The sequence below is a fragment of the Nocardia sp. NPDC051030 genome, from assembly GCF_040683015.1.
Classification (GTDB): Bacteria; Actinomycetota; Actinomycetes; order Mycobacteriales; family Mycobacteriaceae; genus Nocardia.
The window spans coordinates 755,649-813,319 of sequence record NZ_JBFBCD010000001.1 but is presented as its reverse complement, the minus strand read 5'-3'; the positions used below and the strand labels follow the sequence as shown (position 1 = coordinate 813,319).

At 66.5% G+C, this 57,671-nt stretch carries 44 protein-coding genes (2 of these 44 cut by a window edge); 17 read left to right on the top strand and 27 right to left on the bottom strand.

Annotation, left to right across the window (positions count from 1 at the left end; genetic code table 11):
- The 3 genes from AB0N05_RS03500 to AB0N05_RS03490 all read left to right on the top strand — a co-directional run.
- A protein-coding gene (locus tag AB0N05_RS03500; protein ID WP_364687037.1) for a non-ribosomal peptide synthase/polyketide synthase crosses the window boundary here: on the top strand, positions 1-13,173 show its 3' portion. Its footprint begins 12,381 nt before the window's first position; the window shows 13,173 of its 25,554 coding nt (coding positions 12,382-25,554); its start codon lies off the left edge, out of view; it ends in the stop codon at positions 13,171-13,173.
- 88 nt (positions 13,174-13,261) lie between these two features.
- Complete coding sequence (locus AB0N05_RS03495) at positions 13,262-13,480, top strand: MbtH family protein (protein WP_364687035.1); 219 nt, start codon at positions 13,262-13,264, stop codon at positions 13,478-13,480.
- A gap of 42 nt (positions 13,481-13,522) precedes the next feature.
- Entirely contained in the window at positions 13,523-13,663 is a 141-nt protein-coding gene (locus AB0N05_RS03490) for a hypothetical protein (protein WP_364687033.1), read from the top strand.
- A gap of 383 nt (positions 13,664-14,046) precedes the next feature.
- On the opposite strand, the gene AB0N05_RS03485 is transcribed toward AB0N05_RS03490, so the two are convergent.
- The 3 genes from AB0N05_RS03485 to AB0N05_RS03475 all read right to left on the bottom strand — a co-directional run bounded on the left by AB0N05_RS03485 (position 14,047) and on the right by AB0N05_RS03475 (position 22,839).
- Positions 14,047-15,819, bottom strand: coding sequence for an FAD-dependent oxidoreductase (locus AB0N05_RS03485; protein ID WP_364687031.1), 1,773 nt, complete (start codon positions 15,817-15,819; stop codon positions 14,047-14,049).
- A 107-nt stretch (positions 15,820-15,926) separates the two neighbouring features.
- A complete protein-coding gene (locus AB0N05_RS03480) occupies positions 15,927-19,223 on the bottom strand; it encodes a BTAD domain-containing putative transcriptional regulator (protein WP_364687029.1) in 3,297 nt (1,098 codons plus the stop codon).
- 295 nt (positions 19,224-19,518) lie between these two features.
- Positions 19,519-22,839, bottom strand: coding sequence for a BTAD domain-containing putative transcriptional regulator (locus tag AB0N05_RS03475; protein WP_364687027.1), 3,321 nt, complete (start codon positions 22,837-22,839; stop codon positions 19,519-19,521).
- Positions 22,840-23,057: 218 nt separating this feature from the next.
- Between AB0N05_RS03475 and AB0N05_RS03470 the strand changes: the two genes are divergently transcribed.
- Complete coding sequence (locus tag AB0N05_RS03470; RefSeq protein ID WP_364687025.1) at positions 23,058-23,396, top strand: hypothetical protein; 339 nt, start codon at positions 23,058-23,060, stop codon at positions 23,394-23,396.
- Positions 23,397-23,519: 123 nt separating this feature from the next.
- Here the strand turns inward: AB0N05_RS03470 and AB0N05_RS03465 are convergent, their stop codons facing one another.
- Genes AB0N05_RS03465 through AB0N05_RS03410 form a run of 12 tightly spaced genes read right to left on the bottom strand, consistent with a single transcriptional unit; the run spans position 23,520 to position 34,246 of the window.
- The gene (locus AB0N05_RS03465; protein WP_364687023.1) at positions 23,520-24,740 is read right to left on the bottom strand and encodes a TetR family transcriptional regulator; all 1,221 of its coding nucleotides are present in this window, start codon (positions 24,738-24,740) and stop codon (positions 23,520-23,522) included.
- Between the two features lie 56 nt (positions 24,741-24,796).
- A complete protein-coding gene (locus AB0N05_RS03460; RefSeq protein ID WP_364687021.1) occupies positions 24,797-25,519 on the bottom strand; it encodes a hypothetical protein in 723 nt (240 codons plus the stop codon).
- A gap of 12 nt (positions 25,520-25,531) precedes the next feature.
- Positions 25,532-26,707: an MCE family protein gene (locus AB0N05_RS03455; protein ID WP_364687019.1), complete on the bottom strand. Its 1,176-nt coding sequence runs from the start codon at positions 26,705-26,707 to the stop codon at positions 25,532-25,534.
- Positions 26,704-27,834 (bottom strand): MCE family protein, encoded by a 1,131-nt coding sequence (locus AB0N05_RS03450; RefSeq protein ID WP_364687017.1) that lies wholly within the window; start codon positions 27,832-27,834, stop codon positions 26,704-26,706. Before AB0N05_RS03450 ends, AB0N05_RS03455 begins: the two co-directional genes overlap by 4 nt.
- Positions 27,831-28,931: an MCE family protein gene (locus tag AB0N05_RS03445; protein WP_364687015.1), complete on the bottom strand. Its 1,101-nt coding sequence runs from the start codon at positions 28,929-28,931 to the stop codon at positions 27,831-27,833. Before AB0N05_RS03445 ends, AB0N05_RS03450 begins: the two co-directional genes overlap by 4 nt.
- Entirely contained in the window at positions 28,931-29,935 is a 1,005-nt protein-coding gene (locus AB0N05_RS03440; protein ID WP_364687013.1) for an MlaD family protein, read from the bottom strand. Before AB0N05_RS03440 ends, AB0N05_RS03445 begins: the two co-directional genes overlap by 1 nt.
- On the bottom strand, positions 29,932-30,954 hold the full coding sequence (locus tag AB0N05_RS03435; RefSeq protein ID WP_364687012.1) for an MlaD family protein: 1,023 nt from the start codon (positions 30,952-30,954) through the stop codon (positions 29,932-29,934). Before AB0N05_RS03435 ends, AB0N05_RS03440 begins: the two co-directional genes overlap by 4 nt.
- Complete coding sequence (locus tag AB0N05_RS03430) at positions 30,951-32,120, bottom strand: MCE family protein (protein WP_364687010.1); 1,170 nt, start codon at positions 32,118-32,120, stop codon at positions 30,951-30,953. The genes AB0N05_RS03435 and AB0N05_RS03430 overlap by 4 nt, the downstream gene beginning before the upstream one ends.
- A 5-nt stretch (positions 32,121-32,125) precedes the next feature.
- Positions 32,126-32,989: an ABC transporter permease gene (locus tag AB0N05_RS03425; RefSeq protein WP_364687008.1), complete on the bottom strand. Its 864-nt coding sequence runs from the start codon at positions 32,987-32,989 to the stop codon at positions 32,126-32,128.
- Position 32,990: 1 nt separating this feature from the next.
- A complete protein-coding gene (locus AB0N05_RS03420; RefSeq protein WP_364687006.1) occupies positions 32,991-33,824 on the bottom strand; it encodes an ABC transporter permease in 834 nt (277 codons plus the stop codon).
- Positions 33,825-33,833: 9 nt separating this feature from the next.
- Complete coding sequence (locus tag AB0N05_RS03415; protein ID WP_364687004.1) at positions 33,834-34,022, bottom strand: hypothetical protein; 189 nt, start codon at positions 34,020-34,022, stop codon at positions 33,834-33,836.
- A complete protein-coding gene (locus AB0N05_RS03410; protein WP_364687002.1) occupies positions 34,022-34,246 on the bottom strand; it encodes a hypothetical protein in 225 nt (74 codons plus the stop codon). The genes AB0N05_RS03415 and AB0N05_RS03410 overlap by 1 nt, the downstream gene beginning before the upstream one ends.
- Before the next feature lie 107 nt (positions 34,247-34,353).
- On the opposite strand from AB0N05_RS03410, the gene AB0N05_RS03405 reads away from it, so the two are divergent.
- Positions 34,354-35,235 carry an oxygenase MpaB family protein gene (locus tag AB0N05_RS03405; RefSeq protein WP_364687000.1) on the top strand — a complete coding sequence of 294 codons (882 nt, stop codon included), beginning with the start codon at positions 34,354-34,356 and terminating at the stop codon, positions 35,233-35,235.
- Between the two features lie 119 nt (positions 35,236-35,354).
- On the top strand, positions 35,355-35,798 hold the full coding sequence (locus tag AB0N05_RS03400) for an SRPBCC family protein (RefSeq protein WP_364686998.1): 444 nt from the start codon (positions 35,355-35,357) through the stop codon (positions 35,796-35,798).
- Between the two features lie 12 nt (positions 35,799-35,810).
- Here AB0N05_RS03400 and AB0N05_RS03395 read toward each other — a convergent pair whose 3' ends face one another.
- Both AB0N05_RS03395 and AB0N05_RS03390 read right to left on the bottom strand, forming a co-directional pair.
- A complete protein-coding gene (locus AB0N05_RS03395; protein ID WP_364686996.1) occupies positions 35,811-36,128 on the bottom strand; it encodes a multidrug efflux SMR transporter in 318 nt (105 codons plus the stop codon).
- A gap of 24 nt (positions 36,129-36,152) precedes the next feature.
- Positions 36,153-36,524, bottom strand: a complete 372-nt coding sequence (locus AB0N05_RS03390) for a multidrug efflux SMR transporter (RefSeq protein ID WP_364686994.1) — start codon at positions 36,522-36,524, stop codon at positions 36,153-36,155.
- Between the two features lie 140 nt (positions 36,525-36,664).
- Here AB0N05_RS03390 and AB0N05_RS03385 point away from each other — a divergent pair, with 140 nt between their 5' ends.
- Both AB0N05_RS03385 and AB0N05_RS03380 read left to right on the top strand, forming a co-directional pair.
- Complete coding sequence (locus AB0N05_RS03385; protein WP_364686992.1) at positions 36,665-37,114, top strand: MarR family transcriptional regulator; 450 nt, start codon at positions 36,665-36,667, stop codon at positions 37,112-37,114.
- Positions 37,115-37,194: 80 nt separating this feature from the next.
- Positions 37,195-38,703, top strand: coding sequence for a DUF222 domain-containing protein (locus AB0N05_RS03380; protein WP_364686990.1), 1,509 nt, complete (start codon positions 37,195-37,197; stop codon positions 38,701-38,703).
- A gap of 729 nt (positions 38,704-39,432) precedes the next feature.
- Here AB0N05_RS03380 and AB0N05_RS03375 read toward each other — a convergent pair.
- Entirely contained in the window at positions 39,433-40,026 is a 594-nt protein-coding gene (locus tag AB0N05_RS03375) for a helix-turn-helix domain-containing protein (protein ID WP_364686988.1), read from the bottom strand.
- Between the two features lie 96 nt (positions 40,027-40,122).
- On the opposite strand from AB0N05_RS03375, the gene AB0N05_RS03370 reads away from it, so the two are divergent.
- Genes AB0N05_RS03370 through AB0N05_RS03345 form a run of 6 tightly spaced genes read left to right on the top strand, consistent with a single transcriptional unit; the run spans position 40,123 to position 48,163 of the window.
- Entirely contained in the window at positions 40,123-41,709 is a 1,587-nt protein-coding gene (locus tag AB0N05_RS03370; protein WP_364686986.1) for a carboxyl transferase domain-containing protein, read from the top strand.
- Between the two features lie 5 nt (positions 41,710-41,714).
- Entirely contained in the window at positions 41,715-43,730 is a 2,016-nt protein-coding gene (locus AB0N05_RS03365) for an acetyl/propionyl/methylcrotonyl-CoA carboxylase subunit alpha (RefSeq protein ID WP_364686984.1), read from the top strand.
- Positions 43,727-44,887, top strand: a complete 1,161-nt coding sequence (locus tag AB0N05_RS03360; protein ID WP_364686982.1) for an acyl-CoA dehydrogenase family protein — start codon at positions 43,727-43,729, stop codon at positions 44,885-44,887. The genes AB0N05_RS03365 and AB0N05_RS03360 overlap by 4 nt, the downstream gene beginning before the upstream one ends.
- Positions 44,884-45,375, top strand: a complete 492-nt coding sequence (locus tag AB0N05_RS03355; protein ID WP_364686980.1) for a MaoC family dehydratase — start codon at positions 44,884-44,886, stop codon at positions 45,373-45,375. Before AB0N05_RS03360 ends, AB0N05_RS03355 begins: the two co-directional genes overlap by 4 nt.
- Complete coding sequence (locus tag AB0N05_RS03350) at positions 45,372-46,205, top strand: CoA ester lyase (RefSeq protein WP_364686978.1); 834 nt, start codon at positions 45,372-45,374, stop codon at positions 46,203-46,205. The genes AB0N05_RS03355 and AB0N05_RS03350 overlap by 4 nt, the downstream gene beginning before the upstream one ends.
- An 11-nt stretch (positions 46,206-46,216) precedes the next feature.
- Positions 46,217-48,163, top strand: a complete 1,947-nt coding sequence (locus tag AB0N05_RS03345) for an acetoacetate--CoA ligase (protein ID WP_364686976.1) — start codon at positions 46,217-46,219, stop codon at positions 48,161-48,163.
- Between the two features lie 8 nt (positions 48,164-48,171).
- On the opposite strand, the gene AB0N05_RS03340 is transcribed toward AB0N05_RS03345, so the two are convergent.
- From AB0N05_RS03340 to AB0N05_RS03320, 5 genes are all read right to left on the bottom strand, one after another.
- Complete coding sequence (locus AB0N05_RS03340) at positions 48,172-48,597, bottom strand: DUF4254 domain-containing protein (RefSeq protein WP_364686974.1); 426 nt, start codon at positions 48,595-48,597, stop codon at positions 48,172-48,174.
- 132 nt (positions 48,598-48,729) lie between these two features.
- On the bottom strand, positions 48,730-49,491 hold the full coding sequence (locus tag AB0N05_RS03335) for an SDR family oxidoreductase (protein ID WP_364686972.1): 762 nt from the start codon (positions 49,489-49,491) through the stop codon (positions 48,730-48,732).
- Between the two features lie 98 nt (positions 49,492-49,589).
- A complete protein-coding gene (locus tag AB0N05_RS03330; RefSeq protein ID WP_364686970.1) occupies positions 49,590-50,171 on the bottom strand; it encodes a TetR family transcriptional regulator in 582 nt (193 codons plus the stop codon).
- A gap of 51 nt (positions 50,172-50,222) precedes the next feature.
- The gene (locus tag AB0N05_RS03325) at positions 50,223-50,381 is read right to left on the bottom strand and encodes a hypothetical protein (protein WP_364686968.1); all 159 of its coding nucleotides are present in this window, start codon (positions 50,379-50,381) and stop codon (positions 50,223-50,225) included.
- Positions 50,382-50,396: 15 nt separating this feature from the next.
- Complete coding sequence (locus AB0N05_RS03320) at positions 50,397-51,539, bottom strand: epoxide hydrolase (protein ID WP_364686966.1); 1,143 nt, start codon at positions 51,537-51,539, stop codon at positions 50,397-50,399.
- A 93-nt stretch (positions 51,540-51,632) separates the two neighbouring features.
- On the opposite strand from AB0N05_RS03320, the gene AB0N05_RS03315 reads away from it, so the two are divergent.
- Positions 51,633-52,601: a YafY family protein gene (locus AB0N05_RS03315; RefSeq protein WP_364686964.1), complete on the top strand. Its 969-nt coding sequence runs from the start codon at positions 51,633-51,635 to the stop codon at positions 52,599-52,601.
- A 24-nt stretch (positions 52,602-52,625) separates the two neighbouring features.
- On the opposite strand, the gene AB0N05_RS03310 is transcribed toward AB0N05_RS03315, so the two are convergent.
- The 3 genes from AB0N05_RS03310 to AB0N05_RS03300 all read right to left on the bottom strand — a co-directional run bounded on the left by AB0N05_RS03310 (position 52,626) and on the right by AB0N05_RS03300 (position 55,588).
- Entirely contained in the window at positions 52,626-53,678 is a 1,053-nt protein-coding gene (locus tag AB0N05_RS03310) for a 2-oxoglutarate and iron-dependent oxygenase domain-containing protein (protein ID WP_364686962.1), read from the bottom strand.
- A gap of 103 nt (positions 53,679-53,781) precedes the next feature.
- The gene (locus tag AB0N05_RS03305; protein ID WP_364686960.1) at positions 53,782-54,507 is read right to left on the bottom strand and encodes an ABC transporter ATP-binding protein; all 726 of its coding nucleotides are present in this window, start codon (positions 54,505-54,507) and stop codon (positions 53,782-53,784) included.
- A gap of 31 nt (positions 54,508-54,538) precedes the next feature.
- Entirely contained in the window at positions 54,539-55,588 is a 1,050-nt protein-coding gene (locus AB0N05_RS03300; RefSeq protein WP_364686958.1) for an ABC transporter permease, read from the bottom strand.
- Positions 55,589-55,719: 131 nt separating this feature from the next.
- On the opposite strand from AB0N05_RS03300, the gene AB0N05_RS03295 reads away from it, so the two are divergent.
- Together AB0N05_RS03295 and AB0N05_RS03290 are read left to right on the top strand one after the other, a co-directional pair.
- Positions 55,720-56,874, top strand: a complete 1,155-nt coding sequence (locus AB0N05_RS03295) for a sensor histidine kinase (protein WP_364686956.1) — start codon at positions 55,720-55,722, stop codon at positions 56,872-56,874.
- Positions 56,871-57,509, top strand: coding sequence for a response regulator transcription factor (locus tag AB0N05_RS03290; RefSeq protein ID WP_364686954.1), 639 nt, complete (start codon positions 56,871-56,873; stop codon positions 57,507-57,509). The genes AB0N05_RS03295 and AB0N05_RS03290 overlap by 4 nt, the downstream gene beginning before the upstream one ends.
- Before the next feature lie 35 nt (positions 57,510-57,544).
- Here AB0N05_RS03290 and AB0N05_RS03285 read toward each other — a convergent pair whose 3' ends face one another.
- Positions 57,545-57,671, bottom strand: partial view of a Uma2 family endonuclease gene (locus AB0N05_RS03285; protein WP_364686952.1) — the final stretch only. 464 nt of this gene lie beyond the right edge of the window; only the last 127 of its 591 coding nucleotides appear in the window; its start codon lies beyond the right edge, outside the window; it ends in the stop codon at positions 57,545-57,547.

Below are 57,671 nucleotides of genomic sequence, written 5' to 3'. Positions count from 1 at the left end.
CGGAATGCGGCCGAACCGGGCGAACACGTGCTCGTGGTCGTTACCCATCACATCGCGGCGGACGGCGTCTCGACCGTGCCGCTGGCCCGCGACCTGGTGGTCGCCTACGCGGCCCGTACGGAAGGCGCTGCGCCGCAGTGGCAGCCGCTGCCCGTGCAGTACCCCGACTTCACGCTGTGGCAGCGTGAGGTCCTCGGCAGTGCCGACGATCCGGAATCGGTGCTGGCGGGTCAGATCGCGCACTGGCGTACCGAACTCGCCGGGCTGGCCCCGGTGCTGGAGCTGCCCGCCGATCGGCCCCGCCCGGCGGTGGCCTCCGGTCGCGGTGCGGCCGAGCTGTTCGAGATCTCCGCCGACACCACCGCGCAAGTCACGGAACTGGCTCGGCGGCACGGTGTTTCCACCTTCATGGTGGTGCACGCCGCCTATGCGGCCGTGCTGGCCCGGCTCGCGGGCACCGAGGATATTGCCATCGGCACACCCATTGCCGGTCGCTCCGAACAGGCCCTGGACGATCTGGTCGGCATGTTCGTCAATACCCTCGTGCTGCGCACCCCGGTGCACGGCGAGGACACCTTCGCCACGCTGCTCGGCACCGTTCGCGAGACGGATGTGCGGGCCTTCGCCCACGCCGACCTGCCGTTCGAGCGACTGGTCGAGGAGCTGAACCCGGTTCGCTCGCAGGCGCATTCGCCGCTCGTGCAGGCGTTGCTCACCTTCGAGCACCGCGATGACACCGTGCTGTCGCTGCCCGGGCTGGAGGTGTCGGCGTATCCGCTGGACAACACCACCGCGCAATTCGACCTGTCGCTGGCATTCACCGAGACCGCCGACGCGTCGGGCCGCACCGTCCTGCACGGTGTGCTGCGCTACGCCACCGACCTGTTCGACGCGGGGACCGTGGCCGGTTTCGCCGCCCGATTCGAACGAGTGCTCGCCGCCGCCATCGCCGAACCCGCTGTGCGCGTGGGTGATATAGACCTGCTCGACTCCTGGGAGCGCACCCTGGTGCTGGAGGAGTGGAACGACACCGACGCCGACCTGTGGCTGGACGGCGGTGTGCCGAACCTGGTTTCGCTGTTCGAAGCGCAGGCCATTCGCTCCGCCCGTGCGACCGCCGTCAGCTTCGAGGGCACGGATCTGTCCTATGAGGAGTTCTTCGGGCGGGTGAATCGACTGGCCCGCCACCTCATCGCACACGGTGTGGGTCCGGATTCCCGTGTCGCCCTGGGTATGCGGCGCTCCATCGACCTGGTGGTCGGCATGTACGCGGTGCTCACCGCCGGTGGTGCGTATGTGCCCCTGGATCCGGATCAGCCTGCCGACCGCATCGAATACATTCTCGCCACGGCGGATCCGGTGGCGGTGCTGACCTCCGGCTTCGATCTGGCACTCGATACCGCGCAGGTGCGCATCGATCTTCTCGAGTACGCGAGCTACTCCCCGGAACCGCTCACCGACGCGGACCGGCGCGGGCCGATCCGCGGCGGGAACACCGCCTACGTCATCTTCACCTCCGGTTCGACCGGCCGTCCCAAGGGTGTGGCCGTGAGCCACGGGGCAATCGTGAACCGCCTGGTGTGGATGCAATCCGAGTACGCGCTCACCGCGTCGGATGTGGTGTTGCAGAAGACCCCGGCCACCTTCGACGTCTCGGTGTGGGAGTTCTTCTGGCCCTTGCTGATCGGTGCGCGGCTGGTGGTCGCCAAGCCGGAGGGGCATCGCGATCCGGCGTATCTCGCGCGGACCATTGTGGCGCAGGGCGTCACCACGGCGCACTTCGTGCCGTCCATGCTCTCGGTGTTCGTCGCCGAGCCCGGGACCGCCGAATGCTTGTCGCTGCGGCAGGTTTTCGCCTCCGGTGAGGTGCTGCCGGGCGGGGTCGCACAGCAGCTGCGCCGACTGACCGGGGCGCGAGTGCACAATCTGTACGGCCCCACCGAGGCCGCGGTCGACGTCACCTTCCATGAGGTGACCGATGCCGACACCCTGTCCGTGCCGATCGGCCGCCCGGTGTGGAATACCCGGGTGTACGTGCTGGATTCGCGGCTGCACCCGGTCGCACCGGGCGTCGCGGGTGAGCTGTACCTCGCGGGTGAACAGCTGGCGCGCGGCTACCTCGGCCGCCCCGATTTGTCCTCGGATCGCTTCATCGCCAACCCGTTCACTCCCGGCGAGCGCATGTACCGCACCGGCGACCTGGTGAAGTGGAACGGGGGCGGCGAGCGCTCCGCCTCCCCGCGCTTGGAGTACCTGGGCCGCACCGACTTCCAGGTGAAGCTGCGCGGTCTGCGCATCGAACTCGGCGAGATCGAAACCGCGCTCACCGCCTCGGCCGCCATCGACCAGGCCGTGGTCGTCGCGCGCGGCCACGAGCAGCTGGGTGATCAGCTGGTCGCGTACGTCGTCTCGGCCACACCGCTGGATGTCGACGCCGTGCGCGCGGAGCTGGCGGCCACGCTGCCGTCGTACATGGTGCCCGCCGCCTTCGTCACGCTGGATGAGTTCCCGCTCAATGCCTCGGGCAAGCTGGATCGAAAGGCACTGCCGGAACCGGAGTTCACCGCCACCGCCTACCGCGGTCCCGCCACCGACGCGGAGCGCACGGTCGCCGGGATCGTGGCCGACCTGCTCGGACGGGACCGGATCGGCGCGGATGACGACTTCTTCGCCCTGGGCGGCAATTCGCTGACCGGCACCCGCCTGGTGGCCCGGTTGGCCGCCGCACTGGATGCCGATATTCCCGTGCGACTGCTGTTCGAGGCCCCGACCGTCGCGGGCTTGGTGGCCCGCATCGCCGGACTCGCGGGCACCGTGGAGCGACCCGCCCTGAGCCCTCGCCCGCGCCCTGAGCCGCTGCCGTTGTCCCCGGCACAGCAGCGCATGTGGTTCCTCAACCGCTTCGACCCGCAGGAGACGGTCAACAACATCCCGATCGCCCTCCGGCTCAGCGGCGATCTGAATACCCGCGCGCTGATGGCCGCCCTGCTGGATGTGATCAACCGGCACGAAACCCTGCGCACGCTCTACCCCGAGACCGCAGGCAATGGATACCAGCGCATCCTGCCGCCCGACACCATGCCCGCCATCACCCGCTTGGACGGCGGGGATCTGCCCGCCGCCCTGGCCGCGTTCATCGGCATGCCCTTCGATGTCACCACCGAAGTGCCGCTGCGTATCGGCATGGCCACTGTGGGGGATCACGCGGAGCATGTGCTCGCCCTGGTGGTGCATCACATTGCCGCCGACGGTTTCTCGCTCGCCCCGCTGGCCCGCGATATCGCGCTCGCCTATGCCGCCCGGGTGAACGGCTCGGCACCGCAATGGAATCCGCTCACCGTGCAGTACGGCGACTACGCCCTCTGGCAGCGGGAACTGCTGGGCCGCGAGGATGACCCGAAATCCCTTGCCGCGCGGCAGTTGAACTACTGGCGGGAAGCGCTGAGCGGTCTGCCCGCACAGCTGGACCTGCCTTCCGACCGCCCGCGCCCGGCAGTGGCCTCGCATCGCGCGGCGGCCATCACGCTGCCGTTCGACGCCGCCCTGCGCGACGATATCGCCGCCCTGGCCGCCCGCCATGACGCCACCCCGTTCATGGTCGTGCATGCCGCCCTGTCGGTGCTGCTGGCCCGGCTGTCCGGGACCGGCGATATCGCCATCGGCGCGCCCATCGCGGGCCGCGGTGATGCCGCGCTGGACGACCTGGTCGGCATGTTCGTCAATACCTTGGTGCTGCGTGCCCGGATCGACCCGGCCGCCTCGTTCGCGAATGTGCTTGCGCAGGTGCGGGAGACCGATCTGGATGCCTTCGCCCGCGCGGACGTCCCGTTCGAGCGACTGGTCGAGGTGCTCGACCCGCCGCGTTCGGAGGCCCGGCATCCGCTGTTCCAGGTGGCGCTGTTCTTCCAGAACCTGGATCCGATCAACCTCGCACTGCCCGGCGTGACCGTGCGCGAATGCGAATTCGACTACCAGACCAGCCGATTCGATCTCCAGGTCACGGTCACCGGGGACACCATTGGGTTCACCTATGCGACCGATCTGTTCGACGCGGCCACGGTGGACACGCTGGGCCGCCGGTTCCTGAAGCTCCTGGCGGTGGCCACCGATGATCCGCACGGGATCGTCGGTGATATCGACCTGTTCGACGCGGGGGAGTACGACCGAGTCCTGGTGGCGTGGAACCACGCCGCCCATCCGATTGGTGACGGCCGTCTGCTGCTGGACGAGTTCCGCGCACAAGCCGCCGCCACCCCCGATCGCCCGGCGCTGCGGTACGCACCCGACGGTGACGGCCGGGCGGTCATGCTCACCTATGGCGAGCTGAGTGATCGTGTCAACCGCCTGGCCCGCTACCTCGTCTCGGCGGGAGTCGGCCCGGAATCGCCGGTGGCCCTGTCGATCCGGCGTTCTCTGGACCTTGTCGTCGCCATCTACGCGGTGCTCGAGGCCGGTGGCGCGTATGTGCCGATCGACCCCGATCACCCGGTGCAGCGCATCAGTCACATTCTCGATACCGCCCAGCCCGCGGCGCTGCTCACTACCGCCGCCGATCGTGCGGAGTGGGGTTATCGGGGCCTGATCGTAGAGGTCGATACGCTCGATCTGCACGATTACTCCGGTGCGCCGGTTGCGGCCGGGGAGCGCGCGGCGGCGTTGTCGCCGCAGCATCCCGCCTACGTCATCTTCACCTCCGGCTCCACTGGAAAGCCGAAGGGCGTCAGCGTCTCCCACGCCGCCATCGTCAATCAGATGGACTGGATGCAGCACGAATACCGGCTCACCGAGGCCGACGTGTATCTCCAGAAGACCGCCACCACGTTCGACGTATCGCTGTGGGGCTGGTTCATGCCGCTACGGGTGGGCGCGACCATGGTCGTCGCCACCCCGGACGGCCACCGTGATCCGGCCTACCTCGCTCAGTCAATCGCCGAGTTCGGTGTCACTGTCACCGATTTCGTGCCGTCGATGCTGAGTGTGTTTGCCGGGCAGTCCGATCCGGACCGTCTGCGTCCGGCACTGGCCTCGCTTTGTCAGGTGTTCGTCATCGGTGAGGCGCTGCCGTCGGAGACCGTGCGGGCGTTCGGCGCGGTGAGTGATGCCCGCCTGCACAACCTGTACGGTCCCACCGAAGCGGCGGTGTCCATCACCTACCGGGATGTCACCGGCGAGGTCGACCGCACCGTCATGCCGATCGGCCGCCCCGAGTGGAACAGCCGTGTCTACGTGCTGGATTCGCGTCTGCGTCCGACCCTGCCCGGTGTGGCGGGTGAGCTGTATCTCGCGGGCGATCAGCTGGCGCGGGGCTACCACGGTCGCCCCGACATCACCGCGGATCGCTTCGTGGCCGACCCGTTCGGCGGACCGGGCGCACGCATGTACCGCACCGGGGACCTGGTCCGCTGGGACGACAGCGGCGCTCAGGCCGAACTGGTGTATCTGGGCCGCACCGACTTCCAGGTGAAGTTCCGCGGTCAGCGCATCGAGCTCGGTGAGATCGAAGCCGTGCTGGCGTCGGTGCCGGGTGTCTCGCAGGCCGCGGCGCACGTGGTGACGGCCGCGACCGGCGATCATCTGGTCGGCTACCTGACCCCGCTGCCGGGCGTGACCATTGCCGAGGATCGGGTGCGCGCGGCGGCTGCCGCCGCACTGCCGTCCTACATGGTCCCGTCGGCCTTCCTGATCCTGGACGCGTTCCCGCTCAACTCCTCCGGCAAGCTGGATCGAAAAGCCCTCCCGGACCCGGTCTTCGAACGCACGGCTTATCGTGCTCCGCGCACCGCGACCGAACATGCCGTCGCCGACGCCTTCGCCGCCGTGCTGGGCCTGGATCATTCCGACTCCCCGCACCCGGTCGGCCTCGACGACGACTTCTTCGAGCTCGGCGGCAATTCGCTCATCGCCACCCGGGTCCTGGCCCGGCTCAGCGAGCGGCTCGGTCGTCGCATCCCGGTGCGCACCGTCTTCGAGACCGCGGTGGTGCACGCCCTGGCCACCCGTCTCGATGCCGAGCATCCGGGTTCCGCGCTGCCCGCTCTCGCGGCGGGTGAACGGTCGCACCCGATTCCGCTGTCCCCGGTGCAGCAGCCCATGTGGCTGGTGAACCGGCTCGACCCGGAATCCCCGGCGTACAACCTGCCCGCCGCCGTCCGCATTCTGGGTGAGCTCGACCATGCCGCGATGCGGGCCGCCTTCACCGATCTGGTCCGCCGCCACGAGGCGCTGCGCACGGTGTATCCGCTGGATGCCGATGGCGACGCCCACCAGGTGATCCTGCCGCCGCATACCGCCATGCAACTGGAGATCGAAGCGGTGCAGGGGAATCCGGCCGAGCGGATCGCCGAGATCATGTCCGCCGGTTTCGATGTCACCGACGAGGTGCCCATGCGCGCCGTGCTGCTGCGCGAATCCGGCACCAGCCATGTGCTGGTGGTGGTGCTGCATCACATTGCCGGTGACCTGTCCTCCATGGATCCGCTGCTGCGCGATCTCATTGCCGCGTACCTGGCCCGTCGTGCCGGGGCCGCGCCGGAGTGGACGCCGCTCGCGGTGCAGTACGCCGACTACGCGCTGTGGCAGCACCGCGTCATGGGCATGGTTGCGGCGGAGGAGCTTTCGTACTGGCGCGACACTCTCGCCGGGCTGCCCGACGAGCTGCCGCTGCCGACCGACCGTCCCCGCCCGGCCGTCTCCTCGCGCCGGGGGGCGGTGGTGCGCAGTCGCATAGGCGGCGGCATAGGTGCGGGCATGCAGGCCCTCGCCAGACGGCACAATGTCACTCCGTTCATGGCGTGGCACGCTGCGCTGTCCGTGCTGCTGGCCCACATGTCGGGGACCGAGGACATTGCCATCGGCACCCCGGTCGCCGGGCGTGGAGCCGCCGCGCTCGACGACCTGGTCGGCATGTTCGTCAATACCCTGGCCCTGCGCACCCGGCCGTCCCTCGACCGCACCTTCGCCGAACTTCTCGGTGAGACAAGGGAAGTGGACCTGGCGGCGTTCGCGCACGCCACGGTGCCCTTCGAACAGGTGGTGAACGAGCTCGGCATCGTGCCGACGCAGACCCGGCATCCGGTGTTCACGGTGACGCTCAGCTACCTGAACCTGGGCCACCGGACGCACGCGGTGCCCGGATTGGTGCTGGACACCGTCGATTTCGATGAGACCTCCGCGAAATTCGATCTCACCTTCACCATCGGCGAGGAGCTCGACGCCGACGGGCATATCGCCGTCGAAATCACCTATGCCACCGACCTGTACGACGAATCGACCATTACCGAGCTCATGCGCCGCTTCGGCCGGGTGCTCGGCGCGGTCACCGTCGACCCGGACATTCGTCTCGGCGATATCGAATTGCTCGCGCCCGCCGAGCGTTCCGCGCTGCTGACCCGCCGCGGCCCGAAGGCCGTCGAGCCGCGCACCCTTGCCGAAACGATGGCGGCCGCTGCGGCCCTGAATCCGGATGCCACCGCACTCGTCTACCGGGGTCACCACGTCAGCTACGGCGAACTCGACGAGCGGTCGACACGATTGGCGCGCCTGCTCATCGGCCGCGGTCTCGGCACCGAGGATTTCGTCGCGGTCGCGATTCCGCGTTCCCTCGACTCCATGGTGGCGCTGTGGGCGGTTGCCAAGACCGGAGCGGCCTTCCTGCCGGTGGACCCCACCTACCCGGCCGACCGCATCGCCTACATGCTCGCCGACTCCGGGGCGGCCGTCGGCCTCACCGTCGCGGCGGTCGCGGATCGGCTTCCGGCACAAGCCGAGTGGCTGGTGCTGGACGCGCCCGAGACCATCGGACGCCTGCGTGAACTCGGCGGTAGGCCGATCGCCGCCACCGAGCCCGTGCGTCCGATCCGAATCGGCAACTCGGCGTGGATGATGTACACCTCCGGCTCCACCGGACGCCCCAAGGGCGTCGTGGTGACCCATGCCGGAATCAGCGGGGTCGCGGCCGTGCACGAACAGCGCTGCCTGACCACGGCCGAAAGCCGGGTGTTGCACCGGGCCTCGCCCAGCTTCGACGCCTCGCTCATGGAACTGCTCATGGCGCTTCCGGTCGGTGCGGCGCTGATCATCGCGCCCGCCGAGGTGTTCGGCGGCGCGGAGATGAGCGAGCTCATCGAAACCCACCGGGTCAGCCACGCGCTCATCACCCCGTCGGTGCTGCAAACCCTCGACCAGGACAAGCTGCGCGGACTGCGCTACCTGTCGGTCGGCGGCGAGGGCTTCGGCCCGGACCTGGTGGAGCGCTGGGGTGGCGTGCGGGAGCTGTACAACTCCTACGGTCCTACCGAAGTCACCATCACCACGCATATGAGCACGCCGCTGCGCCCCGGCGACGGGGTCGTCCTGGGCGGGCTGGTGCCCGGACTGTCGGCCGTGGTGCTGGACGCGCGACTGCGGCCGGTGCCGGACGGGGTGGTCGGCGAAATGTATTTGCGCGGAGCGGGATTGGCGCGCGGCTACCATGGCCGCGCGGGCATCACCGCGGATCGATTCATCGCCGATCCGTATGGCGAACCCGGCGGACGCCTCTACCGCACCGGTGATCTGGTGCGTTGGACCGACCGCACGGACGGCGAACCGGTTCTGGAATTCCTGGGCCGCACCGACGATCAGGTCAAACTGCGCGGCCTGCGCATCGAACTCGGTGAGATCGACGCCGTGCTCGCCGCGCACGAATCCGTCGACTTCGCCATCACACTCGGCCACACCGCACCCTCCGGCGATGTGTCGCTGGTGTCGTACGTGGTGCCCGCCGCCGGGCACGCCATCGACGTCGAGGAGCTGCGCGCACACGCGGGCCGCTCGCTCATCGCGTACATGGTGCCCGCCGTCATCATGGTGATCGACGCGGTACCGCTCACTCCCACCGCCAAGTTCGATCGAAAAGCGCTGCCGGAACCGGTATTCCGGGTCGCGGAGTTCCGCGCTCCGGTGACAGCCGCCGAGCGTTCCGTGGCCGCCGTGGCCGCCGAAACCCTGGGTCTGCCGGTCGGGCAGGTCGGCTTGGACGATGACTTTTTCGGACTCGGTGGCAACTCGCTGAGTGCGGCGAAACTGTCGGCCCGGCTGTCGGCCAGGCTGGGCGTGCAGGTGGCCATGCGGACGGTGTTCGAGCACCCGACCATTGCGTCCCTCGCCGCCGCGGTCGACTCCGGCACAGCTGTGTCCGGTCCGATCCTGGTGCGGCGCACCGAGACCGGTCCCGCCCCGCTGTCCCCGGCGCAGCAGCGCATGTGGTTCCTCAACCGCTTCGACGGCGAGTCGGCGGCCTACAATATTCCGCTGGCCATCCGGCTGTCCGGTGCCCTCGATATCGACGCGCTCAATGCCGCCATCGCCGATGTGGTGGACCGGCACGAGGTACTGCGCACGGTGTATCCGCTCACCGAAACCGGTCCCGTGCAGGTGATCCTGCCCGCCGGTGAGCATGCGCCGCACCTGACACCGCTCCCGATCGCGGACGGTGAATTGCCTTCGGCCGTCAATGATTTCATCGCGGACGGGTTCGACGTCACCGATGTCGTGCCCCTACGCGCCCGCCTATTCCGGATGCTCGGCGAGACCGAGGAATACGTCTTGGTCGTGGTGGTCCACCACATTGCCGCCGACGGCTCCTCCGTGGCACCGCTCGCCCGCGACATGATGACCGCCTACGCGGCCCGTCGCGGCGGCACGATGCCCGCGTGGTCGCCGTTGCCGGTGCAGTACTCGGATTACGCTGTGTGGCAAAGGGAACGGCTCGGCTCGGAATCCGATCCGCGGTCCCTCGCGGCCACCCAGCTGCGGTACTGGGTCGACGCACTGGCCGGGTTGCCGGATCAGCTGACCCTGCCCGCCGACCGGCCGCGCCCCGCCGTCGTCTCCACCGCAGGCCGTGAGATTCGCTTCACCGTCGAAGCCGATCTGCACGCGCGCCTCGCCGAACTCGGCCGCGACAGCGGTGCCACCCTGTTCATGGTGGTGCACGCCGCCTTCGCCGTGCTGCTGGCCCGACTGTCCGGCAGCGCCGATATCGCGGTCGGCACCCCGATCGCCGGACGCGGTGAGGACGCGCTGGACGACCTGGTCGGCATGTTCGTCAATACCGTGGTGCTGCGCACCGAGATCGATCCGGGCGCGGACTTCGGCACCCTGCTGCGGCGGGTGCGGACCGGAGACCTGGCCGCCTTCTCACACGCGGACGTGCCGTTCGAACGCCTCGTCGAGGTGCTCAACCCGGCCCGCTCGACCGCCCGGCATCCGCTGTTCCAGGTCGGCTTCTCGTTCAACAACCTCACCGAGGAAGAGTTCGCCCTCGACGGGCTCCGGGTTGGCGCGGGCGACTACGAGACCGGCGTCTCGCAATTCGACCTGCACCTGGTCGTCGAGGATCGCTATCGGGACGACGGCGAACCCGCCGGACTTGCGGTCACCCTCACCTACGCCATCGCCCTGTTCGACGAGGCGACCGTGGCCGGATTCGCGGCACGATTCCAGCGACTCCTGGAAGCCGTGGTGGCCTCGCCCGCGACGGCGGTGGGCGAGCTGGCCATGCTCGCGCCGGAGGAGCGGGTCCGGATTCTGGAGAGCTGGAACGACACTCGCCGCGCCGTGGATACCGCGGCCACACTGGTGTCGCTGTTCGAAAGGACGGTGGCCCGCACGCCGCACGCCCTTGCCCTCGTGGCCGACCGCTCCGCCGCGCCCGGCGACCGGGTCGAGCTGACCTACGCCGAGCTGTCCGCACGGGTGAATCGCCTGGCGCGGCACCTGATCTCGATCGGTGTCGGCCCGGAACAGCGCGTGGCCCTGGCCATTCGGCGGTCCGTGGATCTGGTGGTCGCCATGTACGCCGTCTCGGTCGCCGGTGGCGCTTACGTGCCGATCGATCCCGATCAGCCCGCCGACCGGACCGGCTACATCCTCGAGACGGCCGGGCCGGTGTGCGTGCTCACGAACTCCGACACCGGATTCACCGAGGCGGCATCGATCGTGTCGATGGACGATCCGGCGATCGGTGCGCAGTCCGCTGAGACCGTCACCGATGCGGAACGCACAGCGCCGCTGCGTCCTTCGAACTCGGCCTATGTGATCTTCACGTCCGGTTCGACGGGTCGCCCCAAGGGCGTGGTGCTGCCACACGCCGCCGTGGTGAACCAATTGCAGTGGAAGACCTCCGAATTCGGCCTGAACGCGACCGACGCGGTGCTGCTCAAGACGGCCGCCACCTTCGACCTCTCGGTCTGGGAGTTCTGGTCCGCCGCCGTCTCCGGTGGCCGCCTGGTCATCGCCGCGGCCGAGGGGCATCGCGATCCGGCGTACCTGAACGAGCTCATGACGCGCGAGCAGGTGACCACTCTGCATGTGGTGCCGTCCATGTTGGACGGCCTGCTGACCGACACCACCGCCGCGCGACCTTTGGGCTCCCTGCGGCGAGTGCTGGCGATCGGTGAGGCGCTGCCGGGTGTGCTGGCCCGGCGATTCCGCACCGCGTACCCGGACACCGAGCTGTTCAACCTGTACGGCCCCACCGAGGCGGCGGTGTCCATCACCAGCCATCGGGTCACCGCGGCCGATCAGGTGTCGGTGCCGATCGGCGCTCCGGAATGGAACAGCCGGGTGTACGTGCTGGACGGGCGTTTGCAGCCGGTGCCGGTCGGCGTGCCGGGCGAGCTCTACCTCGCCGGTGCGCAGCTGGCCCGGGGCTACTTCGGCCGGGCCGACCTGAGCGCGGACCGGTTCGTGGCCGATCCGTTCGCACCGGGCGAGCGCATGTACCGCACCGGCGATCTGGTGGCCTGGAATGCCGACGGGGAACTGGAGTATCGGGGCCGCACCGACTTCCAGGTGAAGATCCGCGGCTTCCGGATCGAGCTCGGCGAGATCGAGGCGGCGCTGCTGGCCCTGCCGGAGATCGCCCGGGTCGCGGTGCTGGCCAAGGCCGATCGACACGGTGACCGGCTGGTCGCCTACCTGGTTCCCGCGGACGGGTCCGAGCTCGAGGTGGCGCGCATCGAATCGGCCCTGACCACGACCCTGCCGTCGTACATGGTGCCCGCGGCCTTCGTGGTGCTCGATGCGGTGCCGCTGAACGCGAACGGCAAGCTGGATCGCACGGCGCTGCCGGAACCGGCCTTCGCACCTCGCGAATTCCGCGCTCCCGACACCGAAACCCAGGCAGCGGTCTGCGCGGTCTTCGCCGATGTCCTCGGCGTCGAGCGAGTCGGGCTGGACGACAACTTCTTCGAGCTCGGCGGCAACTCGCTGCTGGCCGTGCGATTGGCGGACCACCTGGGTTCGGCACTGGGGGAGCGGGTTCCGGTGCTCGCGGTCTTCACCGCGCCCACGCCCGCCGGTATGGCGGCGCGCTCGGGCGGCTGGGACGGTGCGGGCGCGGAGGGCGCGTTCGACGTGCTGATTCCACTGCGGGCCACGGGTTCCGGAGCTCCGCTGTTCTGCATCCACCCGGTGGGCGGCATCTCCTGGTCGTTCGCCGGTCTGGCCGCCTTCCTGGATGAGGATCGGCCGATCTACGGTTTGCAGTCACCGGTCCTGAGTTCTATTGGGCCGCTGCCGGATTCCATCGAGGACTGGGCTTCCCGCTATGTCCGCGAGATCCGGACCGTGCAGCCGGAGGGCCCGTACCACCTGCTGGGCTGGTCGCTGGGCGGCGTGCTCGCGCATGCCGTGGCGGTGCAGTTGCAGGATCAGGGTCAGCGGGTCGTCACTCTGGCCATGCTGGACAGCTCGCTGGAGGTTGCGGCCGAAGAGGGCATGACGCTCCCGATCGCCGACCTGCTCGGTGGATTGCTCGGCGACCGCACCGATCTCGGCGAATTCGCGACGGAACCCGATGTGCTCGTGGAACAGCTTGCCGCACTGGGTGAACCGTTCGCCTCGCTGGGCGCGGACCGGCTGACCCGGATGGTCGACAGCGGCGTGTCATCCATGGCACTCATCGGCGCGTACCGGCCCCGCCGGTTCAAGGGCGACCTGCTGTATTTCCCTGCCGCCCTGGATGATCCGAGTGGCACGGTCGGCGTGGCCACCTGGTCCGATGCCATCGAGGGCGTGGTGCACAGCCACGCCGTACAGGCCACCCACTGGCGAATGACCGCTCCCGAGGCGCTCGCGCATATCGCGCGCGTCCTCAATGCGGTGCGCCGCCAGGCAGGCTCGCGGTAATCGCCGCTCCATGGCTGAGGGCCCCTCCCCCCTCGAGGGGCCCTCAGCTCGCGCGAACTCGAAATCCCTGCTGAGAAAGGAATCCGGAATGAGCAATCCCTTCGACGATGAAGACGCTCAGTTCTACGTCCTGGTCAACGAGGAGGCCCAGCATTCGCTGTGGCCGGTCTTCGCGGCCATCCCGGGCGGCTGGACCATCGCGCACGGCCCGGCCCTGCGCCAGGCCTGCCTGGACTATGTCGAATCCCACTGGACGGATATGCGTCCCAAATCCTTGGCCGAAGCCATGGCGGCTGAAGTCGAATAAGCCTGCGGTACAACAGTTCCGCGTTTTAGGAAAGGAAAAGAAATGACCACACCTACTCCCGATCCCACCGGCGGAGTCGACATCGGCGCGATCCTGAGCACGGTGTTCAAGTTCCTGAGCAGCGGCTCCACCGCGTCCTACAACCCGAAGAGCCACAAGCCCAAGGGCCGTCGCTCGAAGTAGTGCTTCGAACTTCCATCGAAAGGAAACACAATGTTGAGTGGTAGCGGTTTCACAGACCTGCTGATGGCCTTCGCCCACCTGGTGAGCTCGGGTTCGTCGACCTCCGTCACCCAGCCCCCCGCCGCCTAGGAACCGCCGATGTTCAGTGGCAGCGCGGTCGACAGCCTCTTCGCGATGCTGGCCAAAATGCTGGGAACCGGTTCCTCCTACACCTTCCCGCCGAAATAGCGGAGGCGAAGACGTGAGACCGCCGAGGCCTTGAATAGCCTCAGCGGCCCCACAATCCACCTGAATACGCGCCGCGGCGTGCCGTCCACACCTTCCACAGCCGGACCGGCACGCCGCGGCGTCCAGGCATTTCGAGTATGGCAGCAAGGCCGTGATCAGCGGATCGGGTAGCGCCGATCGATCACGTCGAACAGATTGGGCTGCCCCGCCTTGTACAGTTCGCGGTCCACGAGTTTGAGCGGCTCCCACAGCGGCATGGTGAAACGCGGAGTTATCTGCGCCTCGGATTGCCCCGAGCCCGCGGCGTGTAGGACCGCATTGGCGGCCAGCCGCCCGCCCTCGTTCGCGCCTTCCATACAGGCCACATTCATCTGGGTCTTGATCCAGTCCCCGGCCAGGAACAGATTGTCGACGGCGGTCCAGGCATTCGGGCGATCGTCCCAGGAACCCGGATTCTGAATGAAAATGGCGTCGTCGTAAGCGATATCGGGAGTACCCGCGCCGGTGAGGCCCGGATCGATCATCCAGGAATGCACCATATCGTCGGTGAGCTGGGTTTCCCCGTCGTCATCCACGTGCGCCTTGATCTGCGCCCAGGTTTCGCGGGCCAGCTCGTCGGGGGTGCACACCATGGCCGTCTTGCCATTGAAGGTCCCTGGCTCCTCCCACTCGGAGATGATGGCCGATAACACCTCCTGCGCACCGCCATCGCCGTAGCTCGATACCGGCCGCCGCCAGAACTGGGCTTCGCTGATGGAGGTCAGTCCCCAGGGGGCGTCGTTATAGCCGACGTGTCCATTGGTCAGGTCCGCCCGCTGCCGCAGGAAGAATTGAATGCCGACCATCCAGGCGGACTGGAGGTTTCGAATGCGGTCCAGGGACGGGTCGGCCGCGCTGAGGTCATCGGAGAGCACGGCCGGGATCTTGTCGAGCGGAATGGCGGCAATGTAATGATCGGCCTCGACGGCGTGCCGGGCTCCGCTCGCATCGGTCACCGTGGCTCCCGTGATGTGCGCGCCGTCGGTGCCGAACCCGGTCAGCCGGTATCCTTGATTGAAGGTGACGCCGATCGAACGTAGGTAGTCGATCCACGGATTGATCCAGACTTCGCTGGTAGGACCGTTGAGTACACGGTCATTGCCCTTATTGTCGGTGTCATTGTTCAGGTTGAGCAGCGACCACACGTACTCCTCACCCACCAGGCCGATCGAATGCGCGCTGCAATTGGCGGATTTGGTGGCCACCAGTTCCCGGATGAAGCCGTCGCCGAGGAAGCGGTTGTATTCGGCGGAGGAACCGTCGAGGCGGGCGAAGTCGGTCCAGGTCATGCGCTCCCACTGGCCGAGTTTGCGCTCCCCGCAACTGGATACGTAGACGGCGAGCCGTTCCGCGGCGAACACCGCTTCGTACAGCGGGAGTCGGAAGAGCGTCTCGAACACCGACGCCACCGAGTCGATGAACCCCTTCGGTGTCATCGGGAACTGGCTGAAGGGCAGCGGAAACGGTAGCGGGACAGTGAGATTGTGCCGGTTCATGCCCGCGATCATGGCGGCATTGAGGCGCGTGAGGTTGTCCCATACCCCGTGGGCATTGCCAGGAAATGGTATGCGCCGCAGCGTATCCGGAAGATTATGGTAGAAGCCGAAGAAGCTCCGGAACCCGTGCTCACCGGGCAGATCGCCGGGGGAGTAGATACTGCGCGTCTTCCCGCCGAAGTCGGCCAGTTTCTCGAAAACCGTGACGGAGAAACCTCTTTCGGCCAGTTCGTGCGCCGCGGTGAGTCCGGCCGGTCCGGCTCCGAACACCGCGACGCTGCGCCCCGGTTGTGCGAACGCCCGTCCGCCGGTGGGTGCGAGCGTGGCCGCTGCCGCCAGGCCCCCCGCTGTGGCTGCGTTCCGAATGAACTGTCGTCGTGATTGCCTGGGCATGCATAGCCTCCCGCGCTCCGACCGACGGCCGCGGCGAACGCCCGCCGGTGGTCTTCCAACTGGCGGCTATGTTAATGCGAATTCTTATAGAGGAAGCGCTGTTTAGATCAGATAGGCGTCTCTAAGTTGATACGCATTCTTTCTGTGTGCTGAAGTGTGGCGAGTTCGGTGCGCAACCGCTGCAGGAGTTCGTCGGCGCGGGCTCGATGGATCGCCGCCTGCCGGGCGTCCCCGTACCCGTCGGCAAGTCCGGCGAGGATCGTATCCATGGGGCCGAGGGTGAGCAGGCCGGTGTCCAGTCCGGCGATGGTCCCGGTATGCGGGGCGAGCTTGCGGTAGAGCCGGTGCATTTCGTGCAGGTCGCCCAATTCGATGGCGGCCGCGGCCCGGAAGACCGTCATGGTGATCTCGAAGAAGTGCGGATTCACCGGCGTGCAGCGATTGAAGACCTGCCGGGCGTGGACGCGGTCCCCGGCGTGCAGGAGCGCGAGCGCGTACGGCTGCGCGATCAGCTCCGGGCGGTCGCGGTACATGTGGCCCAGCGGTTCCACCAGACCGGAGAGATCACCCCGCGCCCAGGAGAGGGTCAGACGTCCGGTGATCTGGTCGTCGGCGAATGCGGTGGGTGCCGACCGGGCGTAGATCTGCTCGTAGATGCGCTCGGCCGCGGCCAGATCGCCGAACAGCACGGGAGCCGCGATGGTGAATACCTGGGCCAGGCTGAGCAGATGCGGCAATTGCGCGTCGGTGGCGGAGTCGATGGCCAGGCGGGCCTGTTCGATGGCGGCGGGCAGATCACTGTCGTCCAGCGCGCTGCGACACAGGATCAGATGCACGGTCGACCGATACTCGTTCGAGGTGAACCGCTCGATCACTGCGCGGCACTCGTCGGCGAGGTGCGGATCGGGTCGGCGATCCTCGCGAATGAAGGCGGCGGCATTGAGTGCGACACACCGCAATTCGGGATCATCGACACCGCTCGCCAACGCCATCGCTTGGTCGGCGAAGCGATGACCGAGCGCCAAACCGTCGGGGTCCGAGGGGAATTCGAAGACCGCGGCGGCGAGCAGCCGGATTCGCGATTCCACCGGAAGCTCTTCGCTCAGGCAGCCTTCGACCAGATCCATGATGTGCCGATCGCGCTCGAACGAGCTGCGCACCGACCAGCCGACCGGCCCGCGCCAGCAGGTGAGCGCCCGGACCAGCAGTTCGGTCCCGCCCAGCTCCCGGGCCAGGACGATGGCTCGATCGCGGGCGTGCCGCGCATCGAGCAATCGCCCCTGGTAGGCGCGGGCATTGACCAGCTCGCAGTGTGCCTCGAAGAGGGCGAGGCGGTCGGCGTGCTCGGCGTGTTCGGCGTCGTGCCCGGCGAGTTCGTGCAGTTCGATGGCCGACTGCCACAGCCGCGCGGTGTCCGCGCGCATCCCGCGTTCGGCGCTTCGCCGAGCGGCGGTGAGCACATATTCGAGTGCCTGCCCGGCGGTGTCGGGTCGCGCGCCGAGAATTGCGTTGTGTGCCAGGAGATCCGGATCGCGAGCCAGGCCGGGGAAGTCCTCGCCATGCTTTTCCAGCAGTTCCACCGCGGCCCAATGCATTCGCACCCGGCGCAGCACCGGGATGCTCAGGTAGACCGTTTCGTGAATCAGCGCGTGGTCGAAGGTGATTCGCCCGGTGCGGTCGGTGCGGACCAGGCCGTGCGCCTCGGCGGTGGCGATCAGGTCGATCAGCCCGTCCTCCGAGATTTCCGCGGCCAGGCTGAGAATGCGCAGATCCACGCCGTCGCGCCAGATGGCCAGCTGTTGCAGCGCCGCGACCACCTCGCCGGGCAGGCCCTCGATCCGGTGATTGATCAGTTCCCGGATGGAGTCGGGCACATGGTCGATGGCATCGATCGAGCCCTGCGCGGCAACCAGTTTCGCCATTTCCCGGATGAAGAGTGGATTGCCTCCGGTGCGCTCGTACAGCTGGTGCAACCGGTCCTCGGAGAGCTGTCCGAGACCACCGGACCGGGCCGCCGCCCGGGTGGCGTCGAGATCGAGCCCGGTCAATTCCAGCCAGGAGGCCGTGGAATGCGCGAGTGCCCCGGCGGTGGCGTGCAGACCCGGTTCGGCCTTGGAGCCGCGCAGCGTGATCATGATGAGCACCGGCTGATTGCGCAGCCAGTTCACCACCTGGCGCAATACCTGCAGGGTGGCATTGTCCGTGCGGTGCACATCCTCGAGCAGCACCGCCACCGGTGTCGCCCGGCGCTTGCAGTGTTCGACCACGGTGCGCGCGAGAGTGAAGGCATCGCCGCCGGTGACCAGTGCGGGCGGCGCATGGGAATCCAGTTCCAGCAGGATTTCCGACCAGGCCCACGCCGGTGGCGCACCGTCCACCTCGGGGCAGCAGCCGCGCAGCACCGTCCAGCCCTCGAGGGCGAGTCCGTCGAGCACCGAATCCACCAGCGTCGTCTTGCCGACCCCGGCCGGACCCGCCACCCAGACCAGCTGGAGCCGCCCGGAGCGACAGGCATCGGCCACTTCCAGCAGGGTGGCGCGCTCATGGGTGTAGCCCGCGAAAAGCGCTGGGGGCCGAGCCGAATGGGGCACCACGGCCGGGGTCGCCGGTTCGGCCGTGGCCGCGAGCGCCGCCGAATGACTGAGAATCGCGGTCTCCAGTTCGCGCAGTGCCGGGCTCGGGTCGATGCCGAACTCCTCGCCGAGGTATTCGCGGGACCGGCGCAGCGTGGCCAGCGCCTGCGCCTGCTGACCCGTCCGGTACTGCGCGGTGGCGAGCAGGCGCGCGCATTCCTCGCGTTCGGGATGTTCGTCGAAGATGGACCGCAATTCGATGGCGACCTCGGTCGGCCGATTCAGCTCCAGCTCGACTTGCGCGCGCAATTCGGCGGCGGTGAGCCGGAGATCGGTGAGCCGCGCGGCCTCCCGTGCCGCCCAGGCGTAGTTGGTCAGCGCCTCGAACGGTTCTCCCTTCCAGCAGGCCAGCACGGCATCGAGCGCACGCCGCCGCTCCATGAGATCGAGGGGATCGGCCGGATCGCGCAATTGCTGTTCATAGCGCAGCAGCAGCGCCTCGAACTGCCAGGCGTCGACCGCTTCGGACGCGAGTTTGAGTGCGTAACCGGATGATTCGGACACGATCACCTGTGCCTGGGCACGTCGCGGCCGATCGGGTTCCATGGCCCGGCGCAGATTATGGATGTGCACCTGCAGGACGGAGGCGGCCGAGGCGGGCGGCTGCCCCTCCCAAATGTCCTCGATCAGCCGATCGGTGGTTACCGCCCTGCCACCGGCCACCACCAGCCTGGCGAGCACCGCGCGCAGCATGGAAGCCCCGAGGCTGATCGGGCTCTCGTCGACGGAGAGCCCGATCGGCCCCAGCACACTCACTTGTGGTTTCGCCATGCGCTGCAACAGCGTCTACGTAGACCTCGGACTGTCTGCTTTGGGTAGCCAGTAAGCGGTGTACGTGTGTCACGGCTACCCCCGGCCACTAGGTGACGAGGGTTGGACCGTGTCCCACACCGACGCTTGGAGTGCAGGAACTGCATGTGCCAACGTTAGAGGTAGTGCTCGAAATCGTGTTCGGAATACGTCGATCGGTCCGGAATCACCCAATTCCCGGGTGCAGCACCCCACCGCGGTGCACCTGGTATCCCGCGCAGACGAGGGGCACCCGGTCGCGGCGGTCCGCCTCGCGTCAGCGACGGCTGCCGACGACACGGGCCGGGGTTCGGTCACGTTGCCGCACGAGCCCGAGCCGCGGCAGTTCGAGATCTTCGAGGTCGGCACGGATGCGGTCCATGAGCTGCTCGGATGCGGCGTGGTGGGCGAGCGATCGTTCCGAGTCGCCCATCATCCCGGCCAGCATGGCCAGCAGGGAGTCCATCGTCTCGAACGCGACGCCCGTACCCTCCAGTCCCACAATGGTTCCGGCATAGGGCAGCAGGGTGCGGTACAGCGATTCCAGATCGTCCAGCATGCCGAGCCCGAGCGCGAGATAGGCGCGGCACGCGTATTCCGCCGCCGGGTACAGCTCGGGGCGAATGGCGACGGACTCCGCGTACAGCTCCTGCGCCCGCTCGAAATCACCGGTGGCCAGCAGGGTCATTCCGAGGAATGGTGCAGCGAATCCGGGAGCCGCCGCGTACATGGCGCGCATGCGGTCCGCCAGTGGCGCCAGGTCGCCCCGAGCCCAGCCGAGAGCCAGGGCAGGTATGGCGCGCACCGCGACGTGCTCGACGAAGCCGTGTCGTGCCAACTCTTCATCGAACTCGGCGTAGATCCGTTCCGCCGCACTGAGATCGCCGCGCAGCAGAGCCATGGTGGCGGGGAGAATGCCCAAGGCGATGAGCACCGCCGGCAGGTTGGCATCGGTGACGTCGGTGAGCGCGAACTCGGCCTGGCGGTACGCCTCCCGCAGATCGGCCACACCGAGGGCGCAGCGGAGCAGGGCGTAGTGCCCTAGCGTCCGGTAGTCGCCGAGGCCCGCGCGCTCGGCGACCTCGAGCATCTCGTGGACCAGTCCGATGTCCTCGGCGGCGGCCATCCGAATCATGACAGTGGCATCGAGTGCGGCGCACAGCAATTCCGGGTCGCCGAGGGTGCGTGCCAGTCCTAGAGCCTTCAGGGCAAAGCGACGGCTTCGCCCGGAATCCTGGTAGTAGCCAGAGCTTTCACGCGCCGCGGTGATGAGCAGCCGGACCCGATCGGGCGCAGAGACATCGGATTCGAGGCAGGTGCAGACCATGTTCACGAGGCGCTGTTCGGGATCGGGCCACCACAGCACCGGATATGCACTCGGTGCCCGCCACGAGGTGAGCGCCCGAACCAGCTGCTCCGTACCGCCGAGCTCCCGCGCCAAGGCGACCGCGCGATCGCGGGCTGTGAACGCATCGAGCCAGGAAGCCTGGTACGCAAAGGCATTGACGAGAGCGCAGTGCGCCTCGAGCAGTGCGATCCGCCCCGCACGCGGCGCGTGTTCGCCCGTGTACCCGGCCAATTCATAGAGTTCGATGGCGGATTTCCAGAGTCGCGCGGTGTCGGCGATCATCCGGCGTTCGATGCAGCGCTGGGCCGCTGCCAGCACGTATTCCACAGCCCGCGCGGCAGTGTCGGATCGCGCACCCAAGGTGGCGTGGTGGGCCAGCATCTCCGGGTCCCGGCTCAGGCCCGGGAAGTCGTCCTCGTGCTCGCGCAACAGTTCCAATGCCGCCCAATGCATCCGGCAGCGGCGCAAGGTCGGAATTCCGGCGTACACGGTGTCGTGGATGAGGGCGTGGTCGAAGGTGATCCGCCCGGTGCGGTCGGTGCGGACCAGCCCGGCCGCCTCGGTCGGCGCGATGAGGTCGATCAGCTCGTCCTCGGCGACCCCGGCGGCGAGACTGAGAATGCGCAGATCCACGCCCTCGCCCCAGATGGCCAGGTGTTGCAGCGCGGTGGTCACCGCCGGGGGCAGGCGTTGCAGCCGGTGATTGATCAGCTCCCGAATGGAATCGGGCACATCGGAAGCCAGCGCGCCCGGTGCGGCAAGCAGTTTCGCGGTCTCCCGGATGAAGAGCGGATTGCCGCCGGTGCGCCGGTGCAGCAGTTCCAGTTCGTCGTCGGACAGGTCCAATGCGGCGGCCCGGGCCGCCGCGCGGGTGGCCGCCAGATCCAATCCGGTCAGCTCCAGCCATTCGGCGGTGGAGTGCGCGAGCGCGGCGACGGTGGCGTGCAGGCCGTCGTCGGCCTCGGAGCCGCGCAGCGTGATCACGAACAGGACCGGTTCGCGGCGTAGCCAGTTCACCACCTGCCGCAGCACCTGCAGGGTGGCGATATCGGCGCGATGGGCATCCTCCAGCAGGATCATCAGCGGCCCGACGGCCGTGCGCTCCTTACACAATCCGACCACCGTGCGGGCGATGCCGAACGGGTCGGCGGTGGCCAGATGGTCGGGTGCGCTGCCGTCGAGTTCGGATCGGATCTCGGCCCAGGCCCAGGCCGGTGGCGCGCCATCCACTTCCGGGCACCCGCCGCGAATGGTGGTCCAGCCCTGCGCCGCGAAATCGTCGAGCACGGATTCGGTGAGCGTGGTCTTGCCCGCCCCGGCCTCCCCGGACACCCAGACCAATTGCGTACGTCCCCGCCGGGATTCGTCGGCCACCCGCGCCACGGTGGCGCGCTCCCGGTCATAGCCATTGTGCTGTCCGGAATCCGGTGTCCGGTGCTCGATCGCCGGAATGGGCGGGGTGGCGGTGGTGAGTGATTCGGAATGACCGAGGATGGCCGCCTCGAGTGCCTGCAGCGCCGGGCTCGGGTCGATGCCGTATTCCTCGCCGAGGTATTCGCGAGATCGGCGCAGTGTGGTCAGCGCCTGTGCCTGCTGCCCGATCCGGTATTGCGCGGTGGCGAGCAGGCGCGCGCACTCCTCGCGTTCGGGATGTTCGTCGAAGACCGAGCGTAATTCGATGGCGACCTCGGTGGGCCGATTCAATTCGAGCTCGACCTGGGCGCGCAGTTCGGCGGCGGTGAGTCGCAGGTCGGAGAGCCGGGCGGCTTCCTGTGCGGCCCAGGCGTAATTGGTGAGCGCCTCGAACGGCTCGCCCTTCCAGCAGGCCAGGACGGCATCGAGCGCGCGTCGCCGCTCCATGAGATCGAGCGGGCCGACCGGTGCGCGCAACTGTTGCTCATAGCGCCGAAGCAGGGTCTCGAACTGCCAGGCGTCGACCGCTTCGGGTGCGAGTTTGAGTGCGTAACCGGATGATTCGGACACGATGAATTGCGCCTGCGCGCGTCGCGGCCGATCGGGTTCCATGGCCCGGCGCAGATTGTGAATATGCACCTGGAGCACCGAGACCGCGGAGGCGGGCGGCTGTCCCTCCCAGAGATCCTCGATGAATCGGTCGACGCTCACCGCCCGTCCACCGGCCACCACCAGCCGGGCGAGCACCGCGCGCAACATGGTGGCCCCGAGGCCGATCGGAGCGTCATCCAGCGAAAGTTGAATCGGCCCCAGCACGCTCACCCGTGGATCAGCCATCATCACCGCCTGCAATTGTGATTTGCGATTATTCCACCGCAACCTCCGCCGAATCAGCGAAAACCTGCGCGCGAATTCAACTCACCCCCTTCGCTTCGTTCGCTGGCGAATGATTGGCAAATATATTAAGGCAGAAGACATGCCCTAATCCGCGCGAAAGATTCCCGGAAGTGCGTCGGCGAATACTTATGGATACCGACACAACGAAGGGATTTCCAATGGTGACGGTATGGGCATCCGCCGAACGCTATGGGGCCGCAATGGCGGCGATCGGAAGCGATCACACGCGACCGACCGTCCCCACTCAATCGCTGTCCGATAGCTACGAAGTGGAGAGGAACAGCATGAGCCGGAGTCAGACGATCGAGCCGCGCATCGTCGGTCTCTACTGGGATCGCGACGGTGATATCTGGCAGCGCGAAGACGCCGGCTGGCGTCTCATCCTCCAGAGCGGCGTCTCGGTCGATCCGATCTCGTTGTGGGACTGGGATGGCGGACACGTGCGTGACTACGCGCCCTTCACGCCCGTTTCCACAATCGCCAAGGCCGGCGGGTAGGAGTGCCCCCTACCCCACACACCCGGCCGCGGTGGGCCGGGCGTCGGTTCGCTGACGCCCGGTCGCGACGGTAGCCGGAACCCGCCCACGGGATCAGGGTCCGGCCGCCGTCGCTCGAATCGCTCAGTGCGAGGCGAAACTGGGTACGGCGCCGAAGAGGGTGACCTCCATGAGGCGAATCACTCTCTCCTGGGGGCAGATCGGATCGTCGCCGAAGACCCGGCCCAGGTCCACGACCAGGCCGAAGGCGGCCTGCACCAGGATTCGGGCTTCGCCCTCGGACAATTCCGGTCGCACCGCCACCAGCAGGCGCACCCACTCGGCGACGATGAGGCGCTGCACATTGCGCAGCATGGTGCGCTCCTCGGGCGAGACATGCCCGAATTCCGCGTAGTAGACGAAGGTCAGCTCGCGTTCGGCGAACGAGCCCGCGACATAGAGGTCGACGAGCTTGGTCAAGGCTTCGGCGGGACTCGACGAGGAGGACACCGCCGGGCCGATCGCACCGGACACGCGATCCGCCGCTCTCCGGAAGGCCGCGGCCAGCAGATCGCTCTTGCTCCGGTAGTACCGGTACACCGCGGATGCCGCCGACAGCTCGGCCGCCGCCGCGATATCCTCCACGCTCACATTGGGATAGCCGCGCTCGTGGAAGAGCTCCACGGCCTTCTTCAACAGCAGCTCATGCTTGAACGACTGCGGGATCTCCACCGCACGCGGGACGTCCGCGGCGGTGCCGGGCGGGGGCAGTTCGGCCGCGATAATGCAATCGCAGGCCGAATGCAGCAGCGCGGTCAGCGATTTCACCGGCAGGGTGGCGTGATGGTCGCCGACGCTGCTGATCACGCTGAGCAGCGTGACCGCCCGCACCGCGCGATCGTGACCGTCCAGTTCGGGCCGGACATCCTTGATCAGCCGCCGCAGCGTGCTCAGCGCGGAGGTGAACTGATCCTCCAGGGTCTGCCGGTCGGTGTCGTCGAGATAGCGCTGCTCCCAGCGCACCAGGGCGACGGTCGTCCGATTGGTGATGGTCTCGGCGATCAGCTTGTCCAGCACGCGGTTCAACCGCTCGCGGGGGGTGAAGCCCTCGGACTCGTCCGGCGGCACGGCCGAATCCATGGTCAGCTGCCCCAGCCGTAGCAGCTCCTCGCGGAACAGCGCGTACTTGCTCGGATAGTGCCGATACAGTGCGGCCGAGGAGATTCCGAGCCGGGCGGCAATATCCTCCATGCTCACGCCGTGATAGCCGAGCGAACCGAACGCGGCAGCCGAGGTGGCCGCGATCTGGGCCCGCCGGTTCTTGGGCCGACGGCGGATGACGCGCTGCGGCTGCTCGACAGTCATATCGACAATGGTAGTCACCAGGTCTTTTGCGTCCCTGCCGGGTTGGCGGCCCCGGGTCACGGCTGCGACCGCTGCGCCAGCGGGGAGTTCACCTTGTTCACCAGCCAGCGGTCATCGTGGCGTTCCAGCCGCATGACCATCGACAATTGACCCGGCATGGGCTTGTTCTGGGTGCCCAGGCTCGTGATCGTCTGCTCGATCACCACAATGGCCTCCGCCGAATCCCGATCGCCGCTGCGGACCGCGCACTGCACGTCGGTGGCCCGCGACACCACCTGGCCCTGGGTGAGCGCGTCACGCAGATCCTTGGTGGTGGAATCGAACTGCGTGTGCCAGTCACCGGTCGCGCCGTCGAGCACGGACTTGAAATAGGCGTCGAGATTCTTGGCGTCATAGGTGGCCAGCAGGGGCGCGTAGGCGCAGGCGGCGGTTCGGGCAGCCTCGTGCGCGTCGAGCAGCGCCTGCTTGTCCCGGTCCTGTGCGAAGAAGAACACGCTGGTGCCGATGGACGCGGCAAGCGCGACCACAGCGGCGGCGCGGACCGCGACCTTCGTGCGCGTGCCGAGCGAGGGCAGCGCGAAGCGGCGCGCGGGCCTTCCGGTTTCGCTCGCGCCGCCGGTTTCGGCGAGGCTGCCGGTTTCGGCGGGGCTGCCGGTTTCGGCGGGGCTGCCAGGCTCGGCGGGGCTGCCGGGCTCGGCGGGGCTGTTGGGCTCGGTCTCCGCTGATTCAGCCGCCGTCTCTTCTCCGGCCGCCAGCTTTTCGAGGTCGATCTCGCTCAAGGTTTCTCGCTCCTATCGGGGCACGGGCTGGGAGAGTTCATTGCCGGTGACGCCCGGCGGTGCGGTCGCGCCGTTGTCCGGCACATCGGGTCGCGGCGCATTGGCCGAGCCGCGAATCTGGAGCGCGGGGTTATTGGTGACGCAGTAGTTGTAGAGGCGCACCCGGGTGTCGACCGTCGCGTTCGTCGGAACCACCGGGATGGTGTCGTATTCGCAGGTCGGGCGCGGCCAGGGATCGACGAGGGTGTTGTACGCGCCATCGTGTGCCGGGATGCCGAGGGACTCGGACCCGACGCGCAGCGCGGGGAAGAGTGCGGCGATGGCGGGCTGGCGGAGTTTGGCCGCCTTGGTGATGGCCACGAAGTTCGTCACCAGATTGGTCATGGGATCGGCGGTGTCGGTGAGGAACCCGCCGAGCGTGGTCAGCTGGCCCGGTCCGTTCTGCAGCAGCGTGCGCAATTCCTTGTCGGCGGAGGCGAATTGGTCGAACAGCGTGCTGCCCGCCTTGGTGAGGGTGCCGAGGTCGGGCTGGGCATGCGAGGTGGTGTCGGCGATGACCTCGAGATTCTCGATGAGCTGCCTGGTCTGCGGTAGGAGATCGGTGAGCCCCGACATGGCCCGGCTGATGCCGGAGACCATATTGCGCAGTTTGTCCGGTCCGCCCGCGAGAGCCTTGTCGAGTTCGTCGATGATGACGTTCAACCGGTCGGGGTTCATACCGCCGATGAGATCGCCGAGATTCGCGAACACGGATTGAATCGCCACCGGAACACCGGTCCGGGCCCGCTCCACGACCGAGCCATCGCGCAGATATGGCCCGGTGTCGGTATCGGGCCGGAAGTCCAGGTACTGCTCACCGGCGGCGGACAGCCGTCCCACGGCGACGGTGCCGCCCACCGGAATTCGCGCCGAATCATCGATCTCGGCATTCGCGGCGACACCGTCGCCCGAGACGTGCACATCGCTGACCCGCCCGACCCGGCTCCCTCGGAAGGTGACGTCATTGCCCTTCGCCAGTCCACCGGAGGAGACCAGCTCCACGGTCACGGTGTAGGTGTGCGGCAGCGGATTGAACCGCAGCACCGATCCGCCGATATAGCCACTGCCGAGCAGTAGCACCACGATCAGCCCGGCATTGGCGATGCCGATTCGATGCCGCAGGATCCATTGCCAGAGCGGGGAATTCATCGTCCACCTCCCGGCTGAGCCGGATCCGGCTGCGGTTGTGGCGGGCTGGTGAGCCGCCCGAACACCTTCTCCAGCACCTGCACCAGGCTGCCCACGAACTGCGACGCGTCCCCGAGTTCGGGCCAGCGGCTGCCGCTGGGATCGGTGAGCGCGCCGATGCTCAGGTACGAGACGGTCGCGGCCACCGCCAACGTCGGGCCCTTGAAGCTGGCCATCAGATTGGGGTAGACGGCGTGCAGCCCATCCAGCGTGCCGGTCAGGTTGTCGCCCATCTGCGTGAATCCGGACATGAGCTGTTGAATGCTGGTGAACAGGCTCACGAACGAGTCGCCGGTGGTGCCGGTGAAGTCGCCGAGCGCGGTCATGGAGGTGGACACCTTGGTCAGCAGGTCCACGATCTGCTGATTGTTCTCGGCGAAGAGCCCGATCAGCTGCGGGAACGTGTCCGCGGCGGTGCCGAGTTCGGCCTTGCGCCGGGCCAATTCGCCCGCGAGGGTGTTCATCCCGCCCAGCACGCCGTCGATATCTCCGGTGCGCCGGTTCAAAGCGGTGATCACATCGGTCATTTCGGTGATCAGATGGGACAGCTCCGGTGCGCGCCCGCCGAACATGGAGTCCATTTGCGAGGTGATCCGCGCCGCCTGATTGATGCCGCCGCCATTGAGTAGCAGCGAGATCGACATCATGAGCTGTTCCACGGAGGCGCCCGCCGAGGTCTTGTCGGTCCCGAGGACATCGCCCTCGCGCAGTTCCGGACCGGCCTCCTGTGCGGACGGCAGCGTCATCGCCACGAACATGTCGCCGAGCGGAGTCCCTTGCCGCAGTTCGGCGGTCGTACCGCGCGGCAACCGAATGTCCTCGCGAATGAGCATCTCGATATCGGCGAGGAAGTTGGTGGTCTTGATCTTGGTGACCACCCCGATATCGCTGCCGCCGATCTTCACGTGCGCCCGATCGGGCAGGTTCAGCGCGTCATTGAAGGCCGCGTGAATCGTGTAGCCGGGTCCGCCGATGCCGGGCTTGGGCATCGGCACGTCGGACACGGTCACCGCGCAGCTCGTCGCGCCGGTCAACGCGGCCGCGGCAATGGCCGCACCGACGGCGAGAGTTCGGATTCGTCTGGTCATTTCAGGTTCACGATCCCCAGTAGTGCTGCGGTGAGGCCGAAGTCGGGGCCGAAGTCCTGGATCTTCCCGGTGCGGCAGCCGTCCAGGCGGATGAGGACGCGTTCGCAGAACACCGAGAGCGCCTCGCTGTCGAGCACGGATTTGTCCAGCAGGCCGTGCAGGCGCAGTGCCTGGTGTTCGCGGCTGGTGGCGTTGGCCAGGTTCTGGAACATGAGCGGGCCGACATCCACGATCTCGGTGAGACCGCGGGAGTTGGCGCGCATCTGATCGGTGATGGCGACGAATCGGGTCAGCGCCCCGGCCAGTTGATCCTTGTTGTCGCCCACCAGGGTCGCGGTATTGGTGACGAAGTTGTCGAGCTGAGTCAGCACCGCTTGCAGGCCGGGAGCCTGCTGCCCCATGAGATTCACCAGATCGGTGAGCCTGCCGCTGAAGTCGCGCACCGTCTGGTCATTGCCCGCGATCACCTGGGTGATCTCGTTCAGCTTGATGATGGTGTTGGCGATCTGGTCCTTATTGGCGAAACTCACCTCGAAGGCGGACGAAAGAGCGTCCAGGGTTTCGCGCAGGCGGTCGCCATTGCCGTTCAAGAGCGGGAACAGCACACGGCTGGCCATCGGCCCGGTATCGCTGTCGCCCTTCAGCGCCGCGCCGAGTTGGTCGAAGTTGGCCAGGATGCGGTCGAGCTCGACCGGAACCCGGGTGCGCGGCAAGGGAATATGCTCGCCGTCCTTCAGGGTCGGCCCGTCGCCGGTGTAGGCGGGGGCCAGTTCCACATGGCGATTGGTGATGAGTTGCGGATTCACCAGCGCCGCGATCACATCGGCGGGCACCTTGACGTCCCGTTCCAGGGACATGACCACCTGCACGTAACTGCCCTTGGGCGTGACGGATTCGACGGTTCCCACCGGAACGCCGAGCACGTCCACCTCATTGCCCGCGTACAGCCCGGCCACGCTCTCGAAGTCCGCGCTGACCTTCATGTAGTCACCGAGATACTGCCCCGGATTCAGCGAGTCCGGCAGCATCGAGCACCCCGACCCCACCGTCGCGACGAAGCAGACCGCGGCCAGCTTCAGCATCGGTCGAATTCTCATTACTTGCACCCCTGAATGGCCTGCGCCGCGCACAGCCAGTTGTCCGGGAAGATCCACGGCGCGTACACCTCGCCGTACGGGCCATTGCCGACCACATTGTTGAACTGCCGCAAGGCCACCGGCATGATCTCGTAGAGCCGGGACAGGTTGTCGCGGTTCTTCTCCAGGCCCTCGGACATGGTGTTGAGATCGGCGATCAGCGGGCTGAGCTGATTGTTGTTCTCCAGGCCCATGTCTTGGAGCAGGCGCGAGAGCCCGGCGACATTGTCCAGAAGCTGTTGCAGCAATGTCTGCCGCTGTTGCACCGCCGTGCCGATGGCCTCGCCGCGCGTGAGCAGGAGCAGCACGCTGGACTGATTGTCCGCGGCCAGTTGCGAGACCGTGTCCATGCCTTTCAGTAAGGTGTCCACCTCGTCGCGGCGGTCGCTGATCACCTTGGCCAGCGCGCCGATGCTGTCCAGGGCCTTGACCGCCAGGTCGGGGGAGTCGCCCAGCTGGTGGTCGACCAGGTCCAGGGCCTGCCGAAGTTTCTGCGGGTCGAGGCGCTCGATGTGCTCGAAGGAGGACTTGTACTTCGGATCCTGAACGACCTTGCCCAGGTTGTAGGGGACCGAGGTGTTCCCGAGCTTGATCCGATCGCCGGGCAGGCCCTGCCCATTGCCCGGCGTCAGCTCCACGTGCAGGCGGCCGAGAATGGTGGACATCTTGATGGCCGCCTTGGCATCCGGGCCCAGCCGCAGATCCTTGCGGACCTTCAGATCGGCGAGCACCTTGCCGTTGTCCAGCTTGACCGCCGATACCGTCCCCACCTCGATACCGGACACGTCCACCGTGGCCCCCGAGCGCAGCCCGGCGGCCTGCGCGAATTCGGCGTGAATCGTCTTGTCGCCCAATCGCGCCTGCTTGAAGGCCGTCGAACCGACCAGCAACAGCACCACGAATCCGGCGGCGAGCAGACCCACGCGCAGATATCTGTTGCCGGGCAGTCGTAGTCGCTTGATCATCGGCACACCTCCGATTGAGCCGGTCCGCCGATCTGGGAGAACACTCCCGCGGGTAGCGCGACACCCCACAGCGAAATATCCAGGCGGCAGATGTAGGCATTGCCGTAGGTGCCGTAACCGGTGAAGCGCGCCAGACCATTCAGGAAATTGGGCAGTTCGACGGCCGCCTGATCCAGCGACGCGCCATTGAGCAGCAGCAGGGCGATACCGGTGGTGGCGTCGTTCTGCGCCTGGGCCACACCGGGTTTCACCTGTGCCAGCAGATCGACCAGCGAATTGGTCGCCGTCGCAACATGATCCACCGAGCTCTTCAGCGATTCGCCCTGCGAATAGAGCGCTTCGGTCAGCGATCTGGTCTGCGTAATGAGCGTCTCCAGCTCACTGCTGCGATTGGCCAGCCCCGAGATCACGCTGCTGAGATTGGACACCACATCGCCGAGGATCTGGTCGCGCTGCCCGAAGGTTCCGGCCAGTTGCGCGGCCTGGGTGACCAGTGCGCTCAGCGATACGCCATTGCCTTGCAGCGCCTGGATCAACGTCTCCGACAGCGAGTTCACCTGATCCGGTTGCAGCACGCTGAACAGCGGCTCGAAGCCGGACAGCAGTGCGGACACGTCGAATGATGGTTCGGTCCGCTCGATGGGGATCTGCTCGCCCGATTTCATGGGCTGCCCGGCGTCCTTGCCCGGCATGAGTGCCACATACCGTTGGCCGATCAGGTTCTGATACCTGACCAGCGCCTTGGTGGAAGTGGTCGGATGCTGGTCGTCCTGAATCCGGAAGTCGACCCGGGCCCGATAGCCCTCGGTGAAGTCGATCTTGTCGACCCGGCCGACCCGTACCCCGGCCATGCGGACATCGTCGCCGACCCGCAGGCCGAGTACATCGGAGAAGACGGCTGAGTAGCTGTTCGTGCTGCCGGGTACGGATCGTTGCAGGGTGGACCACATGGTGTAGGTCAGCGTCACCGCGATGATGGCGAACAAGCCGAAGCCCGCCAAAGCCTTTCGTGATTTCACGACCCACCCCCGGACGTGGTCAGATCGCTCGCGAGTTTCGGCCCGAGCAGGAGAAGCAGTGACTTGTACTGGTCCGGAACCTGTTGCGCCGGAGCGGTTTCCGGCACCGTTGAGCCGCCGCAGCGCGGTCCGGCCATATCGCCGTAGTGCGGGCAATCCTTGGCCGTGTACTGCTGGAACGGCGTGAAGGTCACGTCCATTTTCCACACCATCTGTTTATTCGGTCCGAAGCTGAAGACGCCCTGGAGGCGTTGCAGCGCGGTATTGAGATTCGCGACCGTGTAGGGAATGGCCTGAGGATCCTTGGCGAGGCCGCCGAACAGCTCGTCCAGCCCGGCGACCAGGAACCTCCCGGAATCCGGATTGCGGGCGAACAGGCCGTTGACCGAGTCCACCGCAGCGCCGCCATTGGTCAGCAGCGCCACCAGGTTGGCGCGCTGCTCGGTCAGGGTGCGCGCGGTGGTCACCGATTTCGACAGCACGCCGACGAGATCGGGCGCGGAAACGCTCAAAGCCGTTGCGGCCCTGCCGAGATCGCCGAGCATATTCCCGATGCCGGGAATCGAATGCACCTCGGTCAGCCAGGTGTCGAGCCGCTCAATCGTGGAGCCGGGTACCCGCGACTGCGGATCCAAGGCCGCCGAGAGCGTTCCGAGCACCCGGCCCAGCTTCTCCGGCTGGATATTGTTCAGGACAGTGCGCAGCACATTGAGCGTGGTCTGCAATTGGACCGTCGCGGTGCTGGTGTCCTCGGCAATGGTCGCGCCCGCCCGCAGCGTCTCGTGCGTCGGCTCGGCGTCCACCAGCTCGACGGCGGTGACACCGAAGATATTGTTCGGGATCACCCGGGCCTTGACGGTGGCCGGAATCGTGCTCGCCACAGCCGGTTTCAGGTAGATCCGGGCCTCCTGCCGTACGCCCTTGGCGACCACTTCGACCGATTCCACCCGTCCCACCACCATGCCGCGGAACTTGACGTCGGCGCGTGCGGGCAGCCCGTCGCCCGTACTGGTCAGCAGGGCCGTCACCGGCACCCGCTCCTCGAACCGCCCGGTATAGCGCAGTCCGAGCAGGTACAGCAGCAGTGCGACCGCGGCCAGCATGGCCAATCCGGCGAGGGTGAGTTGACGGGCCGTGGGTCCCCGCCCGCTGGTATCGAGAATCATCGCGCCTACCCCGAGATCCGGAAGCCGGGGTCGATGCCCCAAATGGCCAGGGTCATAAAGAGATTGGTGAAGACCATGACGACGATGACCATCTTGATGGCCCGCCCCGCCGCCACCCCGACGCCCTCCGGCCCGCCGGTGGCGACATAGCCGTAGTAGCACTGGATGAATGTCGAGATCAGGACGAACACCATGACCTTGAGCAGCGACCAGAACACGTCCGGGCCCAGCAGGAATTGGAAGAAGTAGTGGTCATAGGTGCCCGCCGTGGTGCCGCCCAGGATCAGTACGGACAGCTTGGTGGCGAGATACGCCGTCGCCAGACCGACGCTGTAGAGCGGGATGATGGTCAGCGTCGACGCGATCATCCGGGTGCTCACCAGGTACGGAAGTGGCCGGATGGCAATGGATTCCAGCGCGTCGATCTCCTCCGAGATGCGCATGGACCCCAGCTGCGCGGTGAATCGGCAACCGGCCTGAATCGCGAAGGCCAGGGTGGCGATGATGGGCGCGAGCTCCCGCGTGGTGGCGAAGCCCGAGATGGCCCCGGTCAGCGGGCTCATGGTCAGCAGGTTCAGCGCCGTGAACGATTCCATGCCGACGGTGATGCCGCCGAAGCCGCACAGCGCCACCACCACGCCGATGGTGCCGCCGCCGACAATGAGCGAGCCATTGCCCCAGCCCACATCCGCGGTCAGCCGCAGCACTTCCTTGCGATAGTGCTTCAGCACGAACGGAATCGCGAACAGCGCCTGGAAGAACGTGATGACCTGATGCCCGAGCCGCTGATTGGCCCGCACCGGTACGGCGACCGCATTGCTCACCAGCCGAACGGGTTTCAGCGCCGGGGGAGTGTAGGTTGCGCCCACCTCAGATCACCTTCGTCGGGAAGAGGGTGTTGTACAGCTGGGTCAGAATGATGTTGGTGGCGAACAGCATGAGCGCCGAGCTGACCACCGCCGAGTTCACCGCATTGGCGACACCGCCCGGGCCGCCATGCGCGTGTAATCCGATATCGCAGGCGATGATCGCCGTGAGCACCCCGAAGATCGCCGCCTTGATGAGCGCGATCACGAGATCATTGGCCACCGCGAAGGACGCGAACGAGCCGATGAAGGACCCCGGCGTCCCCTGCTGGGCATACACGTTGAACATGTAGGCCGTCGCGAATCCGACGAACACGATGAACCCGCACAACAGCATGCTGACCAGCACGGCCGCCACCAGCCGGGGAGCGACCAGCCGCCGGACCGGGTCCACGCCCATCACCATCATGGCGTCGATCTCCTCCCGAATGGTCCGGGAGCCCAGATCGGCGGTAATGGCCGAGCCGACCGCGCCCGCGATCATGAGCGAGGTCACCAGCGGTGCGCCCTGCCGGATGATGCCCAGCCCGGCCACCGCGCCGATGAAGGTGGTCGCACCGACCTGATTCACCAGCGCACCGACCTGAATCGAGACGACCACCGCGATCGGTATGGCCACCAGCACGGTCGGAGCCGCCGACACGCTGGTCATGAACGCGCACTGCTTGATGAACTCCTGATACGGGAATCGCCTGCGCAACAATGAGATGACCAACTGCCGCAAGGCTTCTCGCCCCAGCAGCACCTGCCGCCCGAGCGTCTCCAGGGACTGCTGCGGATGTCTCTTCCACAGTCCGCCGACACTCGCGGTGATCTTCTCCAACTCGGTGGTGGTCACTCTGTCCCCCTAGGCCAGATTTTCGAGATGGTGTTGCAGGAGCACCAGCAGCACGCCGACCACCGCGATGCCCGCGGCCACCGTGCCGAGCACGGCGACCCAGAGCCCGTATCGGAAAACGGGATTCACCTTCGTACGCCCACCGAGCACCTTGATCCCCATGACGAGGAGGTCGATGAGCCAGACCAGCGCCATCATTACGTCATGCACACATTCGCGAAGGTGAGCACCGGCCAGCACACGATCGACCCGAGGAACGAGACGATCACGTCGATGCCGTGCATCTGCTTCAGGTGCGAGGTGTGCGTGAGGGTCCAGACGACCCCGATCAGGCCGTAGGGGACGCCCAGCAGAATGAGCGTCCCGAGGAACTCGGAGACCTTCATCTCGTAGCTCAGTAATCGGTCAAGCCTTTGCAGCATGGCTGCGTATGTTACTCATGATTCTTCAGTGTGTGGGCATTTTGAAATGGTTGACCCACTGCTTCGATCGGTCTAAGTTATGGGCAATTCAGCTCGAAAGGACTGCCATGACCGCGGCGGAACCACTCACCACCGAACAGACCCGCGTCCATGTCCCCGCCATCCACCGCTCGCAGACCAAGCGCCCGCCGCGGCTCTCGGATGCGATGGACTTCTGGCAGTTCGCGGGGGCCGCCGCCAATGTGGCCATGCAGATGACGAATCCCGGCGTGGGTCACGGCGTCGCCGACAGCAAGGTGGAATCGGGTGCGCTCATGGTGCGGCCCTGGAAGCGGCTGCGCACCACGGCGTCGTATCTGGCCGTCGCGATTCTGGGGAGTCCGCAGGAACGGGAGGCCTTCCGCGAGGCCGTGAATGTCGCGCACCGCCAGGTGAAGTCCGAACCCGGTGCGGCCGTGAAGTACAACGCCTTCGACCGCGACCTGCAATTGTGGGTGGCGGCCTGCCTGTACATCGGCTTCGAGGATTCCTACCAGCTGCTGCACGGCAGGATGGACGCCGAACAGGCCGAGGCCTTCTATTCGACGTCGGCCCCGCTCGGCACGACATTGCAAGTGCCGCAAGACATGTGGCCCGCCAACCGGGCCGAATTCGACGTCTACTGGAATCAGGCGGTGCAGCGCACGGTCGTGGACGACAAGGTCCGCGCCTACATCGACGACCTGCTGCATCTGCGCATGATCCACTGGTATTTACGGCTGATTTTCGGCGGTCTGTTGCGGTTCTTGACGGCTGGCTTCCTGGCCCCGCACTTCCGCGCGCTCATGGGTGTCGAGTGGACGCCGACCGATCAGCGCCGCTTCGAAAACCTTTTCCTCTTCGTGGGTTTCGTGAATCGGTTCGTGCCCAGATTCCTGCGCACCGCCCCCACCCGCTACATGATGCGAAATGTGCAACGACGGCTGCGAAAGCATAAGGCGCTCATCTGATTCGGGCCGGATCTCAATCGAGTCACACAAACTGGGGCTTGCATCGCGTTTCGATCCCTGTCGGGTGTTGATCTCGTAGGCTGCCCCCAGGTTCGAGTCGGATGAGAACGGGAGCCGGAATGCGCACGGTCGATGTTGAGCGCACCATCCCCGCCGAACTGCCCGATGTCTTCGAATGGCTCAATGACGCGTCCAACTTTCAGCGTGTGCCCTTCGTTCGCCGCGTCACGCTGATTCGGCCCGGCACCACCAATAGCCACGGGGTCGGCGCGGTTCGCCTCATCGTCACCCCGCTCATCCGCCTCACCGAGGAGATCGTCGAATACTCCCCGCCCGATCTGATGCGCTACCACCTCTTGAAATCCGTTCCGCCCCTTCGGCATCAGGAGGGTTTCATCGCCTTCGAGGCGGTCCCGAGCGGCACCCACGTGCGCTGGTTCTCCACCTTCGAAATCGCGTCGCCAATCCTGTCGGGCGTCTTCACCCGCCTGTTCCTGCCGGTGGTGGCGGGCGGCTTCCACCTCGTCCTTCGCACCGCGGAGCGGGAACTCCGCGGTGCGTGAAGACATTCGGGCTCAGGCACCCGCCAGTCGCAACGTGATCGCCCCCGCGATGATCGCCGCGAACGAGATCAACTTCGGCACCGTGATCTTCTCCTTGTAGATCAGCGCACCGAACACGACCGTGCCGATCGCACCGATGCCGGTCCAAATCGTGTACCCGACACCGACATCCAGTGTCTTCAGCGCGAGACTCAGCGTGAAAATCCCTCCCGCGGCGGCGAGCAGCGTGAACACCGAGGGCCACAACCGCGTGAACCCCTTCGTGGCATTCGTGCCCAGTGCGAACGCGATCTCGAATACGGCGGCGATCATCAGATATACCCAGGCCATGACGGTTCTCCTTGAAACGTGTTGTTAAGCAGCGCTATTGGCGAGCTGAGTGGTTTCGGCAGGCTTGTCGGCCTTCGCGAGCTTGTCGGCCATCTTCAGCCCCAGCACGCCGCCGATGATCAAAACGAAGGCCGCCACCTTCGCGACGGTGATCTCCTCGTGGAACAGCACGGACCCGAACACCACGGTCCCCACCGACCCGATACCGGTCCACACCGTGTACCCGACCCCCACGTCCAGTGAGGTCAACGCCAGACTCAGGAAGAAGATCCCACCCGCCGCGGCAGCCGCTGTCAGCAGTGACGGCCCCAGCACCGTGAACCCCTGCGTGGCATTCGTGGCCAGCGCGAACACGATCTCGAACACCGACGCGATCAACAAATAGACCCAGGCCATGGGAGGCTCCTGTGGTTGGTAGTTGTATGTATATGCAAGTACATCACTGACGGCAAAAGCATGCATGTACAAGTAAGCTCATGTCAATGGGTAGCCCGAAATCCCCGGCGCCCACCCCGAACCATCAAGGGAGTCACCACATGTCGCCGCAGGCCAAAGCCCCCGAAGCCATCACCGACACCCACATGTGGTCCCGCATCCTCACCCTCCACACCCTCGTCGAATCCCGCCTGGCGACCGCCCTCCAACGCCACCACGCCCTGGGCCTCTCCGAATACCGAGCCCTGGTCTCCCTGGACGACGCCCCCGACAATGAACTCCGCATGCAAGACCTGGCCACCAAAATCGGCCTCAACCAAAGCTCGGTAACCCGCCTGGTCTCCCGCCTCAATGCCGCCGACCTCACCTACCGAGACCTCTGCCCCGACGACAAGCGAGGCGTCTACACCGTCCTCACCGAATCCGGTCGCACCCGCTACCAACAGGCCCGGGCCACCTACGAATCCACCCTCGCCGCCGCCCTCGCCGAGGCTGCCGAATCCGATCCTGCCGTTGCAGGCATCCTCGGGGCTGCCCGCGTTGCCGTTTGAACAACGAGATTGTCTGAATATCCACAGATCAGATGGGGTATTCCCTTCTCTGCGTTGATCATTCGCGGTAGAATTAGCACATGAGTTCGAACAGGGAAACACCCACCGCGCCGGAGGCCAGCCCGCTGGCCACCGCGGTGGGTGCCCTGCTCGATACCTCCCTCACCACGTTGCCCGAATCCTCGATCACCGCGCTGCTGCACGACATCGAAACCAGCACACGCCAGTTGGCCGCGCTCGGGCACCGCCTCCTTGTGGAAGCGTGCGAACGGTCCTTGCCCCAGCGGGTCGGGGCGGGTTCACCGGTGCGGTTCCTGGAGGAAACCCTGCGCCTGTCGCATGCTGATGCGATCGCGCGGGTGAACGCCGCCAAGCATTTGGGTATCTGGCATGACGTGGCGGGGCGGGCGTTGGCGCCGATGCTGGCGCATACCGCGAACGCGCAAGCCGCCGGGGAGATCTCCGCCGATCATGCCCGCGTGATTGCGAAGATCACCGACCGGATCCCGCATCTGATCCCGCGGGAGGACCGCGAAGCCGCCGAGCAGATCCTGGTCGAGTTGGCGCGGTCCGCGAGCCCTGATGACCTGACCAAGGTCGGCGCGCGGATCATCGATCACCTGGACCCGGACGGGAAACTCACCGACGACACCGATCGTGCCCGTATGCGTGGGGTGGTGATCGGGCGTCAGCGTGCCGATGGGATGTCCCCGATTAAAGGCGAACTCACTCCCACCCTGCGCGCGTTGCTCGATCCGGTGCTCGCCAAACTGGCCCGACCCGGCATGTGCAACCCGGCTGATCCCGAAAGCCCGTGGGTCGCCGATGATTCCGTCTCCCGTGAGCGGGTCGAAGAGGCCGCCCAGCGGGATCGCCGCAGTGCCGCGCAACGCAATCACGATGCGTTGCAGGCGTTGCTGCGCCCGGAAATGGGACCGACCGAACTCGGGTCTCATCGTGGGCTGCCGGTCTCGACCGTGATCACCATGTCCCTGGCCGAGTTGGAGTCCGCCGCCGGGGTCGTCACCACCGCTTCGGGTGGCACGGTGTCTATTCCGGCCGCGTTGAAGCTGGCGGAGAAGGCACTGCCGTTCCTGGCCCTGTTCGATCACGCGGGCATGCCGCTGCACCTCGGGCGTGGGCAGCGCCTGGCCAACCCCGCACAGCGGCTCGCACTCATCGCCGCCGAACGCGGCTGCACCCGCCCGGGCTGCAACGCCCCCGCCACCTTGACTGCGGTGCACCATGTTTCGGAATGGGCTGACGGCGGAAACACCGACATCGAGAACTTGACGCTGGCGTGTGATCACTGCCATGCGCTGGTCAATGACGGCCCCGACGGCTGGAAGACGGTGAAACTCGGTGCCGATTCCCAGTTCCCGGGTCGTACCGCGTGGATCGCACCGGCGCATATCGATCCGACCGGTACGCCGCGGGTGAATCATCGCCACCACTCCAAAGAGCAGTTGGCGCTGGCGAAGGCCCGGATCCGGGTCCGCGAGGAACGCGATGCGCGCGCGGCGTGGTTCCACCGCCGAACTACCGCGCAACGCACCGCCGCACTGGCCTGCGCGCACGCGAACATCTGAACACTCCGCATCGTCACCGCCCGTGACGCCGACACCCGCTGTCGGCGGCACGGGCGTTGGTGTTTTCCTGGGACGGCTCGGCCTTCGGCCATCGCTTTGATAACCGCACTGCCCGGAGGGTCGGCTCGGGAGGCGCGCTACGCCAGCGGCAGAGCAAAAGCTTGTTGCGTGGTGGCGTCGCCTGCCGTACCCGGCTTGAGCTCCCCCATCGGGTGCCGTTGTCCGGCGATTCCGGCCTGGCTGGAAGGTTGTGGTCCCGTTCCGGGACCAACAACCAAAGACCAAAGATCAAAGACCAAAAGATAAGAGCGCCCGGACGAGAAAGAGATGAAAAGACTCGAGACACCCACCGGGGGCCTGTTCGTCGAGTGGGACATGAGCCGGGGTTTTGTCCGATTACCCCAGCCTCATGTCCCACTGAGCGCCTGCCCAGCCAGGGAATCCGGCGAATCGGGCGCGAGCAAGCCCGAGTCGGGGCCGGGCGTCGGCGTGTTGCGGTGCGTCGGGGGGCCCGTTCATCGAGAGGGGACATGAGCCGGGGTTTTGTCCGGTTAGACCAGCCTGATGTCCCTCCTGAACGTGTTCTACCTCTGGGATGTGCAGCGGTGGAGGCTATCTCGGGCATTTCGGGCTGCTCGTTGGGGTTTGCTCTTGTCTTGTCTTTATCTTGTCCAGGCGCACTTATCTTTTATCTCTTTGCCCACCATCCGAGATGCCATCTTCCTGCAATTAACCGAGCGCAGCGAGGGCCATTTGCCGTAGGACCGGGCGGGCGCGGTTGGCGGTCGTGGCGGGGGCGCTATGCGGAGTGGAGTTGATCAGGCCGAAGGTGGCGTGGGCTTGGACTCGGGCCGTGGCTTCGGGGAGGTTCGGGTGGAGGTCGCGCAGGACTGCTACCCAGAGTTCGACGTATTGGCGCTGGGTGCGGCGGACCTGGCGGCGGGCGGTGTCGGGGAGGTTTTCCAGGTCGCGATCCTGGATGCGGATCAGTTCGGACTCGCCGAAGGCGAAGTCGAGGTGGAAGTCGACCAAGCCGGTGAGGGCGGCGGCGGGAGTGGGGGCGGCGGTGATGACCGACTTGCCGCCGTCGAGGAGGCGTTGGCTTACGCCTACCAGGAGTTCGACGAGTAGGGCTTCCTTGTTGGGGAAGTGGCGGTACACCGCTGGCCCGCTGATGCCAGCGGCCGCGCCTAGGTCGTCCAACCGCATTCCCAGGAAACCCCGGTCGGCGATGAGGCGCGCGCCCGCCTCCAGGAGTTGTTCGCGGCGCTGGGCTTTGAGCTGCTCACGGCGGGTGGGGGTGGTGGTTTCGGCGATGCTCACCGTGGGCTCCTCTCTCCAGGTCCTGGACAACTCAGTTAGTGAAGATTATCTTAAATTCCAGTTATTGGTGATTAACCGAGCGAGCAGGATGAGGCGATGACCCTGACTGGGGACGTGCGCACCGGCAACCGGGCGGCACACCTTGCGCTGGTCGAGGAGCTGCGTGGGCGGCTGGCGGTGAATGCGCTGGGCGGGCCGGAGAAGGCGCGGGAGCGGCATCTCGCGCGCGGGAAGCTGCTGCCCAGGCAGCGGGTGGATCAACTGCTCGATCCGGGAAGTCCATTTCTGGAGCTGTCGCCGCTGGCGGCCACCGGGCTGTACGGGGACGAGTGCCCGGGGGCGGGTGTGATCGGCGGCATCGGGCGGGTGTCGGGGCGCGAATGCGTGGTCATCGCCAATGACGCCACGGTCAAGGGCGGGACCTACTACCCGACGACCGTCAAGAAGCATCTGCGGGCACAGGAAGTGGCATTGCAGAACAATCTGCCGTGCGTCTACCTGGTCGATTCCGGCGGCGCGCACCTCCCGCATCAGGACGAGGTGTTCCCGGACCGGGAGCATTTCGGCCGCATCTTCTACAACCAGGCGAACCTGAGCGCCAAGGGGATCGCGCAGATTTCCGCCGTCATGGGTTCCTGCACGGCGGGCGGGGCCTACGTGCCCGCCATGTCGGACGAGAATGTGATCGTCCGCAATCAGGGCACCATCTTCCTGGGCGGCCCGCCGCTGGTGAAGGCCGCCACCGGCGAGGTGGTCACCGCCGAGGAACTGGGCGGCGGCGACTTGCATTCGCGCACTTCCGGTGTCACCGATCATCTGGCCGAGAGCGATCAGGACGCGCTGCGCATCGTGCGCAATATCGTCGCGACGCTCGGCCCGAAGACGGTCACCCCGTGGGAGGTCAGGCCCACGGTGGATCCCATTGCGCCGCAGGATGATCTGTACGACATCGTGCCCGTCGATCTCCGCACGCCCTACGACGTCCGGGAAGTCATCACCACCATTGTGGACGGCGGCGAATTCCAGGAGTTCAAGTCCGAATATGGGCGGACGCTGGTCACCGGGTTCGCACACATCCACGGGCACCCGGTCGGCATCGTCGCCAATAATGGCGTCCTGTTCAGCGAATCCGCCATGAAGGGCGCGCATTTCATCGAGCTCTGCGATAAGCGGAGCATTCCGTTGCTGTTCTTGCAGAACATCACCGGGTTCATGGTCGGGCGCGACTACGAAGCCGGTGGCATTGCCAAGCATGGCGCGAAGATGGTCACTGCGGTGGCTTGCGCGCGGGTGCCGAAGCTGACCGTGGTGATCGGCGGTTCCTACGGTGCGGGCAACTACTCCATGTGCGGGCGGGCGTATTCGCCTCGCTTCCTGTGGATGTGGCCGAATGCGCGGATCTCCGTCATGGGTGGAGAGCAGGCGGCGTCCGTCCTGGCCACCGTGCGCGGGGATCAGCTGGACGGGAACGGCAAGCCTTGGTCCGCCGAGGATCAGGAGGCGTTCAAGGCTCCGATCCGCGATCAGTATGAGGCGCAGGGCAATCCGTACTACTCGACGGCCCGGCTCTGGGACGATGGCGTGATCGACCCGGCGGACACCAGAACAATTGTGGGCCTGGCGCTTTCGGTCTGTGCGCAGGCCCCGCTCGAGCCCGTCTCCTACGGCGTCTTCCGGATGTGATGAACATGATGAACAAAGCGCAGGCTGTCGCGTTCGATACGGTGCTGGTGGCCAATCGCGGTGAGATCGCGGTGCGGGTGATTCGCACCTTGCGGGCCATGGGAATTCGGTCGGTCGCGGTGTACAGCGATGCCGATGTCGACGCGCGTCACGTGCACGAGGCGGATGTCGCGGTGCGGCTCGGACCGGCCCCGGCGCGCGAGTCGTACCTGAGCATCGAGAAGGTGGTGGATGCCGCCGTGCGCTCGGGCGCGCAGGCCGTGCACCCCGGATACGGCTTCCTGTCCGAGAATTCGGCCTTCGCGGCCGCCTTGGAGGATGCGGGGATCGTGTTCCTGGGTCCGCCCGTGCGGGCCATCGAGATCATGGGCGACAAGATCGCGGCCAAGACCGCGGTCGCCGCGTATGGCGTACCCGTGGTGCCGGGCATCGCGCGGCCGGGGCTCACCGACGCCGAATTGATCGATGCCGCAGTGGAAATCGGGTATCCGGTGCTGGTCAAGCCGTCCGCGGGTGGCGGCGGTAAGGGTATGCGCCGGGTCGACGATCCGGCGCTGCTGCCCGATGCCCTGGTCAGCGCACGGCGCGAGGCCGGTGCCGCCTTCGGTGACGACACGCTGTTCCTGGAACGCTTCGTCAGCCGTCCCCGGCACATCGAAGTGCAGATCCTCGCCGACGGGTTCGGCCAGGTACTGCACCTGGGTGAGCGCGAGTGCAGTCTGCAACGCCGCCATCAGAAGGTGATCGAGGAAGCCCCCTCGCCGCTGCTGGATGCGAAGACGCGGGCTCGGATCGGTGCTGCCGCCTGCAATACCGCGCGCAGCGTGGACTATGTGGGTGCGGGCACGGTCGAGTTCATCGTTTCCGCCGATCAGCCCGACGAATTCTTCTTCATGGAGATGAATACCCGGCTCCAGGTGGAACATCCGGTCACCGAACTGGTCACCGGCGTGGACCTGGTCGAATGCCAGGTGCGGATTGCGGCCGGGCAGAAGCTCGCGGTCAGCCAGGAGGATATTCGGCTGACGGGGCATGCCATCGAGGCGCGCGTCTACGCCGAGGATCCGGGGCGGGACTTCCTGCCCACCGGTGGCACCGTGCTGGCATTGTCCGAGCCGGAAGGCGTTGGCGTGCGGGTCGATTCGGGGCTGCGGGCCGGGACGGTGGTCGGCTCGGATTACGACCCGATGCTGTCGAAGGTCATTGCGTACGCGTCGGATCGCGGCAGCGCTATTGCGAAACTGGATGCGGCGCTGCGGGATACGCAGGTGCTCGGGGTGCGGACCAATACAGACTTCCTGCGCTTCCTGCTCGCCGATCCGGATGTGCAGGCGGGGGCGCTCGATACTGGATTGCTTGACCGCCGGGCCGAATTCTTCACGCCCGCACCGGTGACCGATGCGCAGTTCAGTGCCGCGGCCGTCTACCTCTGGCTGCGGCAGTGGCCTGTGGCGCACGGTGATCCGTGGGCCGTGCCCTCGGGTTGGCGGCTGGGTGAGACGGCACCGACCGTCTTCCGGCTCATCGGCGGCGACCGCACCTCGCATGTTTCCCTGACCGGCACGCCCGCCGCGGCGACCGCCTGGCTCGAGGACGGCGAAAAGTTCACGCTGACCGCCGATCTCGACGGCGAATGGCTGACCCTGACGCTGAACGGTCTGCGTACCAAGGCACGCGTGGCCGCCGGTGCGGATCAGTTGTGGGTCGCCGATCGCTCCGGCGTCGCTCAGCTGCGCAAGGTCGCCGAGGCCGATATTCGCGGCGGCGGTGAGCATGTCGGCGATGCCGAGATCACCAGTCCCATGCCGGGTTCCGTCATTGCCACGCCGGTCGAATCCGGTGCCCTGGTCGCCGCGGGCGCACCGATTGTGGTGGTGGAGGCCATGAAGATGGAGCACGCGCTCACCGCGCCCATTGCCGGACGTGTCGAGCTACTCGTCGCACCGGGTGCGCAGGTCCGTTTGGACCAGCCGCTGGCCCGGATCTTGACCGCTGATTCCGAGGAGAACAACCGCTCATGACCGACTTCCTGTCCACCGGCACGCTGCCGGACGAGTACCGCGAACTCGCCCTCACCGTCCGCGATTTCGCGAATCAGGTGGTGGCCCCGGTCGCCGCCAAGCACGATGCCGACCACACCTTCCCGTACAAGGTGGTCGAGGGCATGGCGGATATGGGGCTGTTCGGGCTGCCGTTCCCGGAGGAGTTCGGCGGCATGGGTGGCGATTACTTCGCGCTGTGTCTGGCCCTCGAGGAGCTCGGCAAGGTTGATCAGAGTGTGGCCATCACCCTCGAAGCGGGAGTTTCGCTGGGGGCCATGCCGATCTACCGGTTCGGCAATGCGGCCCAGAAGCAGGAGTGGCTGCCGCAGTTGACCAGTGGGCGGTCGCTGGCGGCATTTGGGCTCACCGAGCCGGGGGCCGGTAGTGACGCGGGTGGCACGCGGACCACCGCGGTGCGCGATGGTGACAGCTGGATCATCAATGGCAGCAAGCAGTTCATCACCAACTCCGGTACGGATATCACTCGTCTGGTGACCGTCACCGCCGTGACCGGGACCACCGACGGCAAGAAGGACATCTCCACGATCCTGGTGCCGACCGATACCCCCGGTTTCGTGGCCGAGCCCGCCTACAACAAGGTCGGCTGGCATGCGTCCGATACGCATCCGCTGAGCTTCACCGATGTTCGGGTGCCCACGGAGAACCTGCTGGGCGAGCCCGGCCGCGGTTACGCCAACTTCCTGCGGATTCTCGATGAGGGGCGAATCGCCATTGCCGCCCTGTCCGTCGGGGCCGCGCAGGGCTGTGTGGACGAGAGCGTCCGCTACGCCAAGGAACGGGAGGCCTTCGGTCGCCCGATCGGCGCGAATCAGGCCGTTGCCTTCAAGATCGCCCGCATGGAGATGCGCGCCCACGTGGCCCGCACCGCCTACTACGACGCGGCCGCGCTCATGCTCGCCGGGAAGCCCTTCAAGAAGCAGGCCGCCATCGCCAAGCTCGTCGCGAGTGAGGCCGCCATGGACAATGCTCGCGACGCCACCCAGGTTTTCGGCGGCTACGGCTTCATGAACGAATATGCTGTGGCGCGGCACTATCGCGACAGCAAGATCCTGGAAATCGGTGAGGGCACCACGGAGGTGCAGTTGATGCTGATCGGGCGGGAGCTGGGTTTGTGACTACGAGTGACGCCGCCCCGAGGCGGATTGTGCAGCGCGGACTCTGGTTCGAGGAGTTCGAGACCGATGTGGTGTACGAGCACCGGCCGGGGCGCACCATTACCGAGGCCGACAATGTGCTGTTCACGACGCTGACCATGAATACGCAGGCGCTACACCTGGATGCGGCGTTCGCGGATGCGCTGCCGCCGTTCAATCAGCGGCTGGTGAATTCGATGTTCACGCTGTCGACGCTGGTCGGACTATCGGTGGCGCAGCTGACCCAGGGGACCATCGTGGGAAACCTCGGGTTCTCCGAAATCGCGTTTCCGAAGCCGCTTTTCCACGGGGACACGCTGTATGCGGAGACCGTGATCACCGAGCTGCGGGAATCCAAGAGCCGTCCGGGAGAAGGCATTGTGAGCCTGGCGCATACGGGGCGTAATCAGCACGGCGAGGTGGTTGCCACGGCGCTGCGCAAGACTCTGGTCAGAAAGAAACCGGTATGAGCTGGGAAATGCCCGGACCCGCGTGGCTGTTCTGCCCGGCCGATCGGCCCGAGCGGTACGGGAAGGCGCTGGCGGCCGCCGATGTGGTGATCATCGACCTGGAGGACGGGGTCGCCGAGGCCGATAAGGCCGCCGCGCGAACCGCTTTGATCGCTAATCCGCTGGATCCGGAACGCACCGTGGTGCGGGTCAATGCGGCGGGGACGCTCGAGCACATGCTCGATCTGGATGCCTTGATGCGGACCGAGTATCGGCGGATCATGCTGCCCAAATGTGAGTCCGCCGAACAGATTACGCGGCTGGCCGACTACGAGGTGATCGCGCTCATCGAGTCGCCGCTCGGTGCGCTGGCCGTGGGTCGGGCCGTCATGGTGCGCAATGCCATCGGCGTCATGTGGGGTGCGGAGGATCTGGTGGCCGCGCTCGGTGGCAACTCGAGTCGTCATGCCGATGGTGGCTACCGGGATGTGGCGCGGCATGTGAGGTCCCAATCTCTTTTGGCAGCAAAGGCTTACGGGAAGTTCGCGCTCGACTCGGTGTACTTGAATATCTCCGACCTGGATGGCCTGGCGGCCGAGTCCTCGGATGCGGTGGCCATCGGCTTCGATGCCAAGGTCGCGATTCATCCCAGTCAGGTGCCGGTGATCCGCCGTGCGTACGCGCCTGTCGCCGAGGAAGTCGACTGGGCGGAAAGGCTTTTGGCGGAAGTGCCGAACCATCGAGGGGTTTTCACCTTCGAAGGTCGAATGGTCGATGCGCCGGTCATCCGGCACGCGGAGCGAATCGTGCAGCGGGCGAAGAACGCCGACGGCGCGGGCTTCGCCTCGTAGGAGGTATTGCGGTGGAACCACAGTGGACGCCTACCGAGGCGGATATCGCCGGGGCACGGGTCACGGACTTTGCTCGATTCGCGGAGAAGACCACCGGGGTGAGCGCACCGGACTATCAGGCGTTGTGGCAATGGTCGGTGGACGACCTGCCGGGGTTCTGGGGTGCGGTGTGGGATTACTTCGAGCTCGGTGAGCGGGCGGGGGAGGTGCTGGCCTCGCCGGAAATGCCCGGGGCGCAGTGGTTCCCGGGGACTCGGGTGAACTATGTCGATCAGATTGTGCGGCAGGCCCGTACCGACCGGCCCGCGATTCTGGCCATCGATGAAGACGGGAGCATCGGTGAGATCTCCTGGGCCGAGCTGATCGGGACCACCGCGGCCTTTGCCCGCACGCTGCGTGAGCTCGGTGTCGGTCCCGGCGACCGGGTTGCCGGATACCTGCCGAATATCCCGCAGGCCGTGATCGCCTTCCTGGCCACCGCGAGTATCGGTGCGATCTGGAGTGCTTGCGGGCAGGACTATTCCGCGCAGGCCGCGCTGGATCGGCTGGGGCAGTTGGAGCCCAAGGTGCTGGTCGCCGCCGACGGGTATCGGTTCGGTGGCAAGGTCCATGACAAGACGGGCGATGTCGACGCGCTGCGGGCGGGGCTGCCTTCGCTGGCGGCCACTGTGCTGGTGTCGCGGCTCGGCGGAAGTCTGCCCGATGTCGTTTCGTGGGACGGCCTGCGGATCGAACAGTCCGACACCGGAATCGACACGGAGCCCGTGGATTTCGACCATCCGTTGTGGGTGCTGTACTCGTCCGGGACCACAGGCAAGCCCAAGGGTATCGTCCACGGTCACGGTGGCGTGCTGCTCGAGCATCTCAAAGCCGTTGCGCTGCAATCGGATATCGGTCCTCAGGACACGTTCTTCTGGTACACCAGCCCGAGCTGGATGATGTGGAATTTCCAGGTCGCCGGGCTGCTGGTGGGGGCGACGATCGTTTGCTATGACGGCAGTCCGTCGGCTCCTACCACCGATGCGCTGTGGTCGATGGCCGCGCGCGCCGGGGCGACGGTTGTCGGGACCAGCCCCGGATATGTGCTCGTGTGTGCGAAGGCCGGTTCGATTCCGCGTCGCGATCACGATCTGTCGGCATTGCGACTGGTCGGTATTACCGGCTCGTCGCTGCCGCCGTCGTCGTCACTATGGTTGCGCGACAATGTGGGTGAGCATGTTCCGGTCGCCTCGATCAGCGGGGGCACCGATGTGGTGTCCGCGTTCATCGGCGGTGTTCGCACTGTTCCCGTCTGGCCCGGCGAGCTCTCGGCTCCTTACCTGGGCGTGGCTCTCGACGCCTGGGATGAATCCGGCCGACCGGTACGAAATGAAGTGGGCGAATTGGTCATCACCAAGCCCATGCCTTCCATGCCGGTGAAGTTCTGGAATGACCCCGACGGCTCCCGATATCACGATGCCTATTTCGACATGTTCCCCGGCGTCTGGCGGCACGGCGACTGGATCACCATTACCGGCCACGGCAGCATCATCGTGCACGGGCGTTCGGATTCGACCTTGAATCGTCAAGGCATCCGCATGGGCAGTGCCGATATTTACCAAGCGGTGGAAAGCCTTCCCGAGATCGCCGAGGCGCTGGTGATCGGGTCCGAACAGCCCGACGGCGGCTACTGGATGCCGCTGTTCATTGTGCTGTCACCCGGAGCGGAACTGACCGATGAGCTGAAACAGCGGATCAATTCGACCATCCGCACCGAGGTCTCGCCGCGGCATGTGCCGGACGAAATCATCGAAGCCCCCGGCATTCCGCACACTCGCACCGGAAAGAAGCTGGAAGTGCCGATCAAGAAGCTGTTCCAGGGTGCGGAAGTGGCCCGGGTGGTGGCGCCCACGGCCGTGGACGCCCCTGAACTGCTGGACTGGTATGCCGCGCAGCAGCCGCCGCACCTGCGTAAATGAGGAGCAGGTCAATGAGTACCGGGTAGGCGTCTGCGGCCGGTGCAGACCTCGGACGCCAAATCCTCATAGCCGACGGCCAATTCGGCCAGGTTCTCCCATACCATCGCCAGCTCCTGACCGGTGGCATGGGCGAGGGCGGCATAGGCATGCGCCGTCAACAATGCCAATCGGTCTATTACTGCTCCGAGAGTTTCGGTGTGAACGCGGGCCGCCCCGTGAGAAGGCGGTAACGCGGCCGTGACCCAGCAGTCGATCTGATGCACCAAATCGGTTCGGCGCGTATCCAATTCGACGGCTAGTTCCACAGACGCGCCCAATCGGCGCTCGTGTAGTTCCGTGAGATCATGAGCCGCGCGTAATAGCGGATGTCCCGGAAATCCAGTCCCCCGACATGCTTGCAGGACCTGATTCTTATTGGGCAAAGTATCCCTCATCGCGTCTGCTCCTCGACCGCGAACTGCGAATTCCCAGCACACTATTCGCATCAGATGACGGGAACGTGTCTACCGGTTCAACAACCCACTGCCATTCTGCGCGCAGCCCGCAATTCCGCTCGGTGAGGTTACTCAGGCGGTGGCTCCGCCATCCACCACCAGATCGTGGCCGACCACGAAACTGGCCGCGTCCGAGGCCAGCCACACCACGGCGGCCGCTACTTCGGCGGGGTCGCCGACGCGTCCGGCGGGGACGGCCGTCTTGACGCGGGCGTCCCGATCCTCTCGAGTTTCACCGGGCCGGAAGGACATAGGTGTATCGCTGGCACCGGGGCTGACGGCATTGATGCGAATGCCCTCGCCGATATGGTCGCGGGCGGCGGTCTGGGTGAGCACGCTGACCGCGGCCTTGGATGCGGAGTATGCGGCCATCCCCGGGCGGCGGCCGTGCGGGCCGATATTGGACGACATATTCACAATGGCTCCACCGCCATTGGTGCGCATATGGGCGATTTCGTGCTTCATCGACAGGAAGATGCCGGTGAGGTTGACGTCCAGCACTGTTCGCCAAACATTTTCGTCCAGATCCCCGACCGGCGCGCTGCCGCCGAAGATCCCGGCGTTGTTGAACGCGACATGCAGCCCGCCGTGCCTGTGCACCACCTCGCCGACCATGGCCGCGACCTGCACGCTGTCGGTGACATCGGCTGTTACCCAATCGATCTTGCCGCTGCCGGTGCGAATGTCCCCGGCAGCCTTGGCAAGCTGCTCTGGATCGCGTCCCGCCAGCACCACCGTGGCCCCCAGATCGGCGAACGCCTGCGCGGTCGCGCCCGCAATGACTCCCGCGCCGCCAGTGATCAGCACGACCTTGTCTTCGAACTGCGCGCTCATGACGAGGCTTCCCTCTTCCATTGAATCCTCATAGTTCGAGAATGATCAGTCCTGAATTGAGTTCTGAGAGTGCGCCCGTCGGTGCGCGCGAAAGTTGCTCAGCCGAGCACTGATACGGCCACACGGGCCGCATCCTGCAGGCGCGCGGCATTATTCGGTGCGCGGCCCAGGACGCGGACGCCCTGGAAGAAGACCAGCAGGAAGCGGGCCAGCTCGCGTGGCTCGGCGTTCTCGGGCAGTTCGCCTTGCGCCTGGGCTCGGGTGAGTGCGGCGGCCAAGGTTGTCTCCAGGAAGGCCCAGCTGGCTTCCACCAGTCGTGCCACGCCCCCGTCGCGGGCGGCGAGTTCGACGGCGCTGTTCACTACCATGCAGCCCCGATGCTGCTGGTCGTGCGAGGCCTCGGTCACATAGCGGTGCACCAGCGCTCGCACCGCGGGCAGTACCGGGCCGGGCTGGGAGAGCTCCGTCATGATCTTCGGATCGGTGGTGTCCAGGTAGCGCTGGAGCGCCTTGGCATAGAAGTCCTGCTTGCTCCCGAAGGTCGCATAGATGCTGGCCTTGGCAATGCCGAGATGCTCGACCAGATCGGACATCGATGTCGCCTCATACCCGCGTTCCCAGAAGAGCTCGAGTGCGCGCTGCAACACGATGTCCGGATCGAACTCCTTGGTCCTCGCCATAACGAGGACGCTACGCTTAACTAGAACGATCGGTCAATAAAGATGTCGACTCTATGCATCGTCTGTAGTTTCGGTCAGCGCCGCGGCCAGCTGTTCGCGTAGTCCTGCGTCGGCAAGTGGTAGCTCCGCGAAGAACTGCTGCGTCAGCATCGTGAACGGCCGCCTACGGTGGTGCGGCTCATGCGCGAATATCCGATCAGGCTGTGCCATAGATCCAGTGTCGCCTCATTGCTGGAGACTGGCGAAGAAAGTGCGGATGTCGGCGGCGTGCGCCTCGGGGACGTCCATGGCCAGGAAGTGGTTGCCCGTATTGCCTTCCGGCCAGTGGGCGATGAGGTTGTCGCGGTCGGCCAGTCGGCGCATGAGGGCCGAGCCGCCGCTGTAGACGCCCACCGGGACGAGTTTCTGGCCCTTGGGCCAGGTGAAACCGTCGTCACCGAGACCGTTGTACATGGGCCACGACGAGCTGGCGGCCGTGTTGGTGAACCAGTAGAGGGCGGTATTTGTGAGCAGGTGGTCGCGGTCGACGGCGTCTTCCAGGTTGTCCGCCAGCGGGGAGAACTCTTTGAACTTGTGTACCAGCCAACCCAGCAGGCCGACCGGGGAATCCGTCCAGCCGTGCGCGAAGGTCTGCGGCGCTTGGCGCAGCAGCACATGGTGATTCACCCCGGACTGCCATTTCTGCATGAGGTCCCACTCCGCGAGCTCATCGGGCGTCATGGTGGGGACGTCGGCCGCGGTGGGTAGGCCGATGCCGCCGTCGATGTGCACGCCCACTATGCGGTCGGGTGCGGCAATCGCCATCTCCTGCACCACATATGCGCCGAGGTCGCCGCCCTGGACGCCGTAGCGGTCGTAGCCGAGGCGGGACATGAGCTCGATCCACATGTGCGCCACCCGGATCGTCTTCATGCCCATTTCGTGCGGGCCCTCGGAGAAGCCGAACCCGGGGACCGAGGGGATGACAACGTGGAATGCCTGCGCGTCGTCCAGGCCGTGCGCCCGCGGATTCGTCAGCAGTGGAATGGTTTTGGTGAATTCCACGAAGCTGTTCGGCCAACCGTGGGTCAGGATGAGCGGCAGGGCGTCCGGCTCGGGGGAGCGCACGTGCAGGAAGTGCACATTCAGGCCGCCGATCTCGGTCATGAATTGCGGGAACTGATTGAGCGCGGCTTCCTGTGCCCGCCAGTCGAATTCGTGCCGCCAGTACTCCGCCAATTCCTTCAGATACGTCACCGGTACGCCCCGATCCCATCCCTGTCCGGGGAGTTGCGCCGCCCACCGGGTGCGCTCCAGCCGATCGTTCAGGTCATCGAGGTCGGATTGCGGGATGGCGATGCGGAAGGGGCGGATTGCGGTGTTGCTCATCGGGGCTCCTCAGGTCTGGCATTCGATCCGTCCACTACGTTAGGAAGCAACTAGGACTGGTCCGGTCCTAGTTGGAAGGGAGAGTTCGGAGGTATGACCGACACACCCGCACGCCTCCTACGGCTGCTATCCCTGCTGCAAACACCCCGGGAATGGCCCGGCAGCGAACTGGCCGACCGCCTCGGTGTCTCCGACCGCACGGTCCGGCGCGATGTGGACCGCCTCCGCGACCTCGGCTATCCGGTGGAGGCCACTCTGGGCGCGACCGGCGGCTATCGCCTGGTCGCGGGCGCTGCCATGCCTCCGCTTCTGGTGGACGATGACGAAGCCGTGGCCATTGCGATCGGCCTGCGCGCCGCGGCCGGATCGGCCATCGCGGGCATCGAGGAGGCCTCGGTCCGGGCGCTCACCAAACTCGAGCAGGTGCTCCCGGCCAAGCTGCGCCGCCGAGTCCGCGTGCTGGGCACAGCGACGATCGCACCCAGCTCTGGTGGCGCTCCGGTCGATCCGGAGGTCCTGACCACCCTCGCCGCCGCCATCACCAACCGCGAGCGGGTCCGATTCGCCTACCGCTCCGAGTCCTCCGAGGAAACCCGCCGCAATGTCGAGCCGGTGGGCGTCGTCCCCTACCGCCGCCGCTGGTACCTGGTCGCCTTCGATATCGACCGCGATGACTGGCGCAGCTTCCGAGTGGACCGCATAGCCGCCCCACACCCCACCGGCGCCCGCTTCACCCCGCGCGAACTACCCGCCCGAGACCCCGCCGCCTACGTCACCGGCGCGCGAACCGACTGGGGCACACCGACATTGCGCTTCCGAATCACCATCCACGCTCCCCTCGCCCGGGTCACCGGCAAGCTCGGCGAAATCCCCGGAGACCTCACCGCCGTCGACGACACCACCTGCCGCCTGGAAATGCACCGAGACGATTCCCCGGAGTGGTTCGCCCACCGCCTACTCGAACTCGGCGCGGACTTCGAGGTTCATGAACCACCTGTCCTCATACAAGAACTGCAAGCCGTCCGCACCCGCCTGAATCGCGCTCTCGGGGTGAAGAACTAGCTCTCGCGGTTCCGGTCGAGGGTGTCAGTAGCGCCCAGGTGGCGGCTCGGCTGCCGCCAGCAGGCGAGCGGCCTCGCGCCCGGCCTTGGTGTTCGGTTGCAGGAGGCGGGAACCGGCGAGCTTGGTGCGAATGTGGTCGGCCACGGTGACCGGCTCGTATTTGCTGCCATCGCCGACACAGGACGGGAGGGTGTCGATCACCGCGTCGATATTGCCGTCGTGGAAGTAGGCCGCACTGCGACGGCGCTGAATGGTCCCGTTCACGATGGGCGGCTTCACCCGGTGCATGGTGGAGAGCCAGCGCTCATTGGTCCAGCGCGCCATCAGGTCACCGAGGTTCACCAGCAGTGCGCCATCGGCGGGCTGTACGTCGTGCCACCTGCTGTCGGAGCCGAGCACCTGGAGGCCGGGGGCCTGATCCGCCCACAGGACGGTGACTATCCCGTAGTCGGTGTGTTCGCCCATGCCGATGAGGTCGCCGTCGAGGTCGACGGTGCCGGGCGGGAGGGCGTAGTTGTTCATGCGCAGTACGTCGAGGGAATGGTCGGTGAAGGCGTGGAAGTATCCGGCGGGCAGGTCGAGGGCATCGGCGAAGGCGAGGGTCAGGGTGCGGGCGACTCGACCGGCTTCGGCGAAGTACGCCTCGACGGGTGCTCGGAAGTCCGGAACCTCTTGTGGCCAAATGTTTTCGGCGTAGTCGTTCTCGGGCAGTTCGAGGCCGGGGTAGTCGGTGAGGGCGGTTCCGACATTGAATGCCTCGAAGAAATCGTTCATGCGTGTCGCGGATTCGACGCCGAGGCTCAAGCTCAGGCTCTCGCTCTTGGGTGGCGAATAGCCCCGATTGCTGATGGGCGGCGTCCGATACCGCTGCTTCGTCTCCAGCTCGAGCCCGAAGAAGGCATCCAGGGCACCGGCGAAACCGTCGAGGACGGGTTGCGGCACTCCGTGCCCGACGATCTGCATGAAACCGACCGTTCGCGCCGCCTCGTCGAGCTGTTTGGCGACCGCCCGGCACTGTTCTTCGTTCCCGTCGCACACATACGGCGTGATGTCGATGACCGGCACGTGGAATTCCACTGGTGGTCCCTCCTGGCTGATGGGTGTCAGCAGTCAGATTCGCCTAGCAGTATGGCGCGTGCGTGCACCCGCGTCACGGCTGAGTAAAACGGATCGCCGAACCTCAGGCCGGGACCACGGCGTTTTCGGGGGTGAGCACACCGTCCACCATGCGGTACACCGAATCCATGTGCTGCAGATGCGCGCGATCGTGGGTGACCAGCAGGGTGGCCGCATGATGTTCGCGGACGATGCCGACGATCAGGTCGATGATGGCCGCGCCACGCTCCTGGTCCAGGGCGCTGGTGGGCTCGTCGATGACCAGCAGGGACGGGTCGTTCATGAGGGCTCGGGCGATGTTCACGCGCTGGCGCTGACCGCCGGAGAGCTGGGCGGGGCGCTTGTTCTCGTGGCCGGTGAGTCCTACGGCATCCAGGAGATCCCGTGCGCGGGAACGGACTTCGCGGCGTCGGGCGGGGGAGACGAACCAGGTTTGGCCCAGGTGCACCATGGCTTCGAGTTGTTCCAGGGCGGTGAGTGCGGGGATCAGGTTGGATTGCTGGAAGACGATGCCGATGGCGTCGCGGCGCAGGGTGGCGGCGTCGCGGCGGCTCAGGGTGGACAGATCGGCTGTGCCACTGTCGGTTTCGAGTTCGATCCGGCCCGAGTCGGGGCGCAGCAGGGTGGAGACGGCGGCCAGCAGGGTGGATTTGCCGGAGCCGGACGGGCCGGTGATGGCTGCGATCTCGCCGCCGCGCACTCGCAGGTTCACCCGGTTGAGGGCGGTGATGCGGTCCGCGCCGTCGGGGAAGGTGAGGGTCAGATCGGCGACCGTGAGGGTGTTGGTCATCGCGGAACTCCTGGGAGACAAGAGAGTTGGGTCAGCGCGCCTGGTTGAGGGCGGTGAGGGGATCGGTGGTGGCGAGGAAGCGCAGGGCGAAGGCCGCGCCCAGCAGGCCGAGCAGGATCAGCGCGGCGGCGGGGAAGAGGGTGGTGCTCAGGCTGAGGATGAATGGCACCGCGTCGCCTATGAACAGCCCGGCGATCACCGTGCCGCCGACGCCGATGCCGACACCGATCAGCAAGACGATCAAGGCTTGACTCAACGCATCCCGCACCAGCGAACCCGTAGTCGCGCCAAGGGCTTTCAGCACGGCGATATCGGGCTGCCGCTGCACCGTCCACACCGTGAAGAACGCGCCGATCACCAGGGCCGAGATGGCGAACAGCATGACCGTCATGAGGGTGAGCGAACCGTTCTCGGCCTGATAGGAGCTCATGGCCGAGAGCGAGCCCTTGGCGCTGGTCGTGGTGGTGTGCGCGGCGAAGTTCACGGTGGCCTCGTCGTCCACGCCGGATACCGCGAGGATCGTGGCCGCGCCCGAGCGCGGGTTGAGCGCCTGCCAGTCGGTGAGCGTCATCCACACCACGGGGGTGTGCGCATACCAGTCGTCGCCGGTCACGCCTTGCACGGTGAAGTTGCCGGAGCCGAGTGCGAGATTGTCGCCGGGCCCGGCCTTCAGGTCCTTGGCGGCCGCGCTGCTGAGAATCACCTTGCCCAGCTCGGTTGCCGTGCGATTGCCGAACGGCGTGCCGCCGACCCCGAACAGGGCGACCTGGGTGGGGGAGGAGCCATTGAGGGTGGCCCGGGCGCGGCTGATGCCGATCGGGTCGACGGTGCCGCCGGTGCGCTGCCAGGCCTGCACCTGCTCCTCGCTCAGGGTGGAGGAATCGAAGGAGGCCTTGGAGCCGCTGTCGGAGAACACCACGGTGTCGGTCTTCAGCGATTCGATGGCGGAAATATTCTGGTGCGCCAGCCCGGCCGTCAGGCCGCTGAGGAAGCTGACCAGCAGCGCGACCAGCGTGACCACCAGCATGATGAGGAGGAAGCGGCCGCGGGCGGCCCGCAAATCCCGGAGTGCGACGAACATACTCACACTCTGTCGCCGATCCGCCCCGAATCCATCGCGCCGCCGAACGAATCGGGGACCAGCCAACGGAGGTGCGGCGTTTCCTACTTTCGATGGATGCCGCCGGAGTTGCCCGGCATAAGCTGGTCGACGTGCATCGATCCGCCCTGACACCCGTGTTCTCCGCCTTGCAGCTGGGTCTGCATGTGCTGGTGGTGGCATTGACGGGCGTGGTGGCGGTGCGGGCCGTGGTGGCCGACGCGCATCCCGTCGTGGTGATCGTGCTGGCGGGTGTCTTCCTCGGCGTCTACTTCACCGGGGGCAGGTTTCGCCGCAATCTGACGGCCGCGCGGTTGTGGCTGGCACTGCTGACGGCGCTCTGGCTCGGGCTGGTGTTCTTCGGTCCGTACGCGGTGTATCTGGTGTTCGGCCTGTTCTTCCTCTATCTGCATCTGCTGCCGCGCTATTGGGGACTGCTGGCGGTCGTCGCCACGACCGCGGTGTCGGTGTTCGGGTTCGCGGCGCATGGCGGCTGGTCGCTGGGCGGCGTGATCGGCCCGCTGCTGGGCGCGCTGGTGGCGGTGGCCATCGGCCTCGGCTACGAGGCGCTGTTCCGCGAGGCCGGTGAACGCCAGCGCCTCATCGACGAATTGCTCGCCACCCGAAACACTCTCGCCGAACAGGAGCGAACCGCGGGCAAAATGGCCGAGCGCGAACGCCTGGCGCAGGAGATCCACGACACGGTGGCCCAGGGCCTCAGCAGTATTCAGCTCCTGCTGCACGCCGTGGAGCGCGCGGCCCCCGATCATCCTGCGCTGGAAAAGATTCGGCTGGCCCGCGAAACGGCCGCCGACAGTCTCGTCGAAACCCGGCAGCTCATAGCCGAACTCACCCCCGCGGCCCTCGAGGGCCAATCCCTGGCCGGTGCGCTGACCCGAATCGCCCAGCGCGCCGCCGCCCCCGGCCTGGACGCCCAGGTTCTCGTCGAAGGCGACCCCCAACGCCTGCCCATGCCGATCGAGGCCGCCCTGGTCCGCATCGCTCAGAGCGCCGTCTCGAATGTGGTGCGCCACGCCCAAGCTCAGCGCATGCGCATCACGCTCACCTACGCCGACGACGCCGTACACCTGGACGTGGTCGACGACGGCATAGGCATAGCCCCCGCCGTCCTCGCCCACAACCCTTCCGGCAGTTTCGGTCTCACCGCCATGCGTAGCCGTGTCCAACAGCAGGGCGGCACGATGAATGTCGAATCCGAACCCGGCCACACCGCGGTAGCCATCTCATTCCCCCTGGAGGACCAATGATCCGCATCCTCCTCGCCGACGACCACGCCATAGTCCGGGCAGGCCTGCACGCCCTTCTGGATTCCAGTGTGGCCGAAAGCGATTCCGGCGAAGACATCGAAGTGATCGGCGAGGTGGCAACCGCCGAAGAGGCCGTGGCCTTCTGCTCCACCACCTCGGTGGACCTGGTCCTCATGGACCTCCGCTTCGGCCCCGGCAAGTCCGGCGCAGACGCCACAGCCGCCGTCCGAGACCTCCCCAAACCCCCAAATGTCTTGGTAGTAACCAACTACGACACCGACGCCGACATCCTCGGAGCCATCGAAGCAGGAGCCTGCGGCTACATCCTCAAGGACACCCCACCCTCGGAACTCTTGGCGGCAGTCCGCTCGGCCGCCGCGGGCGAAAGCGTCCTCTCCCCCTCGGTCGCCTCCCGCCTCATGACCCGAGTCCGCAAACCCGACACCACCCTGAGCGCCCGAGAAATCGAAGTCCTCCGCCTCGTAGCCGACGGCCACTCCAACCGCGAAATAGGCAAACGCCTCTTCCTGAGCGAAACAACAGTGAAGTCCCACCTGGTCCACATCTACGCAAAACTAGGCGTCAAATCCCGCACCTCAGCAGTAGCCCGCGCCCGCGAACGCGGCGCGATCTGACCCAGCCCGGCCGATGTCGCGGCCGTGGCCGCCGTTCACCAGGCGTTGTCGGGGTCCAGTAGATCGGCTGGGTCGAGGGTGAACGGGAACGGGGCCGCGACTCGAAGGGTCTCGCCCGCTTGCACATTCGTCGGCTTGCCGTAGACGCCGTTCGTCAGGGTG

What these genes read in the sequence shown, in the direction of transcription:
- AB0N05_RS03400 (WP_364686998.1), top strand. Translation starts at nt 35,355, where the DNA reads ATGCGCACGGTCGATGTTGAGCGCACCATCCCCGCCGAACTGCCCGAT.
- AB0N05_RS03360 (WP_364686982.1), top strand. Translation starts at nt 43,727, where the DNA reads ATGACCGACTTCCTGTCCACCGGCACGCTGCCGGACGAGTACCGCGAA.
- AB0N05_RS03320 (WP_364686966.1), bottom strand. Translation starts at nt 51,539, where the DNA reads ATGAGCAACACCGCAATCCGCCCCTTCCGCATCGCCATCCCGCAATCC.
- AB0N05_RS03485 (WP_364687031.1), bottom strand. Translation starts at nt 15,819, where the DNA reads ATGCCCAGGCAATCACGACGACAGTTCATTCGGAACGCAGCCACAGCG.
- AB0N05_RS03370 (WP_364686986.1), top strand. Translation starts at nt 40,123, where the DNA reads ATGACCCTGACTGGGGACGTGCGCACCGGCAACCGGGCGGCACACCTT.
- AB0N05_RS03380 (WP_364686990.1), top strand. Translation starts at nt 37,195, where the DNA reads ATGAGTTCGAACAGGGAAACACCCACCGCGCCGGAGGCCAGCCCGCTG.
- AB0N05_RS03385 (WP_364686992.1), top strand. Translation starts at nt 36,665, where the DNA reads ATGTCGCCGCAGGCCAAAGCCCCCGAAGCCATCACCGACACCCACATG.
- AB0N05_RS03465 (WP_364687023.1), bottom strand. Translation starts at nt 24,740, where the DNA reads ATGACTGTCGAGCAGCCGCAGCGCGTCATCCGCCGTCGGCCCAAGAAC.
- AB0N05_RS03335 (WP_364686972.1), bottom strand. Translation starts at nt 49,491, where the DNA reads ATGAGCGCGCAGTTCGAAGACAAGGTCGTGCTGATCACTGGCGGCGCG.
- AB0N05_RS03445 (WP_364687015.1), bottom strand. Translation starts at nt 28,931, where the DNA reads ATGAGAATTCGACCGATGCTGAAGCTGGCCGCGGTCTGCTTCGTCGCG.
- AB0N05_RS03305 (WP_364686960.1), bottom strand. Translation starts at nt 54,507, where the DNA reads ATGACCAACACCCTCACGGTCGCCGATCTGACCCTCACCTTCCCCGAC.
- AB0N05_RS03340 (WP_364686974.1), bottom strand. Translation starts at nt 48,597, where the DNA reads ATGAGGGATACTTTGCCCAATAAGAATCAGGTCCTGCAAGCATGTCGG.
- AB0N05_RS03365 (WP_364686984.1), top strand. Translation starts at nt 41,715, where the DNA reads ATGATGAACAAAGCGCAGGCTGTCGCGTTCGATACGGTGCTGGTGGCC.
- AB0N05_RS03475 (WP_364687027.1), bottom strand. Translation starts at nt 22,839, where the DNA reads ATGGCTGATCCACGGGTGAGCGTGCTGGGGCCGATTCAACTTTCGCTG.
- AB0N05_RS03430 (WP_364687010.1), bottom strand. Translation starts at nt 32,120, where the DNA reads ATGATTCTCGATACCAGCGGGCGGGGACCCACGGCCCGTCAACTCACC.
- AB0N05_RS03410 (WP_364687002.1), bottom strand. Translation starts at nt 34,246, where the DNA reads ATGCTGCAAAGGCTTGACCGATTACTGAGCTACGAGATGAAGGTCTCC.
- AB0N05_RS03495 (WP_364687035.1), top strand. Translation starts at nt 13,262, where the DNA reads ATGAGCAATCCCTTCGACGATGAAGACGCTCAGTTCTACGTCCTGGTC.
- AB0N05_RS03450 (WP_364687017.1), bottom strand. Translation starts at nt 27,834, where the DNA reads ATGACCAGACGAATCCGAACTCTCGCCGTCGGTGCGGCCATTGCCGCG.
- AB0N05_RS03325 (WP_364686968.1), bottom strand. Translation starts at nt 50,381, where the DNA reads ATGGCACAGCCTGATCGGATATTCGCGCATGAGCCGCACCACCGTAGG.
- AB0N05_RS03390 (WP_364686994.1), bottom strand. Translation starts at nt 36,524, where the DNA reads ATGGCCTGGGTCTATTTGTTGATCGCGTCGGTGTTCGAGATCGTGTTC.
- AB0N05_RS03440 (WP_364687013.1), bottom strand. Translation starts at nt 29,935, where the DNA reads ATGATCAAGCGACTACGACTGCCCGGCAACAGATATCTGCGCGTGGGT.
- AB0N05_RS03350 (WP_364686978.1), top strand. Translation starts at nt 45,372, where the DNA reads ATGAGCTGGGAAATGCCCGGACCCGCGTGGCTGTTCTGCCCGGCCGAT.
- AB0N05_RS03290 (WP_364686954.1), top strand. Translation starts at nt 56,871, where the DNA reads ATGATCCGCATCCTCCTCGCCGACGACCACGCCATAGTCCGGGCAGGC.
- AB0N05_RS03480 (WP_364687029.1), bottom strand. Translation starts at nt 19,223, where the DNA reads ATGGCGAAACCACAAGTGAGTGTGCTGGGGCCGATCGGGCTCTCCGTC.
- AB0N05_RS03415 (WP_364687004.1), bottom strand. Translation starts at nt 34,022, where the DNA reads ATGATGGCGCTGGTCTGGCTCATCGACCTCCTCGTCATGGGGATCAAG.
- AB0N05_RS03405 (WP_364687000.1), top strand. Translation starts at nt 34,354, where the DNA reads ATGACCGCGGCGGAACCACTCACCACCGAACAGACCCGCGTCCATGTC.
- AB0N05_RS03300 (WP_364686958.1), bottom strand. Translation starts at nt 55,588, where the DNA reads ATGTTCGTCGCACTCCGGGATTTGCGGGCCGCCCGCGGCCGCTTCCTC.
- AB0N05_RS03315 (WP_364686964.1), top strand. Translation starts at nt 51,633, where the DNA reads ATGACCGACACACCCGCACGCCTCCTACGGCTGCTATCCCTGCTGCAA.
- AB0N05_RS03455 (WP_364687019.1), bottom strand. Translation starts at nt 26,707, where the DNA reads ATGAATTCCCCGCTCTGGCAATGGATCCTGCGGCATCGAATCGGCATC.
- AB0N05_RS03330 (WP_364686970.1), bottom strand. Translation starts at nt 50,171, where the DNA reads ATGGCGAGGACCAAGGAGTTCGATCCGGACATCGTGTTGCAGCGCGCA.
- AB0N05_RS03490 (WP_364687033.1), top strand. Translation starts at nt 13,523, where the DNA reads ATGACCACACCTACTCCCGATCCCACCGGCGGAGTCGACATCGGCGCG.
- AB0N05_RS03470 (WP_364687025.1), top strand. Translation starts at nt 23,058, where the DNA reads ATGGTGACGGTATGGGCATCCGCCGAACGCTATGGGGCCGCAATGGCG.
- AB0N05_RS03395 (WP_364686996.1), bottom strand. Translation starts at nt 36,128, where the DNA reads ATGGCCTGGGTATATCTGATGATCGCCGCCGTATTCGAGATCGCGTTC.